We start from the raw sequence: 57,671 nt of genomic DNA on the forward strand, positions 1-57,671 counted from the left end.
AACGGTGATATCCAAACAAAAGGGTCAACGGGTTTGGACTTTGAAACCCGGAGAAGTGAATCACTTAGAAGCGGTTTTTTGGATACCGAGTCCGGTTGGAATTGGTGCGGTTGTGATTGTTTTATTTAGCTATTTCGGGTATACTCTCAAATACAGGTTGTTATCGAACGAGAAGATTTCCCAAAAAACAACTCAAGCAGAAGTCTAACGGAAAATTAGACAACTGCAACAGAAAAACATTCTGGGGACGCAGCGGTTGCGTCCTTAACGTCTAGAAATTCTAAGTCTAGAAATTCTAAAAAATTAAGAAATATAAAATCTCAATAAAAGATTAAACCGCTGTTAACGATTCTCCGTTAGATTATAAGTTAGATTATCAAAGATCTAACCAAAACCAGTTCATTTTGACAATGACCTATGATCAAAACCTGATTCCACCTCAATCTTTAATCGTTTCCTGTCAGGCGCCGGTTGACTCTCCCCTGCACGATCCGATTATAATTGCAGCAATGGCAAAAGCATCTGTTAATCAAGGTGCGGTCGGAGTGCGAGTCGATACACCGAACCATATCAAAGCCGTGCGAGAACAAATCACTCAGCCCATCATTGGACTGTGGAAACAACAGATTCCCGGCTATGAAGTTTATATCACACCTCGGTTTACAGATGCAATGGCGATCGCGCAGGCCGGGGCTGATATTATCGCCGTAGATGCGACCTTAAGAAACCGTCCCAACGGAGAAACCGCAAACACCCTGATTCTGAAAATTAAGCAAGAATTAGGTAAACAGGTCATGGCGGATGTAGACACCCTAGAAGCCGCAATAGAAGCCGCTAAAGGGGGTGCAGATTTTGTCGGGACAACCCTTTATGGTTATACAAAAGCAACTGAAAATTGTTCTCCTCCCGGCTTTGAATTGCTGGAAAACATGGTAAAAAACCTGGAAATTCCGGTGATTTGTGAAGGGGGAATTTCTTCGCCAGAATCCGCCCAAAAAGCGCTCGAATTGGGGGCTTATGCTGTGGTGGTTGGGACGGCAATTACCGGAATAGATATTCAAGTCAAAAGGTATCAAACCGCATTAAATCAAATGGAGGTAAAAAGCTGACAGAAAAAACTCAAAAACTAATCTAAAATCGGAGAAATTTTAGATCGATTTCAAGGGTTAAAAGCAACGGGATTATTAACAGGAAATCGCCCCTAAAAAAGAGAAACAGATACCGTAAAACGTGCCTAAAAGCAACCCTCGATAAAACGAATTAAACACCCAATCAATCTATCTGTTTTTATCTTCCCTACTCTAAAATAGATGGCTGAAAACTGATGATGAGCCTCTGGAGTTTAGGAATAAAACTGCTAAATTTTAGAAGACTAGCCCGACCCATTCAGAAGAATGAAAAAAGAAGGCTAACAGAAGCGGTTAATCTTCATCTCTGTTGCAGCAGACCGGAAAATTAAGACCTTGGGGAATTCCAGGGAAGATTTCAGCGTAAAAAAAACCCTTACCATTTCCCATTTTATCTTCACTTGAGTTGAAGAAAATTAATCATCTTATCCGGATTTTTAGTTCCCTTCATCGGGAATAAGAAATAATGCAATCAAATCATACTCTAATGTAATTCCTATGGCGACAGAAACCTTATTTGACTATCAACCGAAATATGTAACCACCGCTCCCGACGTGCAGGATTCAACCGTGAGACGTTCCCGTTTTCACAAAGGGATAATTCTGCTGCTGGTGATTACAGGATTAATGAGTGTTTTTAGCATTCAGCTTGCAAAATTGCAAATCATTGAAGGGGAATATAATCGACTTTGGGCCGAAACAAATCGTCTGCGTTTGGCTCCTGTTCCCGCTAAACGGGGTGAAATACTTGATCGCAAAGGAGAAGTTCTCGCCACCAGTCGTCTGTCTCGTTCGGTGTATTTGTGGCCGCAAGAAAAAACCCCCGAACAGTGGCAAGAAACCGCCAAACAGTTAAGCACAATTCTGAAAATACCAGATACTAAAATTATACAACAACTCGAACAAGCCGGATACCGTTCACGGCTTCCGGTGCGAATTTACCAAGATATTAATCCTTCGATGTTTATCGCTTTGGCCGAAGAAATGGGCAAATCCAGAGGGATTGAAATTCGAGGCGAATCCAGACGTTATTATCCTCATAATACTTTGGCGTCTCATCTGTTAGGATATATCGGAGAAGCCACCCTCGATGAATTAAAGGCAAATCCTAATTATCCGATGGGGATGATTGTGGGGAAAACCGGTATCGAAAATAAAGCCAATTCCGAGTTAGAAGGCGTTTGGGGAAATCGTTTAGTAGAAGTCGATGCCAGAGGAAATGAAATTCAAGAATTGGGCTTACAATCTCCGGTTTCAGGAAAACCCGTTCAACTGACTCTCGATTATAAATTACAGAAAATAGCCGAGGAAAAATTGGGCGACCGACGGGGTGCGGCCGTGGCAATTGATGTCAGAACCGGGGCGATTTTAGTCATGGCAAGCGGTCCCAGTTTTAACCCCAATTTCTTTACCCGTCAGTTAACGGCAAAAGAATGGAACCGACTGCAAGGGGCAGAAAATCCGCTTCTCAATCGCGCCATGCAAGGGTATCCGCCCGGAAGTACCTTTAAAGTTGTCACCGCCACTGCCGGGATGCAGTCGGGTAAGTTTAAACCCAATTCCAAATTGATGACTTCGGCGGCGATTACTGTGGGGGATACTTCTTTCCACGAATACAATAATGCGGGTTATGGGGTGATTGGATTTGAAAAAGCATTAACCGTTAGTAGCAACACCTTTTTCTATCAAGTGGGGATGAAAGCAGGCCCCGAACAAATTTCTAAATGGGGTCGAGAATTGGGGATTGGCGGTTCAATTAATTTGGATATTTTGGGACTTGATAGTGGAAATCACGGTCAAATTCCCACGCCCGCCGAAAAGGAACAAATATATGGTGAACCCTGGTATGTTGGGGATACGGTTTCGATGTCTATTGGTCAGGGGTTGGTGTTGGTTACGCCGTTGGAATTGGCGGTGATGACGGCGACGGTTGCCAATGGGGGATGGCGAGTTCAACCGCATTTACTCGCTTCTCAAACGAATACACCGGAAACCGAACGGGTGAAAACCTCGATTTCTCCGGCTACGTTAAATGTGATTCGTCAGGGGTTAATTTCTGTGGTTAAAGAAGGAACCGGACGCCGTTTAAATGATGGTTCTATTCCGTTAACGGGCGGGAAAACCGGGACGGTAGAAATTCCTGGAAAACCGGATAATTCCATGTATATCGCCTTTGGGCCTGCGGATAAACCGGAAATTGCGATCGCGGTGGCGGTCGAAGCGGGAGGTTATGGATCGGTATCGGCCGCACCCATTGCCCACGAAATTTTTAAAGCCTATTTCGGGCCGCCCAAACCGAAAGCACCGGCTAAGAAAAAATAGAAAAAATAATCGTTTTATTTGGATTAAGAACCCGGTTTTTCAAATAAATCGGGTTTTTGGTTTGTAGGCGATCGAGAATTCTGTAGAAACCGCCCCTACACTTGGGATTATTAATTACCGGGTTTTTGGCTTGTAGGCGATCGAGAATTCTGTTGATTCTGTTGGTGGGGTGGTGACTGATCTGAACCCGCCCCGTGCTTTCTATTCCCTTTTCTAGTGTACTTTAGATAGATAAATTCTATCTAAAAGCAGAGAAAAATCCTCGCTCAAACTAGAAGATATACAACTTGAGATAGATAAAAAACAGGAAGGATGTATTTTAATCTCAACTCATTAGATCGAATCTAAAATTATTCTTTCAGGAGTTGGTTGTGATTTCATTATTTGATTCATTTTTGAATCTATCTGTTTATCTATCTCAAATACCAGAAGGTGCAATTCCGGAAGGTTTAAATCTAGAAAATCTACTCACTTATTCTCCACTTCAACACCAACTAATTTCTCATTTGCTTGTATTGGGTGTCAGCGCCCAAGCCGTCGGTTTTGTTTATTTTACCGCCACCCGCAAACGTTCTGCACCTAAGTACCAACCTTCATCGGTACTTTCGTCTGTGGTGATGGTGTCAGCATTTCTGATTTTAGCGTGGCAATTGGTCGGATGGTCGCAGGCTTTTGACTTTGAGGGAGGGATCTGGCGACTGACCGATAATACCTTTTCCAATGGTTATCGGTACTTAAACTGGTCGATAGACGTTCCCTGTCTGTTGACTCAAATGTTGTTTCTGCTGGATGTGTCACCCGGTCAATTTAGAAAAACGCGCAGACGCTTTATTACAGCCGGATTGTTAATGATTTATACCGGATATATTGGACAGTATTTTGAAGTGACCAATACTCTGAGTTTTCTGATTTGGGGTGCCGTCAGTACCGTCTTTTATATCTACATTTTGTTTTTGGTGGGTAGCTTAATCTTTCGGACTCGGGACAATTTACCCCACACAGCCTCTAAAACAATGGGTACTGTTTGGATTTTAATTCTAATTTCTTGGACGTTATATCCGGTAGCTTATTTAATGCCATTTTTCTGGAAGATCTTCCCCGAGTTAGGAACTTGGAGTGTTGTGATCAGACAGTTCCTCTACACGATGGCTGATGTTTTATCAAAAGTGATCTACGGTGTGTTATTGTCGAGTATTGCTCAAACTCGCAGCGCTGCCGAAGGATATGAACCCGCTCTGAAAGTACAAAAAACGAACGAGAATTTTCGACCCGACTATATGGAAACTCCTTCGCGCTAGTCCGTCGAAATCAGTTGTTATTTTCATATTCTAATCTGAGATTGGGGATTTTTGAGGTTCCCAATCTTTTTAATCAGACAATAAAAAATCATAACGGGTTGAAAATCCCGATGAGTAAACGCCCGATAGAGCTTAATCGGTAAGACTTTCGACCCCAAATTTTATCCTCTCTCACCGTCCATCTTTTCAAGGGAGATTTAAGGATTTTTCCTGATGTAGCAGAATTGATATGGTATTATCTAGCTCCAGTTTATCCGCAGCAAATTTACATAATTTTTACAGAATTTTTACTCGATCTTTACAAAACTATCTGTCATTTTGGGGAGGGTCGATGTTAGCTTTTAAATGAAGCAATCGTCACCGTGTTTTCACGGATTACAACTACCCCAGTCTCAGGAGATTTCAATGGCAATTGTTGGTTTTAGCGGACAAGCACAACCGATTTCAGATAGAAATGGTGATGGCAATCGTGATGTCAAAGATTTTTGGTTAGATGATGCCACAGGCAACTCGGCCTTTAAATACTCAAGTTGGTGGGCGCCCGCATCCGGTAAGAACCTACTATTTTTTGACGAAGCTCAAAATGTTACCCTCTCCCAAGATGTCAAAGTCAACGATCCTCAAGATTGGGACGATCTCAATAATTTAGGAACAATTCCAGCCGGTACCGTTGTTGACAGTCATTTTATCTATATGAAAAATGACTCGGGTTCGCGCAAAGAATTTAAAGGCATCTTTGAGTTTGACAGGCCGATTCTGGGCTTCATGGCTGATGATGAGTTGTTTGGTAACGCCAGCACCTTAAAAACTCTCAATGGTAACGACGAACTGGTTGGCTATAGAGCTAGGGTTCTACAAAGTGGAAATACCCTAGAGGGGCCAAACGGTGGACTTCCCGAAGATACCGTCAGGATCACGGGAGCCAACAATAACATCTTAGAAGTTAACTTTACCAGTCAATCGGCCGTTGACGGTCTGCGGGTGATTACGCTCGATTCTGGCACCCTACCCAACCTCTGGCCGACAACATCCGCACCCGCTCCCGTACCCGCTCCCGTACCCGCTCCCGTACCCGCTCCCGTACCCGCACCGACACCCAGCACGGGTAACAGCGGTAACAGCGGTGGTTCCGGCGGGCAAATCATTGGTGTGGATAACCCCAACGATTTGTTACCCGGAAAAGGTGAAGTTGACGAACTCAAAGGAACCAGCGGGCCGGACACGTTCATTCTCGGGGATGCCACCAAACCCTACTACGTTGATGGCGACACCACCACCAACAGTTGGAACGATCGGGCTGACATTACCGGGTTCAACGGTTCACAAGATAAGATTCAACTTCACGGCAGTGCCAGCGATTATGACCTCAGAGGTGGCCGCCTGTTCTACATGGGCGAAGGAACCCGAGAGATGGTGGCAACGATTTCCGGTGATTCCGTTCCTACCTCGTTAACCAGCAGCGTATTTACCTACGTTTCTGACAGCGCCGCACCCGCACCGGCACCGGCACCCGCACCCGTACCCGCACCCGTACCCGCACCCGAACCCGCACCCGAACCCGCACCCGAACCCGCTCCCGAACCCAGCACGGGTAACAGCGGTAACAGCGGTGGTTCCGGCGGGCAAATCATCGACGTTAACCCCAACGATTTGTTACCCGGAAAAGGTGAAATTGACGAACTCAAAGGAACCAGCGGGCCGGACACGTTCATTCTCGGGGATGCCACCAAACCCTACTACGTCGATGGCGACACCACCACCAACAGTTGGAACGATCGGGCTGAAATTACCGGGTTCAACGGTTCACAAGATAAGATTCAACTTCACGGCAGTGCCAGCGATTATGACCTCAGAGGTGGCCGCCTGTTCTACATGGGCGAAGGAACCCGAGAGATGGTGGCAACGATTTCCGGCGATTCCGTTCCCACCTCGTTAACCAGCAGCGTATTTACCTACGTTTCTGGAACGAACTCCCAAACCACCCAAACAGAACCAGTCAACTCCCAAGTCACCCAAACAGAACCAGTCAACTCCCAAGTCACGCAAACAGAAACCGCGACAGACAACACCACCGGCACGAATGAAAATTCAGTCAGTGAGAATGGGGTCGGTGATAATACTGTTGCGAACAACGACAACCTCAACGGTGAGTATGACCCGATCATTGGTAATGTTAACCCCAACGATCTGTTACCCGGAAAGGGTGAAAGGGCAGATGCGCTAACCGGAACGCCTAACAAGTCCGACCTGTTCGTTCTCGGAGATGCAAGAACACCCTACTACATGGATGAAGACCCCAGCAGCAACAGTTGGAATGATTATGGTCAAATTTTCGGGTTTGAGCCTTTAGAAGATAAGATTCAACTTCATGGCAGCCCGGATAAATATAACCTCAGAGACGACGGAACTTCTACCCGCATTTTCTACACCGGCCAAGATAAGCAAGAGATCATTGGAATTGTTGATAACACTTTGGGACTGTCTTTAACTGACGACAGCTTCCAATATGTCTAGGTCTTCACTTCTACTTCGTTGGTCTAACTGATTTAGCCAGATTCTCGGGTGCGTCAAATTCTAAAAGCTTTGCTTTTTTGACGCATTTTCCGCTGTTTTTACCTTGAATTTCAACAATAAATTAAGTCGGGAACGGTGGCAGGTTCCCGACCTTTTTAGCTTTTAATTTCAATTCAAATTTTGCCGAACAACTAAGCCGTTAACACCGCTGTAAAACCACCACCGAACGGGCGGTTACGGGTACGGGTTTATCCTCGGTATAAACAACCCAATCGCTGATAAAAGAGGGTTCTTTCGTATCGATGATCACCCGCCATTGGCGATCGCCTAAACCTTCGGGTAAACTAAACTCAATCATCTCGTAGTGAGCGTTAAAAAAGATCAGAAAACTATCATCGATTATCCGCTCACCTTTGAATCCCACCGCCGGAATTTCTTCCCCATTGACAAAAACGGCGATCGCTCTCGCAAAACCCATACTCCACTGTTCTTCGGTCATTTCACCGCCATCAGGATTATACCAACCCAGATCGGTGACTGCCGAGCCATGAATCGCCTGTCCTTGGAACCAACGGCGACGACGAAACACCGGATGACGGCGACGAAAATCAATCAACTGACGGACAAAATCCAGTAAATCCGCATTACTATCTGGCAGATTCCAATCGAGCCAAGATAATTCATTATCCTGACAATAAGCATTATTATTACCAAATTGAGTGCGTCCCAATTCATCGCCGCTGACTAACATTGGCACCCCTTGAGACAACAGCAACGTTACCAAAAAATTCCGTCGCTGACGGTTTCGCAACTCCAAAATCTCCGGGTCATCGGTTTCGCCTTCTTCCCCACAATTCCAAGAACGGTTGTGGCTTTCCCCATCACGGTTTTCCTCAAAATTGTCTTCGTTGTGTTTTTCGTTGTAGCTAACGAGATCGTTTAAGGTAAAACCATCGTGAGCGGTGATAAAATTAATGCTGGCGTGGGGTTGACGGCCGTTACTTTCATACAAGTCAGAACTTCCGGTAAACCGATAGGCAAATTCGGCCAGCAAGCTATCTTCGCCCCGCCAAAAATCCCGCACGGTATCGCGATATTTTCCGTTCCATTCCGACCATAATATCGGAAAATTCCCCACTTGATAACCGCCTTCTCCCACATCCCAAGGTTCAGCAATTAGTTTCACATCCGACAATACCGGATCTTGGTGAATAATATTAAAAAATGCCGCCAAACTATTGACTTCATACAATTCTCGCGCCAACGCCGAGGCCAAGTCAAACCGGAAACCATCAACGTGCATTTCCAGCACCCAATAGCGTAAGCTATCCATAATCAGCTTCAAGACTTGCGGGTGAGAAACGTTGAGCGAATTCCCGCATCCGGTAAAATCCATGTAGTAGCGGGGATCGTCTTCGACCAAACGATAATAAACCGCGTTATCAATTCCTTTGAGTGATAATGTCGGCCCCATGTGGTTGCCTTCTCCGGTATGGTTGTAAACGACATCCAAAATTACCTCAATGCCGCCTGCGTGCAGGGCTTTCACCATTTCCTTAAATTCCTGCACCTGTTGTCCGGGGGTTTGATCGGCGCCGTAAGACTGATGGGGCGCAAAATAGCAAATAGAATCGTAACCCCAATAGTTTTTCAGGCCGTTTTTGATTAAGTGTCCGGGTTGAGAGAGGAAATGATGGACGGGCATTAACTCTACTGCGGTCACGCCCAAAGACTGAAGGTAGGCAATGGCTGCCGGATGTCCGAGTCCGGCGTAGGTTCCTCGCAGTTCGTCGGGAATGTCGGGATGCTGTTGGGTAAAGCCCTTGACGTGCATCTCATATATAATAGTTTCGTGTTGGGGGATGCGGAGCAGTTGATCGTCTTCCCAATCAAACGTTTCATCGATAACTACCGCTTTGGGGACCAGATGGGCGTCATCAAGTTCGGAAAAGGACAAGTCTTGATCTTCGCCATCCCAACGGTAGCCAAAGATTTCTTCTCCGTACTGTATTTCTCTGTCTAAGGCTTTGGCATAGGGGTCAATGAGGAGTTTATTGGGATTAAAACGATGACCTTCTTCGGGCGAATAGGGGCCGTGTACGCGAAACCCGTAGCGTTGACCGGGGCTAATGCCGGGGATGTACCCGTGCCAGATAAAGTTATTGACTTCTGTTAGCCAAAGTCGGGTTTCCTGATCTTCACTGTCAAACAAACACAACTCAACCGCTACCGCATTTTCACTGTAGAGTGCAAAGTTTGTTCCTTTACCATCCCAAAGTGCGCCTAAAGGATAAGGTTTACCGGGCCAGACAGGTAAGTACATAGAAACGCTTCCTATTGTAATTTGGGTTCAGAACAGCCCGAAGGCGAGATGGTCTAAGCATCAACGGCTTCGGAATGCTGTCCGTGCTGAGTGATGTTTCAGCGTGACCTTATTTTTAAAACAATATTAACGAAACAAAGTCCGGTCAGACCATCGGCTAAAATGTATATATCCATTCTCCGTCAACTCTGGCGATCGCTCCTCCCGGAAAGGGATCGGTTTGGGAACGGTTGGGAGCGGAGATTAAAGCGGTTAATTTTTCGATCATTTCAAAACTCGGGGATGTCGGTAAAATTTCTTGCAGCCAGCGACGCATCACCCGACGTTGCAGGGCTAGTGGCGCTTGGCGTAAAATCAGGCGGTTGATTTTTAGATTTGTAGAATTGGGTTCAAATGCGATCGCTTGTTGATAGAGTTGTTCGCTGGCTTGTTCTAAGTAGTCTACTTCGGCTTGTAATAATTCTGCGGTTTGGGCTAAAGCTTGTTCTGCTTGCGGGTTAAAATGGGTTTGCAAGTAGGGTATTAATTCACCCCGAATGCGGTTGCGAGCATAGTTTAGGTCTTCGTTGGTGCTATCGGACCATATTTTTAACTGTTGGTCTTGGCAAAATTGACCGGTTTGCGATCGCAGAATCTCTAACAGGGGTCGCACCAACCAGATATTATTATTAGTATCGTTATTATTAGTATCGTTATTATTAGTGTCGTTATTATTATTCGTATTATTATTAATATCGGTTTGGGGGTCTAAAGGACGTTTCCAGGTTAAGGCTTGTAAACCGTCGGCGCCGCTGCCGCGAATTAAGTTGTATAATAGCGTTTCGGCGCGATCGCTTTTGGTATGACCGGTAACGACGTAGGCGTAATGGTGAGTTAAAGCCAGTTCGGACAAGACTTGATAACGCCAGCGACGAGCATCGGCTTCGGATTTGGGAATTTGTTGGGCGGTTTGGCGGTAAAATGAAAGTTGCCAAGATCGGGCGAGTTGTTCGATATAGTCAGCATTCGCCCCCGAGTCGGAGCGCCAACGATGATCGCAATGAGCAATGGCTAAGTCCCAACCCCATTTCGATTGTAAGTCTAAAAGCAGTTTAATCAAACTCATCGAGTCTTGTCCGCCGGATACCGCGACCAAAAGCCGCTGCTGGGAAGGTAAAAGTTGACGCACTCTTAGGGTTCGATGCAGTTGAGCGTGGAGAGGTGTCCAACAGGCAGAATTAGACATTAAATTTTAATAAAAATTATAGCCGATTTTCTGTTTCCATATTTTATCAAAATGTCAACGCTTTATACCGAAATTGAGATTAATGCCGACCCACAGGAGGTTTGGCGGGTGCTGTATCATAAAGAAAATTGGGTGAACTGGAATAGTTTTTTATTTGATCGCGATTCAAGTTTGGGGTTTGAGATCAATAAAATCGTTAAATTATCGGTGTGGCGCAGTCCCGCAGATGAAGATACGGAGTTTCAGTCTCTCGTGAAAGTTGTACAACCCCCCGTCTGTTTGAGTTGGGTTTGTGAAATTCCGGGTTTTCGCGGAGAATATTGGTTTGAACTGCAAGAAATTGGGGTCCGACGCACAAAATATATTCATCGAGAAGTCTTTTCTGGCTGGTTGTCGCGCCTGTTTTTACCGTTTATTCGAGAAGATGAGAAGCGGGGAATGGAACGGATGGCCAGAGAATTAAAGCGATATTTAGAACAGTATTAAGTTTTATTACGTTTATTATTCAAAAAGATTTAATTTTTTCGGGGTTTAGTGACCCCTGCTGTTGTCTATTCCCCATTCCTGGTGCTGGCTGCCATCACCTCGTAAGTATAGATGTGTATTTTAACTAGCGCATCCTCGAAAAAATACCGATGAGGAGTTTGTTCATCTGCATATTTGGGCAGGAATATCAGTATAATACGGATTGGTCTAAACAGACAATGATACATTCGCTTTACCGAAGCTTTACATAAATTGGTGCAGTTTCCGCCAATGTTTTACACAACTCCCCTTACTTTTGATGAACTTAGGCGTTAGGATTCAAATAGTAAGGAATAAAACATGATTATTCAGAACAAGGGTGTTATTTAGTTGGAATTTTGCATCCTTCTACTTAGCCCCAACCTATTCTTGATCAACACCTCAAGCTGAAGACAGTGGTCAAGTTTGAGTAGAAAAAAAATCAGAAAAAGTAAAAAAGTCAGGTCAATTCTGGCTTAAATTCTTCTGCAATATCTACAAATTTTAGAGGGATAAAATGGTACTCACTGCCAACAGTAAATCGAAGCAAAAAAGCGTTGTCCGCCATCAAATTAAAAGATTTCGTAAGCAACCCAGAGATCCATTTGACGATGCTAACGGCTTAAACATCCTATTTTTAGCACCTCATCCTTTCTATCAAGATAGAGGAACCCCAATTAATACGGGCTTTTTTTTAAGAGCGTTATCAGAAAATCATCATCAAGTTGATGTGGTGACGTTTCCCGAAGGAAAAGATATCACCTTAGAAAACGTTACCATTTACAGAACCCCGAAAGTTCCTTTTGTCGAAAACGTTCGCCCCGGATTTTCTTGGAAGAAATTGGTTTATGACTTCTTGATGATCTTCAAGGTGATGCAACTGGCTTTCAGCGGAAAATATGACCTGATTCAAGCTATCGAAGAATCGGTTTTTATTGCCTTACTGATGAAAGTCATGTTTGGAATTCCCTATGTTTATGATATGGATTCCTCGATTGCCCAACAGATGATCGAGCAAATACCATCACTTAAACCTTTGGCGGGAGTATTTAATTGGTTCGAGAAAATCGCCGTTAGAAATGCGAAAGCTGTGGTTCCGGTTTGCAATGCAATAGCAGAAGATATCGCCCGTTATCAACCCGAAAAAGTTACGATTTTACCGGATATCTCTTTGTTAGAAGATGCCACCAGTGACGTTACAGAAGACATCCGTCAAGAACTCGGGATCGAAAATCAAATCTTGATGTATGTGGGGAATTTAGAAGGGTATCAAGGGATTGATTTGTTGCTCGATAGTTTTGCACTCGCCTTACAATCAACCGACCAAGTAGACTTGGTAATTATCGGCGGAGATGAGGCGGGAATTGAAAAATATCAAGCCAAATCTGCCGAATTGGGAATTGCTAAGAAAGTTCATTTTATCGGTCAACGACCCGCCAAATATCTTAGTGCTTATCTGTCCCAAGCAGATATTTTAGTTTCACCTCGGACGAAGGGTATTAACACCCCGATGAAAGTTTACTCCTACTTGGATAGCGGTAAAGCGGTTTTAGCAACGGACTTGTTAACTCATACCCAAGTTTTAACCCCGGAAATTTCTAAATTGGCTCAACCTACACCAGAAGAGTTTTCTCAGGCTATGATTGAATTGATTAACAATCCTGGCTTGTGTTCAAAACTGGGAAGTGCTGGAAAACAAATGGTTCAAGACAAACACAGTTACAGTGCGTTTCGCACAACCGTTAACAGTCTTTATCGTTGGTTACAGCATGAAATCTTTCCGGCTCAGTTCCAAGTAGGATTAGAATAAATAATCCCACAAGAGCAATGAAAAGAAGCCTTGCTACTTTAACTGAAAATATCTACGATGTTGTGATTATTGGAGGGGGAATTTACGGCGCCTGCGTCGCTTGGGAAGCCAGTTCACGGGGTTTGAGCGTCGCCTTGGTAGAACAATCCGACTTTGGGGGCGCCACCTCCGCCAACAGTTTAAAAACCGTTCACGGGGGATTGAGATATCTACAAACGGCTGATATCAAACGGATGCGAGAATCGATTTCTGAACGAACAACTTTAATGGGAATCGCCCCGCATTTGGTTCATCCCCTCCGGGTTTTAATTCCCACTTACGGATACGGAACCAAGGGTAATGTTGCCCCTTTCTGTGGCGTTAAAACTGAATGATTTAATCAGTTTTGACCGCAATCGACTTTCGGATTCTCAAAAACATCTGCCCCAAGGTCGAGTGATTTCTAAAGCCGAATGTGAAAAATTAATTCCCGGTTTAACGATAGACGGATTAACCGGGGCGGCTGTTTTTTATGACGCTCAAATGTACAATTCTGAGCGGCTCACTTTGGCATTTTTACACTCGGCCGTTGAAGCGGGTGCGAACATTTCTAATTATACCAAAGTTACCGGATTTTTGCAAGATAAAAATCGGATTACCGGGGTGAAAGTAACCGATGTTTTTACCGGAAATTGTTTTGAAATTCAAGCGAAAACCGTTATTAATACGAGCGGCCCTTGGGTGAATTCTGTGTTGGGTTTAGTTCAACCTCAACCCGATGTTCATCAAATGGGTTTAGCCCAGGCGATGAACGTCATTACCCGGCCTTTATTTAAGGATTATGCTGTCGGTTTACCGGGTAAAGGACGGTTTTGGTTTGTCTCTCCCTGGCGGGGAAAATCGATGATTGGAACCTGGCAAGGCGTCGAGGCTCAACACCCGGATGAGTTTCAAATTTCCGAAGCATCGATTCAAGGATTTATCAACGAAATTAACGAAGCCTATCCCCCCGCCAAATTAACCCGAGAAGATGTCTTATTTGTGCATCAAGGTCAGCTTCCATACAAGGGAATTGACCCGAAAACAGGCGAACCTAAGATGCTGAAACAATATCAAATTCGCGATTTTGCCCAAGAAGGACTTCCGGGATTAATTTCGGTGGTTGGTGTTAAATATACAACCGCCCGGGATGTTGCCCAAAAAACCATTGACCAAGTGTTTAAATCTTGGGGTCAAACATCGCCCCCATCGGTATCGGCTAAAACCCCACTTTATGGGGGAGAAATTGCCGATTTTTCCGCTTTCTTACGGCGGGAAATCACAACAAAACAATCCGAGGGTTTTCCAGAGGAGACCATTCGGAGTTTAGTCTACAATTATGGTTCTGTCTATGAAGATGTGTTAGGCTATTTGAAGAAATTCCCTCAGCCTAGTTCATCGGATGATGCAGTTCTCAAGGCCCAAGTCTTGTATGCTGTTGATTGTGAAATGGCACAGACCTTAAGTGATGTGGTGTTTCGACGAACAGAACTCGGAAGTGCAGGCGAATTAGAGCAGAGTTCTGTACAACTTTGTGCGGAAACAATGGCTAATCTGTTGAATTGGAGTCAGACCAAACTCCAACAAGAACTTCAACAGGTCTGGAAGATTAACGAGCATCATACTCCAATTTTATCTGGTGTTTAAAACAAAAGCAGACTAAATTTGAATTATGCCTTCTCCCATCGCTCACGCTGTTTCCGGATACGTTTTATCTGAATTATTTCCCCTAAAGTCAGCCCCGAGCAAAAAACAAAAACGCTATCATTGGCAGAGTTTTTTAGGGGTTTTTTTGGCGGTCGCAGCCGACTTAGATTTTCTCCCCCAATTACTCACCGGAGAACGATTTCATCGAGGCTTAACTCACACCCTGCTTTTTACCGTTGGTTTGAGTTTAATTATCGGTTTATTAGGACAGTGGTCTGGAAAGTTTTCCGCTCAAAAATTAATCCGCTGGACCTTAATCCTATACGGTTCCCATTTACTCTTAGATATTTTTACCGCAGGCGGGTTAGGCGTACAAATCTTCTCGCCCTTTTCGGATGTTTACATTCAATCTCCTTTACCCCTTTTTCCCGGCGTTCATCATTCCAGAGGGTTATTTGATCCCAGTCATTTAGTCTTTGTCAGTTGGGAGTTGGGTTACTCCGCGATCATTCTAGCGGGGTTATGGTTGTGGAAACAAAGCCAATCTCGAAAATTGGTAGAATAAAATAGTCAAATCAAACTGAAGCGATTACCGATGTAAATTGCATCATTAAACCCGAACACCCGACACCCGAAACCGATCCCATTGCGAGCCTTAGTGATGACTTCTCTATTAGCAAAATCGATTAATTCCGCCCAACCTTTAATTCTAGCTGACGCCCACGTTCATATTTATAACTGTTTTTCCATCGAACAGTTTCTCGATTCGGCCTTTAACAACTTTCAAAAAACCATCGCCAAACTTCCCGAACAAATACCCTCGTTTTACCTCTTGTTTTTAACCGAAACCAGCGATCAGAATTGGTTTGAAACTTTAGTAGACTATGCCGAAAATCATAAAACCATAAAAGAATGGCAATTTAAACAAACCGGGGAAAGCCACTCAATTTATGCCGAAAATTCCCAAAATCAAGGGATGTATTTAATCGCCGGTCGTCAGATTATCACCTCGGAAAACCTGGAAGTTTTAGCCTTAATCACCGAACAAACGTTTCCCGATGGTTCTTCATTGCAAGACACCTTAAAAATGATTCGAGATGCGGGCGGTTTACCCATACTTCCTTGGGGGTTTGGGAAATGGTTGGGGCGCCGGGGAAAAGTGTTAAATAACCTGTTAAACTCCGATGATTCTTCTCCTTTATTTCTCGGAGATAATGGCGGACGTCCGATTTTTTGGCGCCGTCCCCCTTATTTTCAACTCGCAGAAGCCAAAGGATTAAGAATTTTACCCGGAACCGACCCCCTTCCTCTCACTTGTGAAACCAGCCGACCCGGAAGTTTTGGGTTTCAAGTTCGGGGTTCATTTAATTCACAAGAACCCGGAAACAGTATGAAGGAAATTTTGCTTCGTCCCGACACCATATTACATCCTTACGGGTCTTTACAAACCCCTTGGAATTTTATTCGCAATCAAGTTAAAGTTCGCTATCAAAATCAAGAATAAAACGGTGAATTTTCGCAGAAACTAAACAAAAAGGTTGAAAATATGGTGGTCAATTCTAATTTTCCAGAAACCGCAGATATAGAAACATCTTCAGAAGGCTATGCTTCCCGGTTTTCCGGTACTGTCGGAACTTGGATGTTAAACATTCAAACCGAAGCAACATTACAAATGCTTCAAGCCTATCCTCAGGCGACGGTTCTCGATGTGGGTGGCGGACACGGACAAATTACAGCGCCTTTAATAGCCAATAACTATCAGCTTACCGTGTTGGGAAGTGCCGAGGTTTGTCAAGCCAGAATTCAACCCTGGTTAGACAGTAATCGCTGCAAGTTTAAAGTGGGAAATGTTCTGGATTTACCCTACCCGGATAATGCTTTTGATGTGGTGATTAGTTATCGTTTTCTCGCCCATGTTACCCAGTGGGAAAAGTTTTTGAGCGAATTAATGAGAGTGGCAAAAAAAGCGGTGATTGTTGATTATCCGACGGTTCGCAGTGTCAACTCAATTGCACCTTTGTTATTTAAAGTGAAAAAAGGACTCGAAGGCAATACTCGACCGTTTATTACTTATCAAGAACCCAAGTTAATTAACTACTTTAAAGCCGCAGGTTGGCAACAAACCGAACGTTATGCTCAATTTTTCTGGCCGATGGTTTTGCATCGAACTTTGAAATCTCCCGGCGTTTCATCTAAACTAGAACAATCGATGAGACTATTAGGATTAACCTATTGGTTGGGTTCTCCGATCATAGCTAAATTTACACCCCGTTAACCTTAAATTTCTCCCACAGTTGTCAAGATGACTATCACCGAATCTCAGTATAAATTGCCTCAGGGTTCTCGCGCTCTCGTTACGGGAGCAACGGGTTTTACAGGTTCAGTTCTGGTTAAAAAATTAGTCAATCAAGGAATAGAAGTTGTCGCGATCGCCCGTCCGAGTTCTAATATTGAATCCTTTGAAGGAATGCCGATAAAATGGTTCAGGGGCGATGTATTTGATGAAGAATTAATTAACAAAGCCATAGAAGGGGTGAACTATATTTTTCATATGGTCACGCCCTTTAGAGAGGCAAAATCCCCCGATATTGGCTATTATAACGTTCATGTTCTCAGCACCCAACTGTTAGCAAAAGCCGCCCTCAAACAGCCGGATTTTCGCCGCTTTGTTCACGTTTCAACGATTGGCGTTCACGGTCATGTTGACAATCCCCCCGGAGACGAAAATTGTCCGTTAAAACCGGGAGATGTTTATCAATCAAGCAAACTTCAGGGAGAACAGTGGATTAAAGAATTTGGCGCTCAACAAGGTTTACCGGTGGCAATTGTTCGCCCTGCGGGAATTTACGGACCCGGAGAAAAACGCCTTCTGAAAATCTATAAATGGGTGGCGAAAAAAAGGGTCCCCGTGATTGGAAATGGCGGGAATTTACTGCATTTTATTCATGTCGATGATTTGACCGACTTTTTTATTGTTACCGCCATACATCCGAAAGCCGTCGGGGAAGTGTTTATTTGTGGTAGCAAACAAGCGATGACGTTTAAGGATATGGTCGCTTTAATTGGGGATTATTACGGCGTTTCTCCTCAATTTCTGAAAGTTCCAGCCGCCCCGGTTTTTGCCATTGGTGATCTATTTGAACTCATGTTTCGCCCCTTGGGGATTGAACCTCCCATTTATCGGCGGCGATTGGCATTTTATACAAAAGATCGCTCATTTAATACCTCGAAAATGAGAAATATCCTCGATTTTACCCCCGCTCACTCCGACGAAGACGGGTTAAAAGAACTCGCTCAATGGTATGTCGATAACGGTTGGATTTCCCTGAAAAAATCATAAGATTACATCATCATGGTAGCACCCGAACAACAGAAAATCGCCAAAGTTCCCCTCTCCGAACAACTGAATCAAAATCAGTCTTCGGCTTTAAAACGATATCAGGAAAAGGCGGTTGGGACAACGGAGTTTATTCCTTTTTTATCCTATGAACTCACCACTTTATTGTTTGGAAATTTAGCCGGAAGTTTGGGCTATATCACCCGCAAAAGTTTCTATCCCCGTCTGTTTAAACAGGTGGGGAAAAGTGTTATTTTTGGCAAGGGTATTGTATTGCGTCACCCCGGCAGAATTTCTTTAGGAAATGGTGTGGCAATTGATGATTATGCCATGCTTGATGCGAGCGGGGCGGGTGACACTGGAATTAATATCGGGGATTCTGTTATTATTTCTCGAAATTGTGTGATTCAGGGGAAAACAGCGCCCGTTACTATCGGAGAAAAAACCGATATTGGTTGTAATACAATTCTAACTTCTGGAGGCGGGATTTTTATTGGTCGTTCGGTTTTAATTGCGGCGAATTGTTATATCGGAGGAGGGCGTTATATTACCAACCGTTTGGATATTCCCATGATGGAACAGGGCGTTTATACTAAAGGTGTTGTTGAAATTGGGGATGATGTTTGGTTGGGCGCCGGTGCTATTGTTTTAGATGGCGTTAAGATTGGTAAAGGCTGTATCGTTGGAGCGGGTGCGGTTGTCACTAAAAATTTACCCGATTATGCGATCGCCACAGGAGTTCCTGCGAAGATTATTAAAATGCGAGGTGAACAAACTGGCGAATAAAGTTCTGGGCTGTTGCTCTGAAATATCATTCTCAGCCCCCATCAGTTTTGACTAAAAATTGCATCGGTAAAAAGGGAGAGTTAGCCGGATTTTCTATTTGGAGCTAACTCTTTTTTTATTAATCAATAAAACTTGAATTGTATGATTTGTATAATTTAAGCTTTTGAACGATAACGGGCCTAAATTAGCTTTTCCTAAAAGCCCTCTAAGCCCTTGATTTATGGGCTTTTTGCAGATCGGGAATCAATTGACAAAATGTATATTTATAAAAATTTAATGTTATAGAAAAAACGATTTGTAAAATTTTAAACAGAATATTGACAAGCAGTTAAATTAGCCCGTTAATGTAAATATAACCTAATTTTAATTTCCCTTTCATCTCAGGAGATTTTAGGGTCAAGGTATTGGAAACAGAGGGATTTGACTGCATAGGGGGTTTCACCCCCTGGAAGGTCATTCTAATCGTTTGATATAATGATCGGCGAGCTTTAGCAGGGGAACAAAATTTCTTGTAACAACAGAAGAAAACGGTTATTAAATAAACGGTCAAGCCCAAACTTTGACTTAATTTTGTAGACTCAACTTAAACCTTTTGATTGCCCGTTTTAATCGCTAATTCTTCTGGAACTTAGACTCGATATCAGCTAACCCTCTAGTACAAAGATTAGGACAAAACTGAAAGAGTGAACTCCTTAATATTGAGAGAAAAATGTTTAAAACTTCAAGCCTTGAATTGTACAAAAAGACTCAACTAACAACCCCGGTACGTGTTCTGCACGTGATCGATAAATTGAGTGTTGATGGATCGGGAATTCATGGTGCCACAAAGCTGTTAGATTGGCTGACATCTTATTCCGATAAAGACAAGTTTCAATTCAGTGTTTGCAGTCTTCGCCGTGTCGAACCAGCAGGAGAAATTTTTGAGCGGAACCGAATCCCCATCTTTTTCTTAGGACGCCACAAATTTGACCCGAGAACCTTATTTGACTTACTGAAACTGATTGAACGCGAACAACCGGACATTTTGCATTTGCACGGTTACGGAGCCGCTAACTTTGGGCGAATTGCCAGCTTATTAACCGGAATTCCGAATGTTGTTCACGAACACGCAGTTCTCGTCAATCAACCTTTTTACCAAACCATAATCGATGGGCTGTTGTCTCCGTTGACAACCAAAGCGATTGCGGTTTCAACTTCTGTGAAAGACTTTATGATTGAGTATCGTTCAATCTCTGAAAACTGCATAGAAGTGATTCGTAACGGCGTACCTTTGAAATCTTTTCAATCCCAACCCAAAACTAACAACACCAACGCGAAAGATTTACGCGCCCAATTCGATATTCCAGAGAATCATATGGTCGTCGGAATTATTGGTCGCTTGAATCCGATTAAAGGTCATCAATATTTTATAGAAGCCGCGAGTCAAATTCTTCAAAACCACACCAATGTCACGTTTTTAGTGGTGGGAGAAGGGGAATTAAAAGAGTCTCTAGAAGAATTAGCACAATCCCTCGGCGTTGCTCATGCCGTCAAATTCACGGGCTATCGCGAGGATATTCCCGCCTTTCTTTCCATCATTGATATTGTTGCGATTGCTTCGCTCACGGAAGGAGGCCCTTTGGTTTTGATAGAAGCAATGGCCGCAGAATGTGCGGTGGTTTCTACCAATACCATCGGATTAAAAGATGCGATCGTCGAAGGGGAAACCGGATATCTTGTTCCTCCCCAAAATTCACAGGCTTTAGCCGAGAAAATCGCCGCTCTGATCGGCCGGCCAAGTTTATGTAAAAAAATCGCAGAGCAAGCTCAAGCCAGCGTTTTTCAGTTCGACATTTCCGAAACCGTGAAAGCCATTGAAAAATGCTATGCTCAAACGGTAAAATCTGTTAATTATACGAGCAAGATTCAACTCACAAAAATTAACACCATCTAACCTTTTGCTCAATCGTTGAAGCCAACCCAAAACCAGAAAAGCCAGTTACTTTATGAACCTTGAATCTGTTCTGATCAAACTCAAAAAGAGTTACGATAAAAATATTCCCGAGTTAAACGCTTATCGCAACAAAGTTTATCCCGATTTTGTTCTCGATAATCGGATTGAAAAGCTAGTTGCAGAAATTCCTGTTTTTACCTTTCATTCCATCGAGCCAGTCGAGTTTGAAAAACAGCTTCAGTTCTTGGCAATAAATAACTACAAAACCTTAAAAGCAGATGAGTTTTATCAAATGCTCATCGGAAAAAAGCCAATTCCCGAAAAAGCTGTTCTTCTCACCTTTGATGATGGTTGGGCGAGTATGTGGACTTACGGATATCCCTTACTCAAAAAATATGGAATGTATGGCGTTTGTTTTCTCATTCCCGGAATTATTTGTGAAGAAGATCGGGATTATTTAAACCTAGATGATGTCTGGGAAGGAAAGATTTCTCAGCAGGAATTGATCGATCGCGACAAAACAGAACAGCCCTACTGTACTTGGCGAGAGATCAGACACATGGCGAGTCAGGGAACCATAGATTTTCAGTCTCATACCATGTATCATTCTACCATCTTTATTTCTCCTCAAGTCGCCGACTTTTTTCATCCGGGGTTTGATAGTTATGCCGGAAATCATAATGTACCGATCTTTCAAACTCATGGGGTTGATAATGTCAGCCGTCAAGCGGAATTAGGAACTCCAATTTATACCCATCAACCCCGCATGGGGGGAAGTTTGAGATATCTCGATGATGAAGATTTGCGGGAAAAATGTGTTGAGTTTGTTGCTGAAAATGGCGGCGAAGATTTCTTTAGTAAAAGTAACTGGAGAAAGGAACTTCATCAAGTTATAGAAAATTACCGCTCTAAGTTTGGAGAACGAGGAAGTTATGAGAGTCAAGAGGAGTTAGAAAAGGCTATTTTTAACGATTTGGTTGAGTCTAAACGTTTGATTGAGGAACAATTGGGAACGGTTGTTCAGCACTTGTGTTATCCCTATTATGTTGGTAGCCAAATTGCTGTAGAACTCTCTGAAAAAGCGGGTTATGTTTGCAATTATTGGGGCTTGTTAGAGGAGCGTCGGGGAAATAATCGTGTAGGAGATAATCCGTTTTGGGTGGCGCGATTAAGTGATGAATTGATTTATCGCCTACCGGGTGAGGGTCGGAAATCACCCCTGGAAATCTTAGGAAGAAAGTTTATCAAGAATTCGGGTAGACTGGTGGCTAAATTGGTTTAATCCCGTTGCAAGTTTCTTCTAAATACTTCTTTATAGAAAAAGGGCGATCGCAGGCAATGCGCCGAGTTAATATCGCCCTTTTTTTGAGTGTTGACGTTGACTTAATTCACCCGAGCTAAAAACCGATTCCGTTGCATTAAAATCAACAGAATAATAGAACACGGTATCAAGATTGCAATTCCTACAGATACCGTCATACCGTTCAGGATTAAAGAAGGTACTGCGGCAATTGTTAAGCTAATTGCAGCAATCAAGCTGACATATTTTCCGATGTAATCATAGCCAATACGACGTAGCATCCACAACCCAATAAGGCAGAGAATCACTTCACTGAATAAGGTTGCTAAAGCTGCACCCACAGCCCCCATTTGAGGGATTAAAACTGAATTAATGGCTACATTGGTTAGGGCGGCACCCAACAAAATGAACGGCAGTTTTTTCTCGTGTTTGGTGGCAACCAGAAATTCTTCTGATAAGCTTCCGAACATTTTAATACTGAGGCTAGGAATTAGAATAGCGAGCGGTTTTACCGCAGCCAAAAATGCCTCACCATAGAGCAACTCCACCAGCCACGCTTGAAGAAAACCTGCGATTACAATAGCGGGTAAAACCGCTCCGACTAAAAGCCGAGCCCCTTTGTAAATTTGCTCGGGTAGTTTTTCAGGTTCGGTGGTATAGTATCGAGAAAAACGGGTGAAAATTACATAAAAAATCACTCGGGGTAAAGCTGAAAATATTTCTAAAATTCGATAAGCTGCACTGTATAATCCGGTTTCTTCTCCGGTTGAGAGCGATTTTAGCATCACCACATCAACCTGATAGTACAGAATCCATAACACCCCAGATAAGGCAAAAGGATAGGCAATTTTTAGGGTGTTTACTAATTTTTGCCGATTGATAGAAGACCAAATTTTGACCTGGCGACTGAGATAATATACTAGCCCGATCGTATTAATTGCCCGCACAATTACTACTGTTGCAATAACCAGTATAAGGCTCTTTGTTTGAAATAAAACTGTACTGGCAATGGCGACAACGGCTAACCGTTCAATAGCGACTGCTATACTTTCAGTCCGAAACCATCCTAAGCCTTTGATTGTCCCCCGCAATGTCATTATAGCGGCGCGACAAATTTCGGAAAATACCGCTAAATAACAAACAATTAGGGTTTCATCTGTGTAACCTAATATCAGAGCAAGCGGTAACAAAATTATTAAAACCCCTATAGAGGTTAATCCTTCAAGTACCAAAAATAAAACTGTTGATTGGGGCGCTTCATCGGGATGGGCTGCAACTTCTCGGTTCATTAAAGTTGGTAGTCCAAATTGAATGAACAAAGATAATATCGCCGCTAAAGCGATCGCTGCGGCGAAAATTCCATACTGCTCCGGCCCTAAAACCCGAGCGATGGTAATATAGAAAACAAATGTTAGAGCGAGAGTTGCCTCTCCTAGTAGGGCATAGAGATAGGATAGGTCTAAGCGAGCCAGTAATTTTTTCATAGAGACGAACAACAGGTCACTTGCATCAAAGGTTCAGCCAGGTATAAGTCGCATCAGCCGGAAAGATTAACTCCAGGATTCCTACCGCATTTGAGTCTCAACAGAGCGATTACAGTCTATCTGTTAATCTTCCCTTGTTATAGTTTAAGTTGAGATTTAAAATTGTCAAATTATTCAACTTTTTTACCTGTTCTAAAAAATAGATCCTTTCACCGGATTTTTCAGGAATCCTGGTTATTTTTAAAGATCGATTTTTTCACAAGCGATCACCACCATTGAATATTAATTGACATTCTGTCGGCGATATGATACATTATGGTCGGAAGGTTAAGAAAAGGTTAACGTAAGAACTGACCCCCACTTCCTTCTATAAACTTAGAAAGCAAATTCCTGGTGTTTGCCAGGTAAAGACTCAAGTTGAAATCTTTGAGGAATCCTTACAGTTAGGGATGTCAAATTTTACAGCTTGATCAAGTTCTATTGAACTTTGTTAAGGTTGAGTCAAGGCTAAAGCTTTCATCAAAAGTTAACTCTCCAATCAACTTAAATTCATTATCATTAAATCTTGACATATATTCTGAGCAAAATAATCTCCTTTACAGACGAATGCCATCAAAAATTAGCAGTATAATCCCATCAACTTTGATCGTCAATCGATTCTGAGTTTTGAGCTAAAGTATTCTCTCAAACTCATTCAAATCTATCAATAATATCAAAAAATATCGGGCTTTAATTCCTTTCAAACCTAAACCCGAAGTACCGATCCGCCTGGAAAATCAACTTTAAAAAAGAATCCTATCCGTGTTTTCCATCCTTCCGTTCACCTCTAACACATCCTCACCAGATGATAGCCATTTTCGCTTTCAGTCAGCATTGTTATAAATCATTGACGATAACAGATCGATTGATGCTAGAATCAGATTAATAAGGGTGTATTGATCCGGTTGAGGAGGCGGTAAACCCAAGCCGTCCTCAACTGTTACATATCAATTTCAAGACTTTCTTTCGACAGGGAAATGAAAGCGTCGGGGTGTTTATATCGACATGAATTGGCTTGAGGTCTTGAAAACCGAATTGAAAATCAATAAAGTTGTGAAAAACTTGAGACCTTTTCAGATCGGTTAAGACAGCAAGCATTTCTCAAAAACTACTCACATTATTTCAGATAAAAAACAATGTCTTCGACACAAACCATTCAACCCAATGAAAGGATGAAAAAACTTTCATCTCAAAAACCCCCTCAAGTCACCGTCGCAGTTGTCACCTATAACGGCATCAATGTCATCAAAAACTGCCTGGACTCATTACAGTCTCAAACCTACAAACCCGCTCAAATTCTCGTCATCGATAATGCTTCTACAGACAACACACCGGACTGGGTAGAAGAACATTATTCACAAATTAAAGTCATTCGTTTAAACTCGAATTGCGGCCCCAACCCCGCTAGAAATCAGGGAATTCTCAACACACCCGATAACGATTTAACCTTGCTCGTCGATGATGATGCCATCCTTGCAGAAAACTGTTTAAATGAATTAGTAAAAGCCTATCAGCGTTACCCAGAAGCAGCAATTTTAGCGCCCCGTTTAGTTTACAACGATCAACGCGATACCATTCAACACGAGGGAGCATTTATTCATTATACAGCCGAAGCCGTTTTACTCAATAACGATAAACCCCTCAATCAAGGCAGCAAAGATATTACCCAAGTTCATGCTGTTTCAGGAACTTGTTTGTTAGTTTCCAAGTCAGCCGCCAAAAAAATCGGCTTATTTGATGAAGACTATTTCTTTGGACGCACAGACGGAGAATTTAGCTTCAGACTCACCATATCCGGCTATAAAGTCTACACCGTCCCCGATGCCGTTTGTTATCATCGAGTCAAAAAAAGGGGTCTTTCTAAACTGTTTTATCAAGTCAGAAATCGCTGGTATTTCATCCTAACCACTTATTCTTTGAAAACTCTGATTGTTTTGGCTCCTGCTTTACTCGTTTACGAACTGTTTTTGATAGCTTACTTGTTGATGCAAGGCAAGGAACTTGAATATATTAAAGCCATTTTTGCCGTGATTAAATTTTGGGATAAATTGATGCAAAAACGCAAAAAAGCTCAAAATATCAAAACCCGTTCAGATCGAGAACTACTCCGAAGCGACTCTCTTTATATGAGAGATGATTTACTAAAAAATTCAATTCTCGCCTCGGTAAAATCCGGTTTAGATAAATTCTTTCGGACTTACTGGAAATTGATCTATCCTCTGATTTAATCTATTTCTTTACTCGGCCGACAGTCCGTTGATGAGGAGATTTTTAGAAAAGTTAGCTATGATCGGATCGGAACCCTAAAATCCTCAAAGTAAAACTTTGGTAAATAACGATGAATAGCTTTTTCATCAGCTTTATCCGCAAAAAGCAACCTCTTTTAAAATCTCCTCTCGCCTTAAGTTTTTTACTGGCACTTATCAGTTGGGGATGTGCAGAAAATTCCTACAGCCAAGCCGTTAACCCCTCCAACTCCAACTCTAATCCTCAAAAGATTCAACTCGATATCCCGCCATTAAAAGAAGGTCGTGGCGGGTTAATTGTTGCAGATGTTAATAACGACAAACAAAAAGATTTTTTAGTCACTCATCCCAATGCGATCGCCGTTTATGATCATTCGGGAAAACAACTCTGGAAAAAATCCGTTAAATTACAACTCACCGATAAAGCCGAGACAAAAGGTTTACCCGGTTTACACGCTCCCGGTATTCAAGCCGGAGATATTAATGGAGACGATAAAACCGAAGTTTTGTTTCTGTCTTCCGACCATAAATTACACATTGTTGATGGAAAAAACGGCGAAACTCTCCGAGAAATTCAACTCAATTCTCCCGATGGAAGCGAAGGTTGGGAACATTTAGTTATAGCCAATTTTCGCGGAAAAGGCGATCGCGATCTGTTACTTCAAGCCACCAATACTAAAGGTTATCGCACCGGACGCTATCTCGCCGCCTATGCCGTTGATGACTTACTAAAAAGTAATAATCCTCAACCCCTTTGGCAGCGAGATGATTTTCTCGCCAATGCTCATAATGGTGTCCGAGTTGCTGACTTAAATGGGGATAATTTAGATGAAGTTTTAGGCGGAACTCTACTTTCTCCTCAAGGAGAGATGTTGTTAAAACTCCCCCTAAAAGGTCATATTGATTCCTTATTTGTCGCCGATGTTCGACCCGATATTCCCGGTTTAGAACTTGTCGTTTTAGAAGAAGGCGGCGAAGAAAAAAAAGACTCTGAAAAAAAATCAAATTCTGTCAAACGCAATCGAGTTTTTCTGTATAATACCGAAAAAATTATTTGGGAAACCCACTATAACAACTGGGAACCTCAAAATGCCGCAGTTGGAGATTTTGACCCAAATCGTCCGGGGTTAGAAATTTGGTGTCGCAGCCGTTTTAATACCAATCAAAAACCCTTTGTCTTTGATGCAAAAGGTCAAGTCATTTCTAATTATACCCTAAATGAAATTGCACCTCAAGGCTGGACAGAAAAAGGCGTTGATGTTATTTTTCCGATTGATTGGACGGGTAATTCTAAACAGTTAGCAGCCGCAAAAGAACGTCATAAAAGCGGAAATGTGGCTATTTTTGACCCCATTAGCGGAGAATTTCTCTTTCAATTTCAAGACAATGCAGATCGGCTTTATGTTGCAGATGTTACCGGAGATTGGCGAGAAGAATTAATTGTTTTAAATGGGAAAACACTCCATATTTATCAAAATTCAGATTCTAATCCCAACCCCAAACGTTCCTCTTTGTGGACTCAAAATCATTACCGTCGCAGTAAGATGACCTGGAATTATTACAGTCCATAAACCCCGTTTATAACAACTGTAGGGGCGGGTTTTTACAGTTTACAGTGAACAGTTTACAGTGAACAGGTTACAAACGATTGCTGAGAATACTAATAATTGATAACTGTAAAAACGGGGAACTGCATAACTGATAACCGATCACTTGAATCAACCCGCCCTTACACAGGGTAAATACAAACTCCATAACTCAAGATAAACCCGGTTTTTAGGATTACTATTGGTCATTTCTGACTGATAATTCTTCCACAAAATTCTGATGTTCAACAGTTCCTAAACCTTGTTGTACAATTTCAATAACTTTAATTAAATTACCCGCTAATAAAGCCGTTTTATCCAACCATAAACCTGGAAAAACTTCACTACAAATAACACCATCAGAATTGGTTTCTAGGGGAATATATTTGCCTTCTTTTAAACGAAACCAGTCCAATTCTTCATCTTCAACCCGCCAAACCATATACTCTTGAACTTGATTTCGACGATAGACCTTGAGTTTATCATGGACATCAATAGAAACGCTACTGGCTGCAATTTCAACAATTAATTCCGGCGCCCCTTCCACATAACCATCCTCACTAATCGTTGACTGTCCGCCCCTTTCAATTCTTAGTAACGCATCCGGTTGAGGTTCGTTATCGGCATCCAAACGCACTGTAGAATTATCTCCAAGTTGAACTCCGGGAGTTGCTGACCAATAAACCCCCAACCAGGTCATAACCTGTGCATGGGGTTCACCGTGTTGGGTAATTCTAAGAGGAGAAGCCATGTATACAATTCCTTCAATTAATTCTGCTTTTTTAACACTCGATGCACTGTAACGATGTTCAAACTCCACTTGAGTTAAGCGATCGCCATTTTGTAAGGGAGGAATTGTCTGTTTTAATGTAGAAGTTTTTAACGTATTTCCCATCAGTTTTTTACCTCAAAACACAGCAATTCAATATTATTATAATCAATTTCGTTCTAGCCCTAGCTCTGTAGGGGCGGGTTCTGCATTGATATTTGTTTACTCATCAATAACTGATCTAAACCCGCCCCCCTTCTGTTGAAAGGTGGGAATATTTACGGTTATTTGTGAGAAATATATATTATAGCGCCGTTGCTTCGGAGGTACATCCCAAAAACCCGGTTTATATTGAGAAACTGGGTTTTTAATCTCCACCAGTGTTGTCGGGGTGGGTTTATATAAATTATCTCTGGGAAAACATAGATGAATTCGGAGGCGCGCCCCTACATACGTCCCTACATCATAACAAAAAGGGTAGGCTGTTAAACCTACCCCTGAAAGTATTCGTTAAGTCCCAGACAACGATAAGAATTGTCCGAGAATTAGGATTAGAAATTAGTAGTCGAAGTCACCGCCCATGCCGGCACCTGCGGGAGCATTTTCTTTGGGTTCGGGCTTGTCAACCACAATACATTCGGTTGTTAACACCATACCCGCAATAGAAGCAGCATTTTGCAGCGCCGAACGAGTAACTTTAGCCGGGTCAACAATACCCGCTTCAAACATATCAACAAACTCGTTTGTAGCGGCATTGTAACCAACGTTAAAGTCTTTTTCTTTAACTCGTTCTGCGATCACAGCGCCATTTTCGCCGGCGTTTTCAGCAATACGCTTCAGGGGAGCAGACAGCGCCCGAGCCACAATTAAAGCACCCGTTAACGCTTCACCCGATAAATTTCCTTTCGCCCATTCTTCCACTTGGGGGGACAGGTGAGCCAAAGTTGTACCGCCGCCAGGAACAATACCTTCTTCAACCGCAGCTTTGGTGGCGTTGATCGCATCTTCCAAGCGCAGTTTGCGATCCTTCATTTCGGTTTCAGTCGCCGCACCGACTTTGATCACCGCAACACCGCCGCCCAATTTAGCCAAACGTTCTTGCAGTTTTTCTTTATCGTAGGAAGACTCAGTATCTTCCATTTGACGGCGAAGCTGTTCGCAACGGGCTTTCACCGCCGACTCATTCCCTTCTGCAACAACGGTGGTATTGTCTTTGGTGATAGTGATGCGGCGAGCTTTACCGAGCATATCCAGCTTGGCATTTTCCAGCTTCAGACCCGCATCTTCGGTGATCACTTGACCGCCGGTGAGAACCGCGATATCTTCGAGCATGGCTTTGCGGCGATCGCCAAACCCAGGAGCTTTAACCGCAGCCACGTTGAGAACGCCACGCAGACGGTTAACAACCAAAGTTGCCAAAGCTTCTTTCTCGATATCTTCAGCCAGGATCAGCAGGGGACGACCGGAGCGGGCCACTTGTTCGAGAACCGGAACCAGGTCTTGAACCAGGGTAATTTTCTTATCGGTCAAGAGGATAAATGGCTCATCGAGAACCGCTTCCATCCGCTCGGTATCGGTGGCGAAGTAGGGGGAGATGTAGCCTTTATCGAAGCGCATCCCTTCGGTAATTTCCAGTTCGGTGGTCATGGACTTACCCTCTTCGAGAGAGATAACCCCTTCTTTACCCACCTTATCCATCGCAGAAGCGATCATTTGACCCACTTCTTCGTCGTTTCCGGCGGAGATCGTACCGACTTGAGCAATGGACTTAGAATCTTCTACCGAACGGGCGTGTTCGGCGATCTTGTCAACCAAGAAACCGGTCGCTCTGTCAATTCCCCGCTTCAGTTCGATCGGGTTGGCGCCTGCGGCAACGTTGCGTAAGCCTTCTTTAACGATCGCGTGAGCCAGAACGGTTGCTGTGGTGGTACCGTCCCCTGCGGCGTCGTTGGTTTTGGAAGCGGCTTGACGAATTAAGGAAACGCCAGTATTCTCGATGTTATCTTCTAATTCAATTTCTTTGGCAATGGTGACTCCATCGTTAACGATTTGAGGGGCACCAAATTTCTTTTCGAGAACAACGTTGCGACCTTTCGGGCCGAGGGTAACGGCTACGGACTCAGCCAGGATATCCATACCGCGTTCGAGGGCGCGACGAGCGTTTTCGTTGTAGATGATGCGTTTAGCCATAGTTGTGTTCTGTTTGTATGCTTAAGTTGTGGGGTTGAATTGCCAAGTTTGAAAAGAAATTAACAGCAAGTCCGTTCGGACTGGAGAATTAGCTGACAATTGCTAAGATGTCTTTTTCTGCTAAAAGCACGTATTCATCGCCACCGAGTTTGATGTCGGTTCCGGCATACTTGGAGTAGAGAACTTTGTCTCCGACTTTGACTTCCATTTCAGCGCGAGAACCATCATCGTTGCGTTTTCCCGGGCCTGTGGCGACGATTTCGCCAACTTGGGGCTTTTCTTTGGCGGTATCGGGAAGTAAAATACCCCCTGCCGTCTTTTCTTCCGACTCGCTAACTTTTACAAAAACGCGATCGCCTAAGGGTTTAACTGTCGATACATTTAAGGCTACAGCAGCCATATGAAGTCCCTCCTTGAATAAAGCTCGCCCACTAACAATTGAGCGAATACACAACCATGCAACCGAAAGTTAGGATTGATGATCCTTTCCGGGGAGAATGTTGAGTTAGCACTCTCCATTCCTGAGTGCTAATTTAGCGAATTGACAAATCCAATGGCAACAGAGAAATCAGTACGGGTTCCCGAACTTTTGCGGGGGGGCAGGAACTTTTTGCCAAGATCTTCAAGATTTAACGGCATAGCAATAACATATATCATTATGGAAATCTCAGGATAATTCTTAGATTTCTTAGATTTCTAAGCCGTTACCACCCCTGAAACCTGACACCTGACAGACACTAGAGCAATGACAGACCCCTCTATCTTAAAATCTCCCTCAACCGACTCCGACAACGGTAAGACTCCATCCCAGGCGTGCGCCAACGCCGTCCAAACGTTAGGACTTCAGCACATTAGCCGTCACGTCTTCCTCTGTGCTGACCAAACCAAGCCCAAGTGTTGCTCAAAATCGGCCGGTTTAGAAGCCTGGGACTATTTAAAAAAACGTTTACAAGAATTAAAACTCGACCAACCCACCCCGGAGCGCCCCAGTTGCATCTTTCGCACCAAAGCCAACTGTTTGCGGGTTTGTTGTGAGGGGCCAATTTTGGTCGTTTATCCCGATGGCGTTTGGTATCGCGCCGCCACTCCTGCGGTAATTGAACGGATTATCACTGAACATTTAATCGGTTCTCAAGTCGTTGAAGAGTATGTATTTCTGACTCATCCCTTGCCCGAGCCGTCCACAATTGAAGCGAGCGATCAAACTTTAGAAGCCTGTAACGCCGATGACCGTAGAAATTCGGGCGTGTTGCCCTAGCCGTGTCGTCAAATTTTCCGATATGATCGGAATAAACCCTGCGATGCAGGTATATATTCTAACAAAAATTGTAGCGTTACTTCGGAATTTACACAGATTGCCGATCGTCGTTGTTACTTCTTGCAATGGTGAGAATCAACTCAATCGCTCAGAACATCCCTTTTGAGCCAATAGCCCGACAGTGGTTAAGCCCGCCCCACTTTCGAGCAGATGATGGCAACTGCAAATGTCGCGGGATTTCCCAAGGGAAAATTTACTGATGACGGACATCAAAACTGGAGAACAAAAACGATTAATGCTGGTGGATGATGACCCGAACCTTGTCCTGCTGGTGAGGGACTATTTGGAGTTTCGGGGATATGAAGTCAGCACCGCCGAAAATGGACTCAAAGCCTTAGAACTGCTAGAGTTAGAGCTTCCCGACTTGATCATCTGCGATATTATGATGCCCGAAATGGATGGCTACTCGCTGGTGAAGGTGATTCGCGAAGACCCCCGCACGGGCTGGATACCGGTTCTGTTTCTCTCGGCCAAAGGTCAAAGTCAAGATAAAGTCAAAGGCCTCAATACCGGAGCGGATGTTTATATTGTTAAACCCTTTGAACCGGAAGAATTGGTCGCTCAAGTCGAGTCTTCTCTGCGACAAGCTTCCCGCCTGATTAAAATTAACAACCGTCAGGCGGCAGGACAACCCCCCATTCAAGCCCGTCCGGGTGTGGAGTTGACACCCACAGAAGTCCGAGTGGTACAACTGGTTTCTCAAGGATTGGCAAATCGGGAAATTGCTAAAGCCATGAAGGTCAGTCAAAGGACCATAGAAAGTCATGTTAGCAATATGTTAAACAAAACCGGACTGCACAATCGCACCGAGTTGGCGCGTTGGGCGTTAGAAAGTAAGAAGTTTTAGTTGAAGCGCTCAACGACTCTCAGAATAGATCAACCGGTTTCCCAAAGCTGTATACTAGAGGAAAGTCATATTGTACTCATTATTTTATAAAGAAAGTCAAGTCTGCTATGGGCTTGCCTGTACGGGTAAGTTGATAGTGAAGTTGATAGGAGAAAAAGTAACTTGTATCGTTGTAGCACTCCCAAAACAGGAGAGCGATCAACAAAGATTGAGTTCGATAAATGTGAGTTCCGCGACTTGCTGATGACGATTAAACTTATACCTCTCTCTTGAGACCTCTACTGCACCCGGTGAAGTTGTTGGGTTTATTCAGACAACCTCAACGGTTAAGCATTAGCAACTCAAGGGGATTTTTTCAAGTCTCTAACGTCATAAATCTCGCTCAAATCCCGACAATCAAGCCGATGCTCCCGGCCGACTTGTTACCCGGATAAGCAACGCTCAATGCACTGTTTCTCCGAAACAAATAGACTCAAATCTAAAATTTTGGAGGGCTTATACAGGTTCAGTCTAGACTTAAACTCATGAGGGATCGCTCGCAAAACAGGAGGTAGCCTGATGTTAAACGCTCTGTGACCGTCGGTGATGTTAAGATAAGATAATTAGCTTAAATTCTTTTCTACAAATATCTAGGTCTATAGTTTCTATGCTTAACTCAAAAAACCGTCTCTCTATATTTGTAGACGGTAACAATATGTTCTACGCACAACAAAAAAATGGTTGGTTTTTTGATCCGAGGCGAGTATTGACCTATTTCAAAAATGAACAATCCGATGTCATCCTCGTCAACGCCTTCTGGTACACGGGCTTAAAAGATCCCCAAGATCAAAGAGGATTCCGAGATGCTTTGATTAGTTTGGGTTACACCGTCAGAACAAAAATCCTGAAAGAATACTACGATGATAGTTCCGGTCGGTACTCCCAAAAAGCCAACTTAGACATTGAAATTGTTGTTGATATGTTTAATACCGTCGATCAGTACGATCGGGTCGTTTTATTTAGCGGCGATGGCGACTTTGAACGGGCGATCGAACTGTTGCGTTCAAAAAATACCCACATTACCGTCGTTTCAACCGAAGGAATGATCGCCCGGGAATTGCGAAACGCCACCGACCGATACATTGACTTAAATGATATTCGAGATCAAATAGAAAAAGTAGACTATTAACAAGAGAAAATAATCAACCCCACGGAAAAACCAACTCAAAACCTGGAGTTTTTCTCTGTTATCGTTTCACGGTTCACTAACACTTGGAGGTTCCCAACCGATGACCGTTCAACCCAGTCCCGACCGAATCATTATCTTCGATACCACCTTGCGAGATGGCGAACAATGTCCCGGCGCTACCCTCAACGTAGACGAAAAACTGATTATCGCCCGACAACTGGCCCGTTTGGGTGTAGACGTGATCGAAGCCGGTTTCGCCTTCGCCAGTCCCGGAGATTTTGAAGCCGTTAACCGCATCGCTCAAACCGTCGGGACCGAAGACGGGCCGACCATTTGCAGTTTAGCCCGTGCCGTGCGATCGGATATCGAAACCGCAGCCCGAGCGTTAGAACCGGCCGCAAACAAGCGCATTCACACCTTTTTGGCGACTTCGGACATTCACTTGCAGTATAAACTCAGAAAAACCCGGCAAGAAGTCTTAGAAATTGTCCCCGAAATGGTCGCCTATGCCAAGTCCTTTGTCGATGATGTCGAATTTTCCCCCGAAGACGCCGGACGCTCGGACCCGGAATTTCTCTACCAAGTCCTGGAACTGGCGATCGCCGCCGGTGCAACAACGGTTAATATTCCCGATACCGTCGGTTATACCACCCCAAGCGAATTTGGGGCTTTAATTCGGGGTATCAAAGAAAACGTTCCCAATATCGATCAAGCCATTATTTCCGTTCACGGACACAACGATTTGGGTCTGGCCGTCGCCAACTTCCTGGAAGCGGTGAAAAATGGCGCCCGCCAACTCGAATGTACCATTAACGGTATTGGCGAACGGGCCGGAAACGCCGCCTTGGAAGAATTGGTCATGGCGCTTCACGTCCGGCGACAGTATTATAATCCGTTCTTGGGCCGTTCTGCCGAGTCGGAAGCGCCCCTGACTCGGATTAATACTCAGGAAATCTACAAAACTTCCCGTCTGGTTTCCAATTTGACCGGGATGTTGGTACAACCGAATAAGGCTATTGTTGGGGCGAATGCTTTTGCTCACGAGTCGGGAATTCACCAAGATGGCGTTCTCAAAAATAAGCTCACCTACGAGATTATGGACGCTCAGTCTATTGGTTTGAATAATAATTTGATTGTTTTGGGTAAGCATTCGGGACGCCACGCTTTCGCTCATCGCCTGCAAGAATTGGGCTTTGAACTGTCAGACTCGGAGATGAATAAAGCGTTTATTAAGTTTAAAGAGTTGGCTGACAAAAAGAAGGAAATCACCGACTGGGATTTAGAATCGATCGCCAATAATGAAATTCATCAGGCGACCGAATTGTTCCGCTTGGAATTGGTTCAGGTGTCCTGCGGCGATCGCGCCCGTCCGACGGCTACGGTGATTATTCGCACCCCCAACGGAGAAGAATTGATGGATGCGGCGATCGGCACCGGTCCGGTTGATGCGGTCTACAAGGCGATTAACCGGGTTGTCAATATTCCTAACGAGTTAATTGAGTTTTCTGTGCAGTCGGTGACGGCCGGTATTGATGCCATTGGGGAAGTGACGATTCGTTTGCGATCGCAAGGTCGCGTTTTTTCCGGTCATGCGGCCAATACCGATATTATCGTCGCCTCCGCCCAGGCTTATGTCAATGCCCTCAACCGCCTGTATGCGGCTCTACAACCGTTGGATGTTACGGGTGAGTTGAAAACCGTGATGGCCTAGCAACTCCAGGTTGGGGCGGGTTTTGCAATATCTTTGACCACTACTGTGAGATTGAGATGAACCCGCCCAATCTCATAACAGGCATTCATCCGCCGGAAATTTTATAAAAAATTAAGGTTTTCGGTTCGCGGCAGCAAATGGATTGACGGTTTCGCGAAATGGCGGTAGAATGGGAGATGAACCGAAGGGGGCAACTCGCCCATAAGCTTGATTTTTTATTCAACACAGAAACAAATCAATAGAAGGTTGAGGTCAAGTCGGGAGTGAATCTCTATTTTCCGGCAAACCCGTGAGATTGACGCGCCCTTTCCGGCGATCGCTGAATCTTGATTCGCTCTCGGCACCGGTCCGGTTGAGTGAAATTAAGGTTTGCGGTTCGCGAGGCGAAGTATAGATGGACGGTTTCGCGAATTTGGGGTAGAATGGAAGATGAACCGAAGGGGGCAACTCGCCCATAAGCTTGATTTTTTATTCAACACAGAAACAAATCAATAGAAGGTTGAGGTGAAGTGGGGAGTTAGCGATCGCTTCGGGTTGGGGGTAAATCGAGGTATCTCAGTCTCAAGCGAGAGAAACCCGCCCCAGGGGGGTTGTAGATTTAGCCCCGCTGTTGGGAGTCGCGACGTCCGAGTTCGTAGACAGCGCCACTGATACAAGCGATCAGACCCATCGCGATCGCCCAACTGCTATCCAAACCGACTTCAACGAGCCAGTTACACAAACTGCCGACAATCAAAAAGGGGACAATACTAAACAAAGAAGCATAAAAAGCATTTTGAGACTCTCGGGCGGCGCGAGTCCGTTCAAACTCTTTTTTTGAGGTGTAGAGTCCTTGTTCAGCAAAATTAAACCAACGATTGAGTTGTTCGATCACCCATTCACTCAAAGGAGAAAATCCCCAGTAAAGAGCAAGTGACCACAAAGCCGCTCCTGCAATCGTTGTCGTATCAAGGCTAAAGCGGAAAGGAAAAATATCAAATAGCATGGGTGATTTTATCGTTGATTTGTGAAATGGGAAAATTGGTGATTAATCCTTGACTTATACCTGTTAACGAAGCAGATGTGACTTTATCTTAAACAAAACGTTACAGAAATTCAACTCAGCTATTTTCTCAGGAGCCAACATAGAGTAGAATACTGGCTCATATGTCTGCGGCAATTCAATCCGGTTGGTTGCTGATTGTCATCGAATTCACATTCTGGGGTGACAAGCGGGCATCGGATCAGTCACCAGTCACCAGTGACCAGTCACCAGTGTTTTCAGTTTACAGTGATGCAGTTGGTTACTGATTACTGATGACTGTAAGCGAATCGCGATTGCCTTCGGCACTGCGCTCCGCGCAATCGCTGATAATCGATAACTCAAAAGAGGAGTGAAAGACACCAATGGCAGAGTCAAGACTAAAAGGCGCCCTACACTGGATTCGTCCGAAACGGATGTTACTGTTAGCCGGGTTAATTAGTTTGAGTCTGGCACCGTTTGGATCGCAAAAGTGGGTGAGTGCCAGAGAATACAGCACCAATCAAGTCGCCACCGGACTGGATTGGTCGGGGGCATCTTTCCCGGTGGAAAATTTTCAAGAATATACATCCGGTTTCGGTTATCGGGCCAGCGGGTTTCACTACGGCTTGGACTTGGCGGCGCCGATGGGTAGCTACATTCGCAATTGGTGGACGGGAACGGTTGTGGAAGTCTGGGAAGATGGCCGCTGCGGGACGGGAATTGCGATCGATTCGGGACAGTGGACTCATATTTACTGTCACGTTCAGGGACGGGTGGAGAAAAACGCCCAGGGCCGTTATTTTATCGATGCGGGTGGCGGTATTCAACTCTGGGAAGGTCAAGTTGTCCCCGCAGGTGCCAGAATTGCCCGTGTTGGTATGACAGGACGGACTACAGGCCCCCACTTGCACTGGGGGTTAAAATATGGCGGCCGTTGGGTTGACCCCGGTCAGGTGTTGCTGGCCATGTACAACCAACAATCACAGCGGATTTCCAGTCAACCCCGTTAGTAAGGGAACCGGCAATAGGCAACAGGCAACAGATTTTCCCCGTAGGGGCGCATGGCAGTGCGCCCTTCTTGCTTCTTGCGCCCAACACTCCAAACAAACCCTTTTTGCACCGTTAGTTGAATAAAAAATCAAGCGTATAGGCGAGTTGCCCGCAACGGTTCAACTCCATCCTACCCCGAATCCCCCCAAAAGTCAACCCCAATTCCGACGCGCCGCAACTGCTCATTGGAAATTGAAATTTTAATCAACCTCGGAATGATATCCAACTGATTAATCCGTGCGATCGCGGGGGATGATTGATGGGTCGGATATCGGATCGGATCTCAAATTCAGTCGATTTTACCCTTGTTTTCATAGGTTGAATAAAAAATCAAGCGTATGGGCGAGTTGGCCCCAACGGTTCAACTCCATTCTATCCCCCGTCCCCCCAAAAGTCAACCCCAATTCCGACGCGCCGCAACCGCTAATTCAAAATTTGGAAATTGAAATTTTAATCAACCTCGGAATGATATCCAACTGATTAATCCGTGCGATCGCGGGGGATGATTGATTGCTCAAATCTCAGATCCGATCTAAAACTGGGTCTATTTTACCCTTGTTTCCGTTGATTGAATAGAAAGTCAAGCGTATGGGCGAGTTAGCCCGGACAGTTCAATTCTGATCCTACCCCGAATTCCCCCAAAAGTCAACCTATTTCTTATCGAAAATCAAGAATAAAAAACAGACAAAAGCGGGGTAGAAAAAAGAATCGATAAGTTACTGTAAAAGTTGAGACTGTTGACAGCGATGTAAATACAATAATGCAGCTTTGTCTTCGGGGTTAACAGCTAAAACTTGCTGTAAAATAACTTCCGCTTGTTGAAATTCTTGGCGATGATACAAGAAAACCGCTTCTTCAAAATCCGACTTGGTTTGAATTTTCAAAGCTTGTCGAGATTTGGGATTACCATCATAAATTTCAAACACACCTGCTGCAATATTCTTCCCCTTGACTTTAACCCGATCTAGGAACCGATAACCATAATTTTGAAAATCACTCAAACGAGATAAGGTCTTTTCGCTGATAATAATTCCGGCACCGTATTGTTTGGTTAACCCTTCCAAACGGGAAGCCAAATTAACCGCATCGGCGATAACGGTACTTTCCATCCGTTCTCGTTCCCCGATGGTTCCCAACATTAACGTTCCAGTATGCAAACCAATGCCAATATTAATCGGAACCTTACCCTCCTGTTGCAACTGTCGATTGTAAAAACTGACTTGTTTTTGCATGGCTATGGCACATTTTACCGCATCTTCGGGCGACCGGGGAAAAAGCGCCATAATTCCATCGCCGATATATTTATCGATAAAACCGTTATGCTTGCGAATAATCGGACTGACTTGGCTGAGATACCGATTAATAAAATCAAAGGTTTCTTGGGGTGACATTTCCTCGGAAAGGGTTGTAAAGGAACGAATATCGGAAAACATCACCGTCATTTCTTTTTGAACCTGATCCCCCAATTTTACATCTATTATACTTTCGTGTCCCAAAAATCTCAAGAAATCGTGGGGAACAAAACGACCGTAAGCGTTGTTAATTTTGAGCAAGTGTAAGTGTGTTTTAATTCTCGCCAACAACTCCTGTTTTGAAAAAGGTTTGCTCAAATAATCATTCGCCCCGGAAGTCAAACCATCGACCAAATCGGCGACTTGATTTTTTGCAGTTAACATTAAAATTGGCAATTCGCTGTGGAGATATTTTTCTCGAAGTTTATGACAGACTTCATAACCGGTCATGCGAGGCATCATTACATCCAGCAAAATCAAATCCGGCTTAAATCCTTCTTCGATTAATTTTAAGGCTTCCAACCCATTGGTCGCTTGAGTAATGGCATAGTTTTGTAGGGATAAATTATTGGCGATGACTTGAATATTAACGGGTTCATCATCAACCACCAAAATTTTGAATTCTGTCTTATATTCAATTAAAACGTCGGGAAAATTTTCCGATTGGGTTTCTGACTCCGAGGGAAAAACAGGTATTGAGACCAGTGCGGGTTGAATGTTATGATTTTCTAGGGGTTGAACGGGGGATTTCGCCTTGGGTAAAGTAAAAGTAAACTCCGAACCTTCCCCAACTTTTGAACGAACTTCAATGGTGCCGCCGTGCAATTCTACAAGCTGTTTTGTTACCGCCAAACCCAACCCGGTTCCCCCATATTGACGTGCGGTTGAACCGTCTCCCTGTTCAAAAGATTCAAAGATTTGTTCTAATTTACTTTCGGAAATTCCAATTCCGGTATCGGAAACGGTCACGACAATCAAAGGATGAGATTCATCTACAATTTTCTCAAAAGCCGTCACTTCAACCGTTCCCGATTCGGTGAATTTAACCGCATTTCCGATTAAATTATATAAAATTTGCTGCAAGCGGTTCTCATCGGCTTCAACCCCCGGTAAGTCGTCGGGTACGGAATTAATTAAAGTTAGGTGTTTTTCGCCAACGAGAGACTGAGAGAGAATCAAAACCACATCAACAATTTGTCGCAAACCCAAAGATTTTAACTGAAGTCCGATTTTATTATGTTTCAACTGGGAAAAGTCTAAAACATCATTAACCAGCGTTAAAAGTCGCCGTCCAGAATTGGCAATCATCCTTAAATTGTCGGTGGTTTTGGCGGGTAAATTTCCGGTGGCACCATCAATTAAAGAGTCGGCGAGTCCGATAATTCCGTGTAGGGGTGTTCGCAGTTCGTGGGAAGTATTGGCGAGAAATTCGTCTTTAATTTGGTTGAGGCGTTTGAGTTCAATATTTTGACTTTCTAATTTGGCGAAAGACGCTTGCAATTGTTGCGCCATGTAGTTAAAGGTTTTCGCCAAAATTCCCAATTCATCGGAACGATTTACATCAACGGTTTGGTCGAATTTTCCTTCGGAAAAAGCCAGCGCCGAATTTTTTAGTTTTAAAATCGGTTGAATTATCCAACGGGCGGTTAAAATTGCCAAGGTTGTGGCTAAAATTAAGGTAATGATACAAAGGATAATTGTGCTGCGAGTGTTGGCGTTTATTTGCGCCATAAAATCCGATTCCGGTATGGCGACAACCATCAACCAATCCAATCCCGATTCGGTTTTCCAGGGGGTAACTTGAATAAATTCTCGTTCATCGTCGAGATTTAAGTAAAGTTGTTGAGGGGTGGTAATTTGATTAAAGTTATCCAATTTTTCCAATAACTCTTGGGTAATCTCGCGAATTTTTGGATTCGGACTCTCCAAGGCTGAAATTTGCTGAACGCTGTTATTTTTTTCAATAAAAGATTCAGTTTCCCCCGAATTTGCCACCAACATTCCATTTCGTTCGATAATAAAAATAGTCGTCTCGTCGCTGAGGTTAATTTGATTCAAGAATTGACTGATATCGGAGAGGTTCAAATCAACCCCAATCACCCCAATAAATTGATTGTTTGAATCGTAAATCGGATAACTTGCAGAAATCGATAAAATCGGTTCATCTTCCCATTGATAAATTCGACTCCAAACGGGTTTATCGGCGTCAACGACATCGCTATACCAACCTTCAATGCGGTGGTCGGCATTTTCAATAAAAGTGTTAAGATTCTGTTTGTTTCCTTGTTCGTCCCGAGTGTAAGACAACCAATATAAATCCCCGTCTGCGGCTTGGCGATAAAATTCGGTAATTCGAGGGGGAAGATTCTCCCGATTTTTTACCCCAATAAATTGATTAATTTCCAGCCCGCCAAAGTTAATATAACTCACATCAAACACGTCAATTTGTTTAGCGAAATACAAACCCAGTGTTGATAAATTATCTAAATCAATTAACCCCAACTGAATCGCATCTTGATTAATTTGATTAATTTGTTGGGGTATCGTAAAATAATTATCCAGGAACAATTGTAAACGAGAGTTCGCCTGTTCTTGTAACTCAGTTGCCAACTTATTAACGGCTTCTTGACCGTTTTTAAAAGACAACCATCCGACCAACCCAACGGTGCCGACTATTTGCAAAACAAACGGAACAACCAACAGCGTTTTTAAGGGGATTTTCGCCGAAAGTTGAGAAAGGGATTGATTGAGAGATTTAATCAACATTCAATAGACCCTGACAATGGAGATACAGGGGATTGGGGGTAGATGACCCCGGTTATTTTCCCCCTTGTGGTCTATTATGCCTTATTTATTAATTATAGAGACTCCCAAAAACCCGGTTTCTCAAAGAAACTGGGTTTTTCAGACACAGTAGGGTGGGTGACAGATAAAAAGTTGATGAAACCAACCGTTAAGTTATCGGTTGTCACCCACCCTACAAGAATTCTTTTATTAATGACAGAGACAAAAAACCTGAGGTACATCCCAAAAACCCAGTAGGGTGGGTGACAGATAAAAAGTTGATGAAACCAACCGTTAAGTTATCGGTTGTCACCCACCCGACAAGAATTATTTTATTAATTTAAAAAGTGGCTTCGTGTAAATCTTCGGGGGTGAGATGGGAGTGAACAACTTCCCCGTCTTTAAACCACACAATACGACGGGTTTGACGGGCGACTTCCGGTTCGTGCGTTACCATCATTACTGTCATTCCACTGGCGTTTAATTCTGTAAAAATATCCATCACTTCTTGGGTAGTTTTTGAATCTAACGCCCCCGTCGGTTCATCAGCTAATAATAACACGGGACGGTTAACAATTGCACGGGCTATTGCTACCCGTTGTTGTTGTCCTCCCGAAAGTTGATTGGGTTTATTATTAATCCGATTTTCTAACCCAACTCTAACTAAAGCTTCTCTCGCCCTTTCCCGACGTTCATTAGTCGGAACTCCCGCATAAAGCATCGGTAACATAACATTATCGAGGGCGCTTAATTGGGCTAATAGATGAAATTGTTGGAAAACAAACCCGATTTTTATATTGCGAATTTTTGCCAATTCTTGTTCGGACATTTGAGCAACGTTCACCCCATCCAAATAATAGGCGCCCGTACTCGGACGGTCCAAACAACCAACTATATTCATTACCGTAGATTTCCCCGAACCCGAAGCCCCCATAATTGAACAATATTCCCCCTGTTCAACCGTGAGACTCACGCCTTTTAAAGCCTGTACTTCTATCTCACCCATTCCGTAGACTTTCTTGATATTTTCAAGCTTAACAATTGTTCGGTTTGAGGGGGGTTGTTGATGGTTTTGTAAGGTAGAAATAGAGGTTTTCATGGTAAATTAGATGAAATTTAATTTATGCACTTCTTAAGGCAACAATCGGATCGAGTTTAGCCGCACGTTTGGCAGGAATCACCCCAAAAAATAGACCAATTCCGCCGGAAACACTCACCGCAACCGCAATAGCAACCGGAGAAACTCCGGCCGATAACGGGGTAGCAGCAGCCACTAAAAACACCCCGCCGACGCCAATTGCAGTCCCGAGTAATCCGCCTGCTGCCGAGAGAATTACCGCTTCTATGATAAACTGAGTCAGGATATCTTGCTGAGAGGCGCCAATTGCTTTTCGCAGACCAATTTCTTGGGTGCGTTCGGTGACGGAAACGAGCATAATATTCATAATACCAATTCCGCCCACAAAAAGCGATATGGCTGCCGTTGCCGCCAACACTAATGTTAACGCCCCGGTAATTTGTCCCAATGTATTCATTAGGTCTTTTTGGTTGCGAACGGTAAAATCGTCTTCGTCGGTAATTTTGTGTCTCAGTCGCAGCAAATTTTCGATTTGAAATTGAGCCGCTTTCATGCTATCTTGCTCTTTAACAGATACGGAAATAAATGTAACTTGCGTGCCATAGGGCGATGTTTCTCCGACGATTCGATTTGCCATTGTGGTAATCGGAACGAAGGCGTTCATATCTTCGTTACTGCCAAATGTTGACCCCTTCGGCTGCATAATTCCAACGACTTGTAAGCTGGTATCTTTCAGGCGAACTTGTTTCCCCAAAGGGTCTTCATTCCCAAATAATTGTTCGGCGAGTTCCGAACCCAATGCTACAATTTGTTCGTTGCGTTTTATGTCTAAATCGCTAATAAATCTTCCGCGAGCAACATCAAAACTTCGCACGGAAAGGTATTCGGGAGTGGTTCCAATTAAAGACGCCGAAGCGTTTTTTCCGCGATAAGTCATTAGTTCGCTTCCGTTTAATGATGGTGCAACTTCATCGACTAAAGGAACCTGTTCAGCGATGGCTTCTGCATCGGATAAAACGAGGGTTTGGGGCGGATAAACGGGGCGACTTTGGGCTTCTGGACTGCCGGGAAGTATGAATAAAACGTTGGGTCCTAAGGAGTTTACTTGGTCGTTTACGAAGGTTTGGGCGCCTTCTCCGATGCCGATCATTCCAATAACTGAAGCGTTTCCGATGATGATTCCAAGCATGGTTAAACTACTTCGCATTTTGTTTGCGAGTAGGGTTGTACCTGCCATTTTTATGTGTTCGAGAAAGTTCATGGTAACGGATATGGTAACGGATAGGTTATTTGTTGGGTTTTTTTAGATTTGGGCTTTTAGAAACGGATGGGTTTGGGTTAGGTTTTTTGGATTTTGGCTTTTTTAACGGATATGGTAACGGATAGGTTATTTGTTGGGTTTTTGAGATTATTTATCCGTTTTGCTCTTGGCATTGGTTTAATGATCTCCGCCCAAGTTTAATCCGTTGCCAGGGGGGGTTTTGTATACTTTTAGTTGATTTATTTGATGATGTCTTCTAGTTTTTTGCCTTCGGGTAATTCGGTAAAAACGCGATCGCCTGCTTCTATTCCTTCTAGAATTTGGATTTGATTTCCAATGGTTGAACCGATGGTTACGGGATGAAATTTGGGTTGGTTTTGGTCGTCTGGAAGTAGAACTCCGGTTTCTCCTTTATTCGTAACAATTGCCACCGTTGGAACGACTAACGCATTGTTTAGTTTCTCGCCGATGAATTTTAAATCAACGTTCATTCCCGACTGTAATATTTCTTTCCCGGTGATGATTTCTACTCGGGCTTGAAATAGGGTTACGTCTCTTTCTTTTACCGCTTCTGGGGCGATTAATTGTACCCGTCCTTCAAATACTTGATCCGGGTAAGCGTCGGCTACTATTTCAACCTTTTGATTGGGTTTTATTTGCCCAATATCAGCTTCGGGAATTTTTGCCAAAACTTCTAAATCTTTTGCCAAAGCAACAATAGAAGTCGAAGTCGCCGAAGTCGCATCGGATGCCGAAGTTGCAGGCGTCACAAACGCCCCTTCTACCGCATAACGTTGGGCTATAACTCCCGCAAAGGGTGCGCGAACATTTGTATCTTCTAACTGAGTTTCGTAGTAACGAACTTGCGCCTCGGCTTCCCGAACTTCCGCCTGGGCTGCGGCTATTTCTTCGGGGCGAGTTCCGTTAACTAACTCGTTCAAATTGCTGCGAACTTCCGCAACTTCTGCTTCGGCTGCGGCAATATCTTCGGAACGGGCGCCATTTTGCAATTGTCGCAAAGATTGACGTTCCATTTCAACGGTCGCCTCGAGTCGTTCAACTTGACTTCGCCGACCTTGTTTTAGCTGTTCAATGCGCCTTTGGGCTTCATCAACCAACGCACTCAGGCGGCGTTCATTTTGCAAATATTCCTCCAAACTATCTTCGGAAACCGCCCCCTGATCTTTGAGTGCCTGATAGCGACTCACCCGTTCGCTGGCCAGTTGCAGATCGGCTTTGTTGGCGGCGAGTCGGGCGACCGCTTGGGCAATTTCATCTTGCAAACTCCCCTCACGGGCATCGGCTAACCTTGCTTCAGCCTCATCTAGTTTAGCTTGAGCCACCGCAATTTCTTCGGGACGAGTCCCCGCTCGTAATTCATCTAAAGTGGCTTGAGCGCGATTTAAACGGGCGATCGCTGCGGCTATTTCTTCGGGACGGCTACCGGTTTGTAGCTTGCTGAGGTTGGCTTTCACCCTGGCTAACCCGGCTTCGGCTTGCAACAGTTGGGCTTCTATATCCCCGCTTTCCATGCGGGCGACAATTTGACCCGCTTCAACGCGATCGCCTTGTTCGACAAACAACTGGGACAGACGCCCTTGGGTTTTCGGACTGAGGTTAACGCGCCGCACGGGTTGAACCACGCCACTGGCGGTTATCCGCACGGTTAAGTCTTGAGTTTCGACGGGAACGGTGAGATTTTCGATCATTTCCGGTTTAAGCTGAGTCCGGTTCCCCGTCAAATAAAAGGCCAAAGGAACCGTGAGTAAACCGGTCGCCAATAGCCCCAGTAACAGGCGTTTAAAGCGATGTTTGGGTTTTTTCGGGGTTGGTTGTTCGACAACGCTTGTCGGTTCGATGTCACCTTTACCGTTGCGTTCGTAGGTGTCTTGTTTGGGACCTGATAACATATCTAGTTCCACCCTCCAACAATGATCACATTAGGAGTAGAGGGTATTTTTACAGCATCCTCTCTCTATATTTTGATCTTAACGATTTCCAGAGAATTCCCAGGTCGAATTATCCACCTTGTCAAGTGTCACGGGTCGGGCCAAAGGGAAACAGCGAATGGGGGTCAGCAGACCGTTAACCTGTATTTTCAAATTTAACCGGGAGCGATAACTTCTATTTGAGAACACCAAGAAAAATCGTTAATATTAAAAGTGTAAATACTGCTCACTTGATTGGCTAACATAATTGCAATATGAAGTAAGTCATTTTGAGTTCGGCTTGGGAGTTGTGGATATTTTACCTGAGTGTTTCAAGTTTAGCAGGGCTTAAAATGTATCAATGGGTTGGGTTGGGTGGAGTGGGTGAAAATCAGCTTTCTAGATTTCCCATCAATCTAATACAACCACTCCGTTAATTTTTAACTCGCACTCATTTGATGAGAGATGGATAGAGAAGAAACCGAATTATTGGCAGATGTTCGTTGCAGGTATTCTTGAAAAGATGCAGGAAAAATCGCCCCGGTAAAACAAGTTCCATGCAGTTGAACCCCTTTTAATTGCGCGTCGGTCAAATCTGCATGGCTTAAATCTGCATTAGAGAATTGAGTATAATTCAAATGCGCCCGTTTTAAACAAACCCCTTCCAAATTCGCCCCAGTAAAATTCGCACGATTCAAACGCGCCGCTTTCATTTGAGCAAAACTTAAATTTGCTGCGACCAATTTCGCCCCAGTTAAATTCACCCCATTTAATTTCGCCTGACTCAAATTTACCCCATCCAGTTCGGCTAGAGCCAAATTTACGCCGTTGAGACAAGCGCCCTGCAAATTCACCCCAGTTAATAAATTTCCCGTCAATTTCGCCGCCGTTAATCTCGCCCCCCGCAGATTCGCCCATTTGAGGTTTGTTCCGGTTAAATCTGCTCCCCGCAGGTTAATTCCGTTTAAATCGGCACCGCAAAGGTTAGCATTTGTTAACATTGCGGCCCGTAAATTGGCGCCGACGAGTATCGACCCACTCATCTGAACATTTGGAAGTTTTGACTTGACCAAAAACGCACCGCTGAGGTTGGCTTTGGTCAAATCGGCATTTCCGAAGTAAGCCTCATTCATTTTGGCAAAACTGAGATTTGTTCGATGAAGACAGGCCCCCTCTAACTTCGCCCGAATTAAAAAGGCTCGACTCAGATTAGCCCCGGTAAGGTTGGCGTTTGAGAGGTTAACACCAATCAGGATAACTCCTCTCAAATCAGCACCTTGTAAGTCTATCCCTGCAAAGTCTATTTCGCCTTGTTCATAACGTCTGAGCAAATCACTGACTTTCATGGAAAATTCAATACCGACAGTCTGTTATTACTATCTTGGCACGAACCCTTAAGAATGTTTTTATACTTTTGTTGACGAAATGTCCCGGCTGGCCTCCCAAATCAACTTGAGGTGATTCACCCTCACGGCGCTTGCCATCTTTGAGGTAATCTCGTAAAAATAAACAGGGATTGGGTGAACTCTATTTTTCGGTTTCAGTCTCCATTTGCTACAACATCAACCTGTGTAATGACAAACTCTCCAAACCCCAATTCTGAATCGACTTCTCCCCGTCGTCGCCGCTGGCGTCGGGTTTTAATATGGGGAGGGGTGGGACTGGGAGTGACCACTATCGCTGCGGGAACTACGGCTATCTGGTTTATCCAAAATCGGCTGGCGCCTATGGTTGGTGGTATTGTTGAGGGTATTATTGAGCGCCCGGTCACGGTTGGCCCGGTTGAACGGGTGACTTTCAGCAGTCTTCGCTTTGGTCGTTCTTCGATACCGGCTACCCCCACCAGCGACACGAACGCCACAACGGAAGCGGTTGAGGTGGCGTTTTCGTTATCGTCTATTTTCACAAATCCAACTTTAAATCTTGATATTACTTTAGTTAATGCTGATGTTTATCTCGAAGAAGATGAGGAGGGAGACTGGATTCAAACGGAATTAAATTTAGAAGGCGACCCGCCCATTGATGTTCAATTTGGCTCGGTGGGACTGAGAAATGCTAATGTTACGTTAACGCCCTATGTTGCGACAGGCGAACCGGTCGTTATTCCTTTGAATATTAGTCGGGCTGTTGTTGATGTTGGCGAAAATAATGAACGAATTAAAGGTCGTTTAAATGGGAGTTTTGAACGGGGCGGAACGTTTTATGTGCAGGCAAATGTTTTTACGCCCGATAATGATATTCAGGGCCGATTACGAGTCAATAATATCCCGCTTTCCCAATTTACGGGTTTAATTAAAGCGCCCAATTTTGCCCTACAAAGGGGAATGGTTGATGCTAATGTTTATGTGAATTTAGTTGATTCTCAACTTTCCCAAATTCAAGGACAAGCCAGACTAGATGATGTAAAAATTGAGGTGACAGACCTCGATAGACCCATTCAACCGATTAACGCTCAATTTCGCTTTAACGGGACTCAAGCTAGAATTGAAAGCTTAACAACGGGTTTGGGAGATATTAACGTTAATTTGAGCGGAACCGCCACAGCTAACCCGCAATTGGATATATCAAAAACCCAGTTAGATTTCACCGCCAATATTGAACCGACTCGCCTTTCAACCTTCCTCGATATTGCTCAAAATGTCGCCGAAGAACCCCTTAACTTACCCTTTCCCGTTTCGGGAGCGGTACAAACTGATATTGGGTTAAAAGGAACTATTTTAAAACCCGTTATCACCGTAGATATTGACAGCACCGCACCGGTTGAAATTGATAAAATTAATCTCGATAGTTTCAGCACCCAATTAAACGTTACCGCCCAACTGCAAAGCGATTTTTCATTAGAATCCGATCCCCTTCTAACCGTTGATTCCCTGCAAATTCAACCCGCAACCGGCGGAAATATTACCGGAGAAGGAACCGTTAAACTCCAAGGATTAAAAGAACTAATTACCGCCAATCAAGCCATTGTCATTGAACCGATAAATCAACCCGAAACACCCCAAACACCGCCCCAAACACCAACCCAACCCCCCGCAATACTTCCCGTTCCTTCAACCCCAACCCCGGAACAAAAACAAGAAGAAAACCCCATCAACCCGGAAATTAATTTTAATCTCGATATCAATAATGTTGGCTTGGATTCTCTTGTCGAATCTTACGGAATTGTTTCCCCCTTTCGCTGGGGTGAACTTTCGGCTGAAGCCCAAGTTTCAGGAACCTTAGAAAACCTGAAAGGAGAAGCCGAATTTGCTTTACCCGCAGCAACCGCCCCGATTTTTGGTCAAGCAGATTTAGATCGAAATCAACTGAATGCAGCCGTTGAAATTGCCGATGGAAATATTAATATAAACGCCCGACAACTCCAACCGAAACAGTGGAATGCAAACGTTAACGCGAGTCAAGTCGCCCTCGAACCTTTAGTTAATATTGGATTGCTATTTTCCGGCTTAGAACCCAGTTTAAAATCAGATATTTCCAGAATAGATTTATCGGACGGACGGTTAAATTTAGATGCGGAATTAATCGGAAATTTAGATAACTTAGACCCCGCCAATATTCGCGCCGAAAGCGACGTTCAGATTAATTTAGGAGAACGTTCAATTAATGCAACCGCACAAATTCGAGAAGGTCTATTTTCTGCCAACTTCGATACCGAACCCTTACGCCTAACCCGAATTATCGATATCGCCCAAAATTTTACCAATATTCCGGCGAACACTCAAGATCAAATCCAAGATTTAGAGATACAAAACGGCACCGTACAAGCCGAAGGAACAGTTCGGGGAAATATTAACAACTTAGACCAAATTATCGCCCGAACTCAAGCCCTCGTCAATCTTCCCGATACCGGAGGCGTTATTCGTGCATCCGCGAGGGTAAGCGGAGATGTATTTCAAGCCGATATCGACACCTCAACGATTCCATTAAACCCATTAATTGACTTAGGTTTACCCTTTGCAAACTTATCCCCCGAAATTAATAATTCTATTCAAAATCTCGATTTTCGCAACGGAAGCCTAGAAGCAAAAGGCTTATTTTCTGGCAATTTAAACAATTTAGATGAAATCACCGGAACCCTCAACAGTCAAATTGATTTAGGGAATTTTGGCGGAACGGTTCAAGCCAGAGGACAGTTAACAGACAATCAATTTCAAGTTAGCGTCAATACCGATGAAATCCCAATTGAACCGTTAATAGATGTCGGTTTACCGCTAGCAAATTTATCGCCAAATCTGAATCGAGAAATTCAAAATTTAAACTTTAGAAACGGCGAAATCCAACTCCAAGCAACCGCATCGGGAAACTTAACCAATGTTACCCCATCAGGAATTACCGCCAATGTTGATGGTTTAATTAATTTGGGACAAGAAGGGGGAATGGTAAGATTATCCGGTCAAGCGCTTCGCGGACAGTGGCAAACAATTATTAATGCAGATAGAATTGCTTTAAGTCGATTTTCCGATATCGTTGAATCGCAAACCCGAGATGTGCTAGAACCATTAGAACAGCAAGGGTTAATTACTCAAGCCGAAGCAATGCCTTTATTGCGGGGATTGTTGGATACTCAATTGAGTGCTAGGGGTTCTTTAGTTGAACTCAGACCCGAAACAATTCGGGCGATGGGAGAGTTAGAATTAACGGAACTTCCGATTATCAAACAGCCCCTAGAAGCGGCGTTTAATTGGGATGGAGAACGTTTAGAAATTGAACAACTGGAAACCCCACAATTTGGCGCCGATGGATTTGTTGCGATAGAATTTTCAGGAACCGGGGCGCCGCAAGTTTCCAACCTCAACGTTGATGTGCGTTTATCGGACTTTGATTTGCAGTCTCCCCTGATTCAACGGTTGTTAGTAAATGTTCCCCCAGAAGTCGCCGGAGAAGGGCCTTTAATTGCGGGTTTGGTTAACTTTGATGGTCAATTAACCGGGTCATTATCGACGTTACAATTAACCGGAGATTTAAGTCTAGAAAATTTAATTGTTCGAGAATTAGAATTCGATCCCATCTTAGCCGGAACCGTCAGCGCCGGATTAAATCAAGGGATAAATTTAGCGTTAGCAGGACAAGAAGATCGGATAGAATTGGTACTCAATGACCAATATTTACCCGAAAGTTTCTTACTTCGACAAGACCAAACTATCGCCCAAGGTCGAACCGTCGGCGAGAATTTACTCGTCAATTTAGAACAATTTCCCCTCAGTACCCTGAGTTTAGCGCCCTTAGCCGACCAAGGCATCGGGGCGATTAGCGGTATAGCCACTGCGGATGTGACCATTTCAAACTTAGAAACCCTCGACCCCACTCAAATAGGCGTACAGGGTGCGATCGCCGTCGATGACCCCGCCCTCGGTTATATTGATTTAGATGCCTTCAACGCCAATATAAGCCTCGCTAACGGGCTATTTCAGTTAACCGATGGTTTGCTGGCTTACGGAGAAACCGAAATCTTAGTCGCCGCCCGTGCGGACCTAGCAGCAATTATCGCCGATTTACAAGCCGGCGTCACGCCATTTGCCAATCCCACTGCGGACGCCGCCCCCGACTTTGAAGCGGAAATTGATATTCCCACAGGCCGCTTACAGGACATCCTAGCGGCGTTAGAATACTATAATCTCAGCGATCTGGTTCGAGGCTTGCAAACCCCCGAATATGGCACCGCCGCCGATGTGCAACCTGTGGCTGTGGGTGTACCCCCGGATGCAACTTTAACTCAACAACTGCAACGCTTTGAAGAAATTCAAGCCATATTGAGGCGACAACTTCTCAAAGAAGAAGAAGAACCTTTACCGCCTTTGCAAGCGCTGCGGGGGAGTTTTACCGGGGAAATTTTGGTTCAGGGTTCGATAGAGTCGGGAGTCACCGGACAAGTCGCCGTCAAAAATCTCGGGGATTGGACTTGGGGACGGTTTGAAGCCGATGAGTTTATTTTGAATGCGAGTTTAGATCCCGATAATGTCATTCGGGTGTTACCTTTGCAACTGACTTCCGAAGAAACGGTTTATGATTTTCGCGGACAGTATGCTTTGGACAAACAGCTTCCATCCGGACAGTTTCGGGTGAAAAATATTCGTTTAGAACGACTCCAAGATGAGTTAGAAAATTTTGTTGAACTGCCCAATATTGATGTTAACGGTCAATTGAATTTTCGGGCAAATATTGCCGGAACTTTGGCGAACCCGCAAGCAACGGGAGAATTTACCGTTGTTGAAGGCAGTTTTAATGATGAACCCATCCGAGAAGCCCGAGGAAGTTTTAGTTATAATAATGCCCGTCTATTTTTGGGAAGTAATATTTTATTGACCGAAGAAGATCCGATTCGGATTAAAGCAAGCGTTCCCTATCGTTTACCGTTTGCTGAAGTTTCTGCCGAAAGTAATATACTCGAAGCGCAGGTGAATATTCAAGATGAAGGGTTTAATGTGATTGATTTACTTAACCCCGAAATTGATTGGGTAGAGGGAACAGGTTTGCTGGAGTTGAGTGTAAGAGGGATTTTGGAACAGGCGCCGAGTGGGGAGATTTCTCGCATTTCGATAGCGCCCCAAGGGTTGTTAAAACTTCAAGATGGGGTGATTAGTTTAGATAGCCTCGAACAGTCTATTGTTGGGTTATCGGGAAGCGCAACTTTTGTCAGCGATCGCGTTACGGTTAGTGGAATTGAAGGGGAATTAGTGGGAGAAGCGGGAACCGGAAATATTTTGGTTCAGGGGGTTTTACCGATTGTTTTCCCCTTTGAAGAAGAAGACCCGGATGTTACCAGACCGCTGCGGATCGCGTTGGAGAATTTACAAGTTGATGTGGAAGAATTATACACCGGAGATGCCGCCGGAATGATTGCGATTAATGGTACCGTATTAAGGCCGGAAATCGGAGGTCAAATTATCCTTTCAAATGGTACTGTAATTTTACCCGTCGCCGCCGCAGCTACCCCAGAAGGCGGAGGGGGAGGATTACCCGATACCGGACCTGTGAGGATTGGTTTGGATAATTTTAGATTGACATTGGGAGAAGATATTCAGATAGAAACTCCGCCGGTTAGTCAGTTTTTAAGTGTTCCCATTGTTGACTTTTCCGCAGAGGGAACGATTGCCGTTAATGGCACATTAGAAAGTTTAGAAGATATTCGTCCGAGTGGGGTTATTGAACTCACAGGCGGCGCCTTGAACCTCTACGCAACTCGTTTTACTTTAGACCGGGGTTATCCGCAACAGGCGATTTTTGTTCCCTCCGAAGGACTCAATCCGATTTTAGATTTGCGACTGGTGACTCGGGTAACAGAAACTACTCGTTTTCAAGCCCCGACTTCGGCGTTTCCTTCGGAAATTTCAGAAAGTCCGACTGCTGCTAATTTAGGAACGGTAAGAACCATTCGGGTAACGGCATTAGTTCAAGGTCCGGCTTCTCAAATTAATGATATTATAGAATTAAAAAGTTCTCCTCCCCGTTCACAAACACAGTTAATTGCGTTATTGGGCGGCAGTACGTTTGAAGGAATTACGGGGGATACAACCTTAGTTTTAGCGAATATTGCCAGTGCGGGTATTTTTAGTCAAATTCAACAAAATGTTTTGGATGCAACGGGTTTAACCGAATTTCGTCTTTATCCCGCGCGTATTTCTAAAAGTGAGGGTTCAACAGCGTCTTCGGCTTTGGGTTTGGGTATAGAAATTGGTTTGGATGTTACCGATAATGTTTCGGTTTCTCTGTCTCAAGTTTTAGCCGAAGAACAACCCACCCAGTTTGGGGTAAATTACCGAGTTAATGATAACTTACTGATTCGGGGTGCGGCTGGTTTGGGGGGTGAAAGTGAGATTCGGTTTGAGTACGAAGTTCAGTTTTAACTCTGGGTTATACTGGGTTTAATACATCTCTAGAAATAGGGAATCTAAATATTGAGTTTAAATTAAGTAGTTATGGAACGAGAACGAGTATTATTAATAATAGCAGAACATCGGGAAACACTTGAGAAACTCGGCGTTAAATCTCTAGAATTATTTGGTTCTGTTGCCAGAAATGAAGCCACGCCCGAGAGTGATATTGATTTTCTAGTAGAATTTGATATTAATGCCGGACTATTTGAACTCTTTAAAGTTCAGCACTATTTAGAAGATATTCTGGGTTATAAAGTCGATTTGGGAACTAAAGATGCTTTGCGAGAACACCTTCGAGAACCCGTATTAAAGGACATTATTCGTGCCTTCTAGAAAATCCCGACTTCGCATTCAAGATATTATTAATGCGGCTAACAGTATCCAGAATTACACAGCCGGAATGACTTTTGAAGAATTCCAACAAAATGAAATACTGATCAAAGCAATTCTCTATGATTTTGTTATCATTGGTGAAGCAGCAATCAATGTTTCAAACGAAGTGAAATCCTGTTCTCCGCAAATTCCCTGGCGAATAATAGGCGATATGAGAAATGTAATTGCCCACGAATATTTTCAAGTCAATTTGAAAATTATTTGGAACACAATTCAACATAACCTTCCCGACTTGGTGACTCAACTTGAAGAATTACTACAAGCCGAAACCCTTCTTGAAGAAGAATAAAAACTAAAATTAGAATGTTAAACCAATCCCATTTTCGGCAAACTCTTTAACGGTTTTTTCCGAAAGTTCGTGAGTGGTTATTGCTTTTAAAATCTCCAACGGTAACGTTAAATGAGTCGCCCCCGCTTTCAACGTTGCGGCGGCTTCTTCGGGTGATTTAATACTCGCGGCTAAAATGGTGGTATTCGTTCCTTTGAGTACGGCAGACATATCCTCAACTAATTTTATCCCATCCCCCAAAAATCGAGTTGCTCGGTTAACATAAGCAATAGCATATTTTGCCCCCGCTTCCATCGCCACGACAGCTTGAGCGGGACTATAAATAGCAGTTACCGCACAGGGAATATCAGCAGACAAACGAGAAACCGCTTGAAACCCGACCGCAGTCGCCGGAATTTTTAACACGGTTTGGGTTCCCAGAAGTGCATAGGCGGCTCTGGCTTCTGCTATCATTCCATCTATGTCAGAAGCGGTGAGTTGATAACAAATTTCTCCCGATGTGGTTTGTTTGAGTTGTTTGAGGGTTTCTGTCGGCGAAAGGGTACTTTTAGCCAATAACGTTGGGTTGGTGGTAATTCCTTTGACCCAACCCCATTGACTCACTTGGGTTGCTTCTTCGATAATCGCCGAATCGAGATAAAGTGCCATTATCCGCCCTTGATAAATTCCCCACCCCTAGCATAAAGCAAATTACTCAACTTTAGCACTCACCGAGTCAGGAGATGGGGAGGTGGGGAGATGGGGAGATGGGGAGGTAGGGAGAAACTGTTTACTGACAACTCTAATAACTCTCTTGCGAACTTCGCTCTATGCGCGAACTTCGCTCGCGACCATTCCGCCAAGTCGCGAGTTCGCGCTGGTGACTGGTGACTGGTGAAGCAGCGCGGTCTTGGGGGTTTCCCCCATGAGCGACTGCTGAACCCGAAGGGTGACTGGTGACTGTAAAACTGGTGACTGGTGACTGGTGACTGGTGACTGTTAACCGTTTCCCATTCCCTCAAACGGTCCTAAAAACGTTGGTTTAGGACGGAGGATATGAACTTCTAACAAGGCTTTGATGATGGCTAGCATCTCCCGTTGGGTGTAAAATCGCATAGACTCATCTTGATATTTGCCCCAGTCCGGTCTGCCATAACCGACTGCATTGATACCCAACTGACTGCAAGTGTAGACCGCCCGAGGTAAATGGTATTCTTGCGTGATTAATATTGCTTGTTGGACTCCGAAAATTTCTTTGGCTCGATAACAACTTTCGTAGGTGCTAAACCCGGCATAGTCCAGTCTGATATCTTTGAGGGGGACTCCTTGCTGTTCTGCATAGTTTTGCATGGCAATCACTTCATTGTATTCCGGTGTGGCGTTATCTCCAGTCATTAAGATTTTCTGCACTCGCCCCAAATGATACAGGTCAATGGCGCCTTGGATGCGATCGGCAAGCATCGGCATCGGTGTTCCATCTTCCCACACACCGGCCCCAAACACAATGGCAACGGGTTTAACCGGAACTTGGTTGATATTGGTATAGCGACGGCTATAGGTTGTGGTTTCTACATAAGAACGGAGTGCTAATGGCGTGAGTAAGGCTCCCAACAACATCAGAGGGAGATAAATAGGCCAGTGACGAGTTAACCCTTTGGGCAGCTTGGGCAGCATTAACATCCAGATTGACTATAGCAGTGGACAATTTTATCGTAAAATGCCGAGTTCTATTTGCTCTGTTGTTGCGTTGGAACGCCTGTTATGGACTGAAGTCCGACAACGCTGTGTTGTTCCGTTTTAACGCCTGTTATGGACTAAAGTCCAACAACGGTTTTTGAATGCGTTTACGCCTGTTATGGACTGAAGTCCGACAACGGTTTTTTGTTCCGTTTTCACGCTTGTTATGGACTAAAGTCCGACAACGGTTTTTGAATGCGTTTACGCCTGTTACGGACTAAAGTCCTACAACTGGTTTGACAGATGAAGATAAGCAGATTCCGGAAAACTTGTCAAGGAAAATAACCGACCGTTCAACCTAACTTTAGACTCTTGACAAATTTATAAAAATATGAAGTTAACCAAATCAATAGGTTTTTTTCTCTATTTACGATTGAAAAATGCCCATTTTCATCGTGTTCTCTTAACAGTATTAAGACATTATTAAAAAAAGCTAATCGTTGAGAACCGAGCGACCTTATAGCTGTTATAATGTCAGCTTTACATAAATTAACAGTTATAACGTCAGCAACTTAACATTAATTAACATTAATTTTGATTAAAAAGAAAGATCAAGAGTTAAACTACTAACAAGTGAAATTAAATTCAGCAGGGGAGTAGACCCCAAAAATTAGCCTGTGAGTAGAAACAAATCAGAATTGCTGCTTAAAATTGCATTTGCTGAACGACCAATAGATCCCGATCAGCAGGTCAATTCTGGCTGTAAACTGAAGTGGAAACTCGGGCGAGAGAGAAGCAAGTTGCTTTCTTCTCTAGTTATTTTCTTAGGTCGAAGAAGTCCGAAACCGAGCTAGTCATATATACTCGGATTGAACGACCAAAGATAGTTTGCATTTCCACCAATTGCAACTTCAAGTGAATATTGCCAGGAATTGTCAACAGCAATATTCTCGCTCAAACCTAAATTCTTGAGCCATCGAGTGATGTCTAACAAGAGTTTATAAAGTAGTCCTAAGTCATCCCAGGCTGTAGACTGAGAGTTTGAGAGTAATCAACAAGAAGATGGAGAAAACAATAGTTTGATGTTTGGCTGTGAATAAGAGAGTTGTTTGCTCCTTAGCTCAACTCGGGTTGTCATTTGTCGAAACATCTGTGTTATGATCCCAACTTCTAACCTTTTAGAGGAAGAATAAAAGCTAGACTTCCACTAACCCTTTAGTGTAATGCCAAGCTTTTGGCTTCTGATTTTGTTGACAGACCTAGCAATACAGCAAAAATCCCCCAATCGAATAGAGATTCAATTCGGGGAGGATAAAATTACTTAATTAAGCTGATAATCTTAGCACAGATTTCTTAAATCTGACAAGAGGAGAATGCTGACATCAGTGACTCTCCTGAAACTCCCTGCTGTTTTTTTTCGAGTCAGAAATAAGCTTCTGGCTAAAGATTTAAGCTACAGACCCATCAACACTTGAAGACGTGGCATTGGTGTGAAATGTTGCATCGTTTGACCAACCCTTATTTAATTCAGGTAAAAATCAATGAGTCACGTTCAAGCCAC

41 protein-coding genes (2 of these 41 running past the window's edge) are annotated in these 57,671 nt (G+C 43.8%); 27 read left to right on the plus strand and 14 right to left on the minus strand.

All coding sequences use genetic code 11. The annotated features are described in order from the left end of the window. The 5 genes from ACL6C3_RS20725 to ACL6C3_RS20745 form a co-directional block, all read left to right on the plus strand. Nucleotides 1-208, plus strand: partial view of a DUF3153 domain-containing protein gene (locus ACL6C3_RS20725; protein WP_413160938.1) — the 3' portion only. Its footprint begins 587 nt before the window's first position; the window shows 208 of its 795 coding nt (coding positions 588-795); its start codon lies beyond the left edge, outside the window; its stop codon occupies nt 206-208. Between the two features lie 202 nt (nt 209-410). Next, nucleotides 411-1,109 (plus strand): N-acetylmannosamine-6-phosphate 2-epimerase, encoded by a 699-nt coding sequence (locus ACL6C3_RS20730; RefSeq protein WP_413160939.1) that lies wholly within the window; start codon nt 411-413, stop codon nt 1,107-1,109. A 516-nt stretch (nt 1,110-1,625) separates the two neighbouring features. Further along, a complete protein-coding gene (gene mrdA, locus ACL6C3_RS20735) occupies nt 1,626-3,449 on the plus strand; it encodes a penicillin-binding protein 2 (RefSeq protein ID WP_413160940.1) in 1,824 nt (607 codons plus the stop codon). A gap of 395 nt (nt 3,450-3,844) precedes the next feature. Further along, complete coding sequence (locus ACL6C3_RS20740; protein WP_413160941.1) at nt 3,845-4,747, plus strand: bacteriorhodopsin; 903 nt, start codon at nt 3,845-3,847, stop codon at nt 4,745-4,747. Between the two features lie 405 nt (nt 4,748-5,152). Continuing rightward, a complete protein-coding gene (locus ACL6C3_RS20745; protein ID WP_413160942.1) occupies nt 5,153-7,261 on the plus strand; it encodes a hypothetical protein in 2,109 nt (702 codons plus the stop codon). Nucleotides 7,262-7,460: 199 nt separating this feature from the next. Here the strand turns inward: ACL6C3_RS20745 and glgX are convergent, their stop codons facing one another. Further along, nucleotides 7,461-9,584 (minus strand): glycogen debranching protein GlgX, encoded by a 2,124-nt coding sequence (glgX, locus tag ACL6C3_RS20750; RefSeq protein WP_413160943.1) that lies wholly within the window; start codon nt 9,582-9,584, stop codon nt 7,461-7,463. A gap of 157 nt (nt 9,585-9,741) precedes the next feature. After that, nucleotides 9,742-10,809, minus strand: coding sequence for a tRNA lysidine(34) synthetase TilS (tilS, locus tag ACL6C3_RS20755; RefSeq protein ID WP_413160944.1), 1,068 nt, complete (start codon nt 10,807-10,809; stop codon nt 9,742-9,744). Nucleotides 10,810-10,860: 51 nt separating this feature from the next. On the opposite strand from tilS, the gene ACL6C3_RS20760 reads away from it, so the two are divergent. The 11 genes from ACL6C3_RS20760 (at nt 10,861) to ACL6C3_RS20810 (ending at nt 22,126) form a co-directional block, all read left to right on the plus strand. Next, nucleotides 10,861-11,295 carry an SRPBCC family protein gene (locus tag ACL6C3_RS20760; RefSeq protein ID WP_413160945.1) on the plus strand — a complete coding sequence of 145 codons (435 nt, stop codon included), beginning with the start codon at nt 10,861-10,863 and terminating at the stop codon, nt 11,293-11,295. Nucleotides 11,296-11,830: 535 nt separating this feature from the next. After that, nucleotides 11,831-13,123, plus strand: coding sequence for a glycosyltransferase family 4 protein (locus ACL6C3_RS20765; protein WP_413160946.1), 1,293 nt, complete (start codon nt 11,831-11,833; stop codon nt 13,121-13,123). 17 nt (nt 13,124-13,140) lie between these two features. Continuing rightward, on the plus strand, nt 13,141-13,497 hold the full coding sequence (locus tag ACL6C3_RS20770; protein WP_413160947.1) for an FAD-dependent oxidoreductase: 357 nt from the start codon (nt 13,141-13,143) through the stop codon (nt 13,495-13,497). Next, entirely contained in the window at nt 13,463-14,788 is a 1,326-nt protein-coding gene (locus ACL6C3_RS20775) for a glycerol-3-phosphate dehydrogenase/oxidase (RefSeq protein ID WP_413160948.1), read from the plus strand. Before ACL6C3_RS20770 ends, ACL6C3_RS20775 begins: the two co-directional genes overlap by 35 nt. A gap of 25 nt (nt 14,789-14,813) precedes the next feature. Next, nucleotides 14,814-15,353: a metal-dependent hydrolase gene (locus tag ACL6C3_RS20780; RefSeq protein ID WP_413160949.1), complete on the plus strand. Its 540-nt coding sequence runs from the start codon at nt 14,814-14,816 to the stop codon at nt 15,351-15,353. A 96-nt stretch (nt 15,354-15,449) separates the two neighbouring features. Further along, a complete protein-coding gene (locus ACL6C3_RS20785; protein ID WP_413160950.1) occupies nt 15,450-16,292 on the plus strand; it encodes a hypothetical protein in 843 nt (280 codons plus the stop codon). Between the two features lie 42 nt (nt 16,293-16,334). Next, nucleotides 16,335-17,063 carry a class I SAM-dependent methyltransferase gene (locus tag ACL6C3_RS20790; RefSeq protein WP_413160951.1) on the plus strand — a complete coding sequence of 243 codons (729 nt, stop codon included), beginning with the start codon at nt 16,335-16,337 and terminating at the stop codon, nt 17,061-17,063. A 27-nt stretch (nt 17,064-17,090) separates the two neighbouring features. Then, the gene (locus ACL6C3_RS20795; protein WP_413160952.1) at nt 17,091-18,128 is read left to right on the plus strand and encodes an NAD-dependent epimerase/dehydratase family protein; all 1,038 of its coding nucleotides are present in this window, start codon (nt 17,091-17,093) and stop codon (nt 18,126-18,128) included. 12 nt (nt 18,129-18,140) lie between these two features. Then, the gene (locus tag ACL6C3_RS20800) at nt 18,141-18,911 is read left to right on the plus strand and encodes an acyltransferase (protein WP_413160953.1); all 771 of its coding nucleotides are present in this window, start codon (nt 18,141-18,143) and stop codon (nt 18,909-18,911) included. A 709-nt stretch (nt 18,912-19,620) separates the two neighbouring features. Further along, complete coding sequence (locus ACL6C3_RS20805; RefSeq protein WP_413160954.1) at nt 19,621-20,844, plus strand: glycosyltransferase; 1,224 nt, start codon at nt 19,621-19,623, stop codon at nt 20,842-20,844. A gap of 52 nt (nt 20,845-20,896) precedes the next feature. Beyond that, on the plus strand, nt 20,897-22,126 hold the full coding sequence (locus tag ACL6C3_RS20810) for a polysaccharide deacetylase family protein (RefSeq protein ID WP_413160955.1): 1,230 nt from the start codon (nt 20,897-20,899) through the stop codon (nt 22,124-22,126). A gap of 101 nt (nt 22,127-22,227) precedes the next feature. Here the strand turns inward: ACL6C3_RS20810 and ACL6C3_RS20815 are convergent, their stop codons facing one another. Further along, entirely contained in the window at nt 22,228-23,628 is a 1,401-nt protein-coding gene (locus ACL6C3_RS20815; protein ID WP_413160956.1) for a flippase, read from the minus strand. A 1,175-nt stretch (nt 23,629-24,803) separates the two neighbouring features. On the opposite strand from ACL6C3_RS20815, the gene ACL6C3_RS20820 reads away from it, so the two are divergent. Further along, entirely contained in the window at nt 24,804-25,895 is a 1,092-nt protein-coding gene (locus ACL6C3_RS20820; protein WP_413160957.1) for a glycosyltransferase family 2 protein, read from the plus strand. 110 nt (nt 25,896-26,005) lie between these two features. Then, entirely contained in the window at nt 26,006-27,484 is a 1,479-nt protein-coding gene (locus tag ACL6C3_RS20825; protein ID WP_413160958.1) for an FG-GAP-like repeat-containing protein, read from the plus strand. Nucleotides 27,485-27,698: 214 nt separating this feature from the next. Here ACL6C3_RS20825 and ACL6C3_RS20830 read toward each other — a convergent pair whose 3' ends face one another. From ACL6C3_RS20830 to groES, 3 genes are all read right to left on the minus strand, one after another. Beyond that, entirely contained in the window at nt 27,699-28,394 is a 696-nt protein-coding gene (locus ACL6C3_RS20830) for a Uma2 family endonuclease (RefSeq protein ID WP_413160959.1), read from the minus strand. Nucleotides 28,395-28,826: 432 nt separating this feature from the next. Further along, on the minus strand, nt 28,827-30,458 hold the full coding sequence (gene groL, locus ACL6C3_RS20835) for a chaperonin GroEL (RefSeq protein WP_413160960.1): 1,632 nt from the start codon (nt 30,456-30,458) through the stop codon (nt 28,827-28,829). An 88-nt stretch (nt 30,459-30,546) separates the two neighbouring features. Then, nucleotides 30,547-30,858: a co-chaperone GroES gene (gene groES / locus ACL6C3_RS20840; protein ID WP_413160961.1), complete on the minus strand. Its 312-nt coding sequence runs from the start codon at nt 30,856-30,858 to the stop codon at nt 30,547-30,549. Between the two features lie 345 nt (nt 30,859-31,203). Between groES and ACL6C3_RS20845 the strand changes: the two genes are divergently transcribed. From ACL6C3_RS20845 to ACL6C3_RS20860, 4 genes are all read left to right on the plus strand, one after another. Then, nucleotides 31,204-31,716, plus strand: coding sequence for a (2Fe-2S) ferredoxin domain-containing protein (locus ACL6C3_RS20845; RefSeq protein ID WP_413160962.1), 513 nt, complete (start codon nt 31,204-31,206; stop codon nt 31,714-31,716). A gap of 259 nt (nt 31,717-31,975) precedes the next feature. Beyond that, nucleotides 31,976-32,623, plus strand: coding sequence for a response regulator transcription factor (locus ACL6C3_RS20850; RefSeq protein ID WP_413160963.1), 648 nt, complete (start codon nt 31,976-31,978; stop codon nt 32,621-32,623). 646 nt (nt 32,624-33,269) lie between these two features. Then, entirely contained in the window at nt 33,270-33,791 is a 522-nt protein-coding gene (locus ACL6C3_RS20855) for an NYN domain-containing protein (RefSeq protein ID WP_413160964.1), read from the plus strand. 100 nt (nt 33,792-33,891) lie between these two features. Further along, nucleotides 33,892-35,502: a 2-isopropylmalate synthase gene (locus tag ACL6C3_RS20860; protein ID WP_413160965.1), complete on the plus strand. Its 1,611-nt coding sequence runs from the start codon at nt 33,892-33,894 to the stop codon at nt 35,500-35,502. A gap of 598 nt (nt 35,503-36,100) precedes the next feature. On the opposite strand, the gene ACL6C3_RS20865 is transcribed toward ACL6C3_RS20860, so the two are convergent. Next, nucleotides 36,101-36,487 (minus strand): hypothetical protein, encoded by a 387-nt coding sequence (locus ACL6C3_RS20865; RefSeq protein ID WP_413160966.1) that lies wholly within the window; start codon nt 36,485-36,487, stop codon nt 36,101-36,103. 401 nt (nt 36,488-36,888) lie between these two features. Here ACL6C3_RS20865 and ACL6C3_RS20870 point away from each other — a divergent pair, with 401 nt between their 5' ends. Then, a complete protein-coding gene (locus tag ACL6C3_RS20870) occupies nt 36,889-37,515 on the plus strand; it encodes a M23 family metallopeptidase (protein WP_413160967.1) in 627 nt (208 codons plus the stop codon). Between the two features lie 756 nt (nt 37,516-38,271). Here the strand turns inward: ACL6C3_RS20870 and ACL6C3_RS20875 are convergent. The 5 genes from ACL6C3_RS20875 to ACL6C3_RS20895 all read right to left on the minus strand — a co-directional run bounded on the left by ACL6C3_RS20875 (nt 38,272) and on the right by ACL6C3_RS20895 (nt 47,244). Further along, nucleotides 38,272-41,613, minus strand: coding sequence for an ATP-binding protein (locus tag ACL6C3_RS20875; protein WP_413160968.1), 3,342 nt, complete (start codon nt 41,611-41,613; stop codon nt 38,272-38,274). A gap of 358 nt (nt 41,614-41,971) precedes the next feature. Then, nucleotides 41,972-42,730, minus strand: a complete 759-nt coding sequence (locus ACL6C3_RS20880; protein WP_413160969.1) for an ABC transporter ATP-binding protein — start codon at nt 42,728-42,730, stop codon at nt 41,972-41,974. 22 nt (nt 42,731-42,752) lie between these two features. Continuing rightward, complete coding sequence (locus ACL6C3_RS20885; RefSeq protein ID WP_413160970.1) at nt 42,753-43,970, minus strand: ABC transporter permease; 1,218 nt, start codon at nt 43,968-43,970, stop codon at nt 42,753-42,755. A 239-nt stretch (nt 43,971-44,209) separates the two neighbouring features. Beyond that, nucleotides 44,210-45,880, minus strand: coding sequence for an efflux RND transporter periplasmic adaptor subunit (locus ACL6C3_RS20890; RefSeq protein ID WP_413160971.1), 1,671 nt, complete (start codon nt 45,878-45,880; stop codon nt 44,210-44,212). Nucleotides 45,881-46,338: 458 nt separating this feature from the next. Continuing rightward, nucleotides 46,339-47,244, minus strand: coding sequence for a pentapeptide repeat-containing protein (locus ACL6C3_RS20895; protein ID WP_413160972.1), 906 nt, complete (start codon nt 47,242-47,244; stop codon nt 46,339-46,341). A gap of 228 nt (nt 47,245-47,472) precedes the next feature. Between ACL6C3_RS20895 and ACL6C3_RS20900 the strand changes: the two genes are divergently transcribed. From ACL6C3_RS20900 to ACL6C3_RS20910, 3 genes are all read left to right on the plus strand, one after another. Continuing rightward, nucleotides 47,473-53,742, plus strand: a complete 6,270-nt coding sequence (locus ACL6C3_RS20900) for a translocation/assembly module TamB domain-containing protein (protein ID WP_413160973.1) — start codon at nt 47,473-47,475, stop codon at nt 53,740-53,742. Between the two features lie 72 nt (nt 53,743-53,814). Beyond that, complete coding sequence (locus ACL6C3_RS20905; RefSeq protein WP_413160974.1) at nt 53,815-54,105, plus strand: nucleotidyltransferase family protein; 291 nt, start codon at nt 53,815-53,817, stop codon at nt 54,103-54,105. Beyond that, entirely contained in the window at nt 54,095-54,454 is a 360-nt protein-coding gene (locus ACL6C3_RS20910) for a DUF86 domain-containing protein (RefSeq protein ID WP_413160975.1), read from the plus strand. The genes ACL6C3_RS20905 and ACL6C3_RS20910 overlap by 11 nt, the downstream gene beginning before the upstream one ends. Nucleotides 54,455-54,463: 9 nt before the next feature. Here the strand turns inward: ACL6C3_RS20910 and ACL6C3_RS20915 are convergent, their stop codons facing one another. Both ACL6C3_RS20915 and ACL6C3_RS20920 read right to left on the minus strand, forming a co-directional pair. Further along, on the minus strand, nt 54,464-55,102 hold the full coding sequence (locus tag ACL6C3_RS20915) for a transaldolase family protein (protein ID WP_413160976.1): 639 nt from the start codon (nt 55,100-55,102) through the stop codon (nt 54,464-54,466). A gap of 330 nt (nt 55,103-55,432) precedes the next feature. Further along, nucleotides 55,433-56,107, minus strand: coding sequence for a vancomycin high temperature exclusion protein (locus tag ACL6C3_RS20920; protein ID WP_413160977.1), 675 nt, complete (start codon nt 56,105-56,107; stop codon nt 55,433-55,435). A gap of 1,544 nt (nt 56,108-57,651) precedes the next feature. Between ACL6C3_RS20920 and ACL6C3_RS20925 the strand changes: the two genes are divergently transcribed. Continuing rightward, a protein-coding gene (locus ACL6C3_RS20925; RefSeq protein ID WP_413160978.1) for a sedoheptulose 7-phosphate cyclase crosses the window boundary here: on the plus strand, nt 57,652-57,671 show its beginning. The gene runs 1,219 nt beyond the window's last position; only the first 20 of its 1,239 coding nucleotides appear in the window; its start codon is at nt 57,652-57,654; its stop codon lies beyond the right edge, outside the window.

Source organism: Capilliphycus salinus ALCB114379, assembly GCF_047276495.1.
Lineage (GTDB): Bacteria > Cyanobacteriota > Cyanobacteriia > Cyanobacteriales > Microcoleaceae > Capilliphycus > Capilliphycus salinus.

Coding starts and splice junctions, on each gene's coding strand:
- ACL6C3_RS20920 (WP_413160977.1), bottom strand. CDS start 56,107: ATGCTGCCCAAGCTGCCCAAAGGGTTAACTCGTCACTGGCCTATTTAT.
- ACL6C3_RS20775 (WP_413160948.1), top strand. CDS start 13,463: ATGTTGCCCCTTTCTGTGGCGTTAAAACTGAATGATTTAATCAGTTTT.
- tilS (WP_413160944.1), bottom strand. CDS start 10,809: ATGTCTAATTCTGCCTGTTGGACACCTCTCCACGCTCAACTGCATCGA.
- ACL6C3_RS20730 (WP_413160939.1), top strand. CDS start 411: ATGACCTATGATCAAAACCTGATTCCACCTCAATCTTTAATCGTTTCC.
- ACL6C3_RS20810 (WP_413160955.1), top strand. CDS start 20,897: ATGAACCTTGAATCTGTTCTGATCAAACTCAAAAAGAGTTACGATAAA.
- ACL6C3_RS20900 (WP_413160973.1), top strand. CDS start 47,473: ATGACAAACTCTCCAAACCCCAATTCTGAATCGACTTCTCCCCGTCGT.
- ACL6C3_RS20770 (WP_413160947.1), top strand. CDS start 13,141: ATGAAAAGAAGCCTTGCTACTTTAACTGAAAATATCTACGATGTTGTG.
- ACL6C3_RS20785 (WP_413160950.1), top strand. CDS start 15,450: ATGACTTCTCTATTAGCAAAATCGATTAATTCCGCCCAACCTTTAATT.
- ACL6C3_RS20760 (WP_413160945.1), top strand. CDS start 10,861: ATGTCAACGCTTTATACCGAAATTGAGATTAATGCCGACCCACAGGAG.
- ACL6C3_RS20805 (WP_413160954.1), top strand. CDS start 19,621: ATGTTTAAAACTTCAAGCCTTGAATTGTACAAAAAGACTCAACTAACA.
- ACL6C3_RS20870 (WP_413160967.1), top strand. CDS start 36,889: ATGGCAGAGTCAAGACTAAAAGGCGCCCTACACTGGATTCGTCCGAAA.
- ACL6C3_RS20880 (WP_413160969.1), bottom strand. CDS start 42,730: ATGAAAACCTCTATTTCTACCTTACAAAACCATCAACAACCCCCCTCA.
- ACL6C3_RS20850 (WP_413160963.1), top strand. CDS start 31,976: ATGACGGACATCAAAACTGGAGAACAAAAACGATTAATGCTGGTGGAT.
- ACL6C3_RS20905 (WP_413160974.1), top strand. CDS start 53,815: ATGGAACGAGAACGAGTATTATTAATAATAGCAGAACATCGGGAAACA.
- ACL6C3_RS20780 (WP_413160949.1), top strand. CDS start 14,814: ATGCCTTCTCCCATCGCTCACGCTGTTTCCGGATACGTTTTATCTGAA.
- ACL6C3_RS20865 (WP_413160966.1), bottom strand. CDS start 36,487: ATGCTATTTGATATTTTTCCTTTCCGCTTTAGCCTTGATACGACAACG.
- ACL6C3_RS20860 (WP_413160965.1), top strand. CDS start 33,892: ATGACCGTTCAACCCAGTCCCGACCGAATCATTATCTTCGATACCACC.
- ACL6C3_RS20765 (WP_413160946.1), top strand. CDS start 11,831: ATGGTACTCACTGCCAACAGTAAATCGAAGCAAAAAAGCGTTGTCCGC.
- ACL6C3_RS20915 (WP_413160976.1), bottom strand. CDS start 55,102: ATGGCACTTTATCTCGATTCGGCGATTATCGAAGAAGCAACCCAAGTG.
- ACL6C3_RS20890 (WP_413160971.1), bottom strand. CDS start 45,880: ATGTTATCAGGTCCCAAACAAGACACCTACGAACGCAACGGTAAAGGT.
- groL (WP_413160960.1), bottom strand. CDS start 30,458: ATGGCTAAACGCATCATCTACAACGAAAACGCTCGTCGCGCCCTCGAA.
- ACL6C3_RS20820 (WP_413160957.1), top strand. CDS start 24,804: ATGTCTTCGACACAAACCATTCAACCCAATGAAAGGATGAAAAAACTT.
- ACL6C3_RS20855 (WP_413160964.1), top strand. CDS start 33,270: ATGCTTAACTCAAAAAACCGTCTCTCTATATTTGTAGACGGTAACAAT.
- ACL6C3_RS20800 (WP_413160953.1), top strand. CDS start 18,141: ATGGTAGCACCCGAACAACAGAAAATCGCCAAAGTTCCCCTCTCCGAA.
- ACL6C3_RS20790 (WP_413160951.1), top strand. CDS start 16,335: ATGGTGGTCAATTCTAATTTTCCAGAAACCGCAGATATAGAAACATCT.
- ACL6C3_RS20745 (WP_413160942.1), top strand. CDS start 5,153: ATGGCAATTGTTGGTTTTAGCGGACAAGCACAACCGATTTCAGATAGA.
- ACL6C3_RS20825 (WP_413160958.1), top strand. CDS start 26,006: ATGAATAGCTTTTTCATCAGCTTTATCCGCAAAAAGCAACCTCTTTTA.
- ACL6C3_RS20830 (WP_413160959.1), bottom strand. CDS start 28,394: ATGGGAAATACGTTAAAAACTTCTACATTAAAACAGACAATTCCTCCC.
- ACL6C3_RS20885 (WP_413160970.1), bottom strand. CDS start 43,970: ATGAACTTTCTCGAACACATAAAAATGGCAGGTACAACCCTACTCGCA.
- groES (WP_413160961.1), bottom strand. CDS start 30,858: ATGGCTGCTGTAGCCTTAAATGTATCGACAGTTAAACCCTTAGGCGAT.
- ACL6C3_RS20845 (WP_413160962.1), top strand. CDS start 31,204: ATGACAGACCCCTCTATCTTAAAATCTCCCTCAACCGACTCCGACAAC.
- ACL6C3_RS20895 (WP_413160972.1), bottom strand. CDS start 47,244: ATGAAAGTCAGTGATTTGCTCAGACGTTATGAACAAGGCGAAATAGAC.
- ACL6C3_RS20795 (WP_413160952.1), top strand. CDS start 17,091: ATGACTATCACCGAATCTCAGTATAAATTGCCTCAGGGTTCTCGCGCT.
- ACL6C3_RS20815 (WP_413160956.1), bottom strand. CDS start 23,628: ATGAAAAAATTACTGGCTCGCTTAGACCTATCCTATCTCTATGCCCTA.
- ACL6C3_RS20875 (WP_413160968.1), bottom strand. CDS start 41,613: ATGTTGATTAAATCTCTCAATCAATCCCTTTCTCAACTTTCGGCGAAA.
- glgX (WP_413160943.1), bottom strand. CDS start 9,584: ATGTACTTACCTGTCTGGCCCGGTAAACCTTATCCTTTAGGCGCACTT.
- mrdA (WP_413160940.1), top strand. CDS start 1,626: ATGGCGACAGAAACCTTATTTGACTATCAACCGAAATATGTAACCACC.